At 59.0% G+C, this 55,920-nt stretch carries 56 protein-coding genes, 1 pseudogene and 1 riboswitch (2 of these 58 running past the window's edge); of the genes and pseudogenes, 31 read left to right on the top strand and 26 right to left on the bottom strand.

Annotated features, from left to right (window positions below):
- Together V6L79_RS04755 and V6L79_RS04750 are read right to left on the bottom strand one after the other, a co-directional pair.
- On the bottom strand, nt 1–284 hold the 5' portion of the coding sequence (locus V6L79_RS04755) for an MAPEG family protein (RefSeq protein WP_261740603.1). Its footprint begins 103 nt before the window's first position; only the first 284 of its 387 coding nucleotides appear in the window; it begins with the start codon at nt 282–284; its stop codon lies off the left edge, out of view.
- A gap of 13 nt (nt 285–297) precedes the next feature.
- Nucleotides 298–1,131 carry a DMT family transporter gene (locus V6L79_RS04750; protein WP_321835458.1) on the bottom strand — a complete coding sequence of 278 codons (834 nt, stop codon included), beginning with the start codon at nt 1,129–1,131 and terminating at the stop codon, nt 298–300.
- Nucleotides 1,132–1,331: 200 nt separating this feature from the next.
- On the opposite strand from V6L79_RS04750, the gene V6L79_RS04745 reads away from it, so the two are divergent.
- The 3 genes from V6L79_RS04745 (at nt 1,332) to V6L79_RS04735 (ending at nt 5,259) form a co-directional block, all read left to right on the top strand.
- A complete protein-coding gene (locus V6L79_RS04745) occupies nt 1,332–2,591 on the top strand; it encodes a sodium:proton antiporter (protein ID WP_261740601.1) in 1,260 nt (419 codons plus the stop codon).
- 303 nt (nt 2,592–2,894) lie between these two features.
- Nucleotides 2,895–3,266, top strand: coding sequence for a hypothetical protein (locus V6L79_RS04740; protein ID WP_261740600.1), 372 nt, complete (start codon nt 2,895–2,897; stop codon nt 3,264–3,266).
- A 1-nt stretch (nt 3,267) separates the two neighbouring features.
- Nucleotides 3,268–5,259, top strand: coding sequence for a pyrroloquinoline quinone-dependent dehydrogenase (locus tag V6L79_RS04735; protein WP_261740599.1), 1,992 nt, complete (start codon nt 3,268–3,270; stop codon nt 5,257–5,259).
- A 57-nt stretch (nt 5,260–5,316) separates the two neighbouring features.
- Here the strand turns inward: V6L79_RS04735 and V6L79_RS04730 are convergent, their stop codons facing one another.
- The gene (locus V6L79_RS04730; RefSeq protein ID WP_338579879.1) at nt 5,317–6,228 is read right to left on the bottom strand and encodes a LysR substrate-binding domain-containing protein; all 912 of its coding nucleotides are present in this window, start codon (nt 6,226–6,228) and stop codon (nt 5,317–5,319) included.
- 109 nt (nt 6,229–6,337) lie between these two features.
- On the opposite strand from V6L79_RS04730, the gene V6L79_RS04725 reads away from it, so the two are divergent.
- The 3 genes from V6L79_RS04725 to V6L79_RS04715 are packed head-to-tail and all read left to right on the top strand — an operon-like array spanning nt 6,338 to nt 8,878.
- Nucleotides 6,338–7,570, top strand: a complete 1,233-nt coding sequence (locus V6L79_RS04725) for a D-amino acid dehydrogenase (RefSeq protein ID WP_261740597.1) — start codon at nt 6,338–6,340, stop codon at nt 7,568–7,570.
- Nucleotides 7,571–7,600: 30 nt separating this feature from the next.
- Nucleotides 7,601–7,951, top strand: a complete 351-nt coding sequence (locus V6L79_RS04720; protein ID WP_261740596.1) for a RidA family protein — start codon at nt 7,601–7,603, stop codon at nt 7,949–7,951.
- 24 nt (nt 7,952–7,975) lie between these two features.
- Nucleotides 7,976–8,878: a transporter substrate-binding domain-containing protein gene (locus tag V6L79_RS04715; protein WP_261740595.1), complete on the top strand. Its 903-nt coding sequence runs from the start codon at nt 7,976–7,978 to the stop codon at nt 8,876–8,878.
- A gap of 91 nt (nt 8,879–8,969) precedes the next feature.
- Here the strand turns inward: V6L79_RS04715 and V6L79_RS04710 are convergent, their stop codons facing one another.
- From V6L79_RS04710 to V6L79_RS04700, 3 genes are all read right to left on the bottom strand, one after another.
- A complete protein-coding gene (locus V6L79_RS04710; protein WP_338579878.1) occupies nt 8,970–9,317 on the bottom strand; it encodes a DUF6124 family protein in 348 nt (115 codons plus the stop codon).
- A gap of 491 nt (nt 9,318–9,808) precedes the next feature.
- The gene (locus V6L79_RS04705) at nt 9,809–10,528 is read right to left on the bottom strand and encodes a 16S rRNA (uracil(1498)-N(3))-methyltransferase (protein ID WP_261740593.1); all 720 of its coding nucleotides are present in this window, start codon (nt 10,526–10,528) and stop codon (nt 9,809–9,811) included.
- 134 nt (nt 10,529–10,662) lie between these two features.
- Complete coding sequence (locus tag V6L79_RS04700) at nt 10,663–12,069, bottom strand: adenosylmethionine--8-amino-7-oxononanoate transaminase (RefSeq protein WP_321835454.1); 1,407 nt, start codon at nt 12,067–12,069, stop codon at nt 10,663–10,665.
- A 274-nt stretch (nt 12,070–12,343) separates the two neighbouring features.
- On the opposite strand from V6L79_RS04700, the gene V6L79_RS04695 reads away from it, so the two are divergent.
- On the top strand, nt 12,344–12,895 hold the full coding sequence (locus V6L79_RS04695) for a cytochrome b (protein WP_321838166.1): 552 nt from the start codon (nt 12,344–12,346) through the stop codon (nt 12,893–12,895).
- A gap of 32 nt (nt 12,896–12,927) precedes the next feature.
- Nucleotides 12,928–13,503, top strand: coding sequence for a YceI family protein (locus V6L79_RS04690; protein WP_338579877.1), 576 nt, complete (start codon nt 12,928–12,930; stop codon nt 13,501–13,503).
- A gap of 125 nt (nt 13,504–13,628) precedes the next feature.
- Here V6L79_RS04690 and V6L79_RS04685 read toward each other — a convergent pair whose 3' ends face one another.
- From V6L79_RS04685 to ahcY, 3 genes are all read right to left on the bottom strand, one after another.
- On the bottom strand, nt 13,629–15,482 hold the full coding sequence (locus V6L79_RS04685) for a DEAD/DEAH box helicase (protein ID WP_261740589.1): 1,854 nt from the start codon (nt 15,480–15,482) through the stop codon (nt 13,629–13,631).
- Nucleotides 15,483–15,900: 418 nt separating this feature from the next.
- Nucleotides 15,901–16,746, bottom strand: coding sequence for a methylenetetrahydrofolate reductase [NAD(P)H] (gene metF / locus V6L79_RS04680; protein ID WP_261740588.1), 846 nt, complete (start codon nt 16,744–16,746; stop codon nt 15,901–15,903).
- Between the two features lie 102 nt (nt 16,747–16,848).
- A complete protein-coding gene (ahcY, locus tag V6L79_RS04675; RefSeq protein WP_261740587.1) occupies nt 16,849–18,258 on the bottom strand; it encodes an adenosylhomocysteinase in 1,410 nt (469 codons plus the stop codon).
- A gap of 22 nt (nt 18,259–18,280) precedes the next feature.
- Nucleotides 18,281–18,387: riboswitch (S-adenosyl-L-homocysteine riboswitch) on the bottom strand.
- A gap of 195 nt (nt 18,388–18,582) precedes the next feature.
- On the opposite strand from ahcY, the gene V6L79_RS04670 reads away from it, so the two are divergent.
- The gene (locus tag V6L79_RS04670) at nt 18,583–18,984 is read left to right on the top strand and encodes an acyl-CoA thioesterase (protein ID WP_019409147.1); all 402 of its coding nucleotides are present in this window, start codon (nt 18,583–18,585) and stop codon (nt 18,982–18,984) included.
- Nucleotides 18,985–19,154: 170 nt separating this feature from the next.
- Nucleotides 19,155–20,003 carry a formate/nitrite transporter family protein gene (locus tag V6L79_RS04665; protein ID WP_338579876.1) on the top strand — a complete coding sequence of 283 codons (849 nt, stop codon included), beginning with the start codon at nt 19,155–19,157 and terminating at the stop codon, nt 20,001–20,003.
- A gap of 10 nt (nt 20,004–20,013) precedes the next feature.
- On the opposite strand, the gene V6L79_RS04660 is transcribed toward V6L79_RS04665, so the two are convergent.
- The 7 genes from V6L79_RS04660 to pilG form a co-directional block, all read right to left on the bottom strand.
- Nucleotides 20,014–20,631 (bottom strand): hemolysin III family protein, encoded by a 618-nt coding sequence (locus V6L79_RS04660; RefSeq protein ID WP_261740585.1) that lies wholly within the window; start codon nt 20,629–20,631, stop codon nt 20,014–20,016.
- A 258-nt stretch (nt 20,632–20,889) separates the two neighbouring features.
- The gene (locus tag V6L79_RS04655; protein WP_261740584.1) at nt 20,890–21,342 is read right to left on the bottom strand and encodes a chemotaxis protein CheW; all 453 of its coding nucleotides are present in this window, start codon (nt 21,340–21,342) and stop codon (nt 20,890–20,892) included.
- Nucleotides 21,335–27,196, bottom strand: coding sequence for an Hpt domain-containing protein (locus tag V6L79_RS04650; RefSeq protein ID WP_338579875.1), 5,862 nt, complete (start codon nt 27,194–27,196; stop codon nt 21,335–21,337). Before V6L79_RS04650 ends, V6L79_RS04655 begins: the two co-directional genes overlap by 8 nt.
- 27 nt (nt 27,197–27,223) lie before the next feature.
- The gene (locus V6L79_RS04645) at nt 27,224–29,281 is read right to left on the bottom strand and encodes a methyl-accepting chemotaxis protein (protein WP_405046610.1); all 2,058 of its coding nucleotides are present in this window, start codon (nt 29,279–29,281) and stop codon (nt 27,224–27,226) included.
- 41 nt (nt 29,282–29,322) lie between these two features.
- On the bottom strand, nt 29,323–29,862 hold the full coding sequence (locus V6L79_RS04640; protein WP_261740582.1) for a chemotaxis protein CheW: 540 nt from the start codon (nt 29,860–29,862) through the stop codon (nt 29,323–29,325).
- Nucleotides 29,863–29,872: 10 nt separating this feature from the next.
- Nucleotides 29,873–30,250, bottom strand: coding sequence for a twitching motility response regulator PilH (gene pilH / locus V6L79_RS04635; RefSeq protein ID WP_261740581.1), 378 nt, complete (start codon nt 30,248–30,250; stop codon nt 29,873–29,875).
- Between the two features lie 42 nt (nt 30,251–30,292).
- Complete coding sequence (gene pilG / locus V6L79_RS04630) at nt 30,293–30,700, bottom strand: twitching motility response regulator PilG (RefSeq protein ID WP_261740580.1); 408 nt, start codon at nt 30,698–30,700, stop codon at nt 30,293–30,295.
- Between the two features lie 235 nt (nt 30,701–30,935).
- Here pilG and gshB point away from each other — a divergent pair, with 235 nt between their 5' ends.
- From gshB to V6L79_RS04595, 7 genes are all read left to right on the top strand, one after another.
- Nucleotides 30,936–31,889, top strand: coding sequence for a glutathione synthase (gene gshB / locus V6L79_RS04625; protein WP_133075178.1), 954 nt, complete (start codon nt 30,936–30,938; stop codon nt 31,887–31,889).
- Between the two features lie 76 nt (nt 31,890–31,965).
- The gene (locus V6L79_RS04620; protein WP_261740579.1) at nt 31,966–32,865 is read left to right on the top strand and encodes an energy transducer TonB; all 900 of its coding nucleotides are present in this window, start codon (nt 31,966–31,968) and stop codon (nt 32,863–32,865) included.
- A 162-nt stretch (nt 32,866–33,027) separates the two neighbouring features.
- Nucleotides 33,028–33,600 (top strand): YqgE/AlgH family protein, encoded by a 573-nt coding sequence (locus V6L79_RS04615; RefSeq protein WP_261740578.1) that lies wholly within the window; start codon nt 33,028–33,030, stop codon nt 33,598–33,600.
- Nucleotides 33,600–34,040 carry a Holliday junction resolvase RuvX gene (ruvX, locus tag V6L79_RS04610; protein ID WP_261740577.1) on the top strand — a complete coding sequence of 147 codons (441 nt, stop codon included), beginning with the start codon at nt 33,600–33,602 and terminating at the stop codon, nt 34,038–34,040. The genes V6L79_RS04615 and ruvX overlap by 1 nt, the downstream gene beginning before the upstream one ends.
- A gap of 82 nt (nt 34,041–34,122) precedes the next feature.
- Nucleotides 34,123–34,629, top strand: a complete 507-nt coding sequence (gene pyrR / locus V6L79_RS04605; RefSeq protein WP_261740576.1) for a bifunctional pyr operon transcriptional regulator/uracil phosphoribosyltransferase PyrR — start codon at nt 34,123–34,125, stop codon at nt 34,627–34,629.
- A gap of 12 nt (nt 34,630–34,641) precedes the next feature.
- Nucleotides 34,642–35,646, top strand: coding sequence for an aspartate carbamoyltransferase catalytic subunit (locus V6L79_RS04600; RefSeq protein ID WP_019828034.1), 1,005 nt, complete (start codon nt 34,642–34,644; stop codon nt 35,644–35,646).
- The gene (locus V6L79_RS04595) at nt 35,643–36,914 is read left to right on the top strand and encodes a dihydroorotase (RefSeq protein WP_321835437.1); all 1,272 of its coding nucleotides are present in this window, start codon (nt 35,643–35,645) and stop codon (nt 36,912–36,914) included. Before V6L79_RS04600 ends, V6L79_RS04595 begins: the two co-directional genes overlap by 4 nt.
- Nucleotides 36,915–37,031: 117 nt before the next feature.
- Here V6L79_RS04595 and V6L79_RS04590 read toward each other — a convergent pair whose 3' ends face one another.
- Nucleotides 37,032–37,448 carry a TM2 domain-containing protein gene (locus tag V6L79_RS04590; RefSeq protein WP_261740574.1) on the bottom strand — a complete coding sequence of 139 codons (417 nt, stop codon included), beginning with the start codon at nt 37,446–37,448 and terminating at the stop codon, nt 37,032–37,034.
- Between the two features lie 252 nt (nt 37,449–37,700).
- On the opposite strand from V6L79_RS04590, the gene V6L79_RS04585 reads away from it, so the two are divergent.
- The gene (locus V6L79_RS04585) at nt 37,701–38,360 is read left to right on the top strand and encodes a C40 family peptidase (protein WP_261740573.1); all 660 of its coding nucleotides are present in this window, start codon (nt 37,701–37,703) and stop codon (nt 38,358–38,360) included.
- Between the two features lie 197 nt (nt 38,361–38,557).
- Here V6L79_RS04585 and V6L79_RS04580 read toward each other — a convergent pair.
- Nucleotides 38,558–39,545 (bottom strand): annotated as a pseudogene (locus V6L79_RS04580) (type IV pilus twitching motility protein PilT).
- A gap of 57 nt (nt 39,546–39,602) precedes the next feature.
- Here V6L79_RS04580 and V6L79_RS04575 point away from each other — a divergent pair.
- From V6L79_RS04575 to V6L79_RS04530, 10 genes are all read left to right on the top strand, one after another.
- Nucleotides 39,603–40,289, top strand: coding sequence for a YggS family pyridoxal phosphate-dependent enzyme (locus V6L79_RS04575; RefSeq protein WP_321838172.1), 687 nt, complete (start codon nt 39,603–39,605; stop codon nt 40,287–40,289).
- 33 nt (nt 40,290–40,322) lie between these two features.
- Nucleotides 40,323–41,141, top strand: a complete 819-nt coding sequence (gene proC / locus V6L79_RS04570) for a pyrroline-5-carboxylate reductase (protein ID WP_261740570.1) — start codon at nt 40,323–40,325, stop codon at nt 41,139–41,141.
- 10 nt (nt 41,142–41,151) lie between these two features.
- Nucleotides 41,152–41,739, top strand: coding sequence for a YggT family protein (locus tag V6L79_RS04565; RefSeq protein WP_261740569.1), 588 nt, complete (start codon nt 41,152–41,154; stop codon nt 41,737–41,739).
- On the top strand, nt 41,739–42,038 hold the full coding sequence (locus V6L79_RS04560) for a DUF167 domain-containing protein (RefSeq protein WP_338579874.1): 300 nt from the start codon (nt 41,739–41,741) through the stop codon (nt 42,036–42,038). The genes V6L79_RS04565 and V6L79_RS04560 overlap by 1 nt, the downstream gene beginning before the upstream one ends.
- A 213-nt stretch (nt 42,039–42,251) precedes the next feature.
- Complete coding sequence (locus V6L79_RS04555; protein ID WP_261740567.1) at nt 42,252–43,391, top strand: homoserine O-acetyltransferase; 1,140 nt, start codon at nt 42,252–42,254, stop codon at nt 43,389–43,391.
- 7 nt (nt 43,392–43,398) lie between these two features.
- On the top strand, nt 43,399–44,019 hold the full coding sequence (metW, locus tag V6L79_RS04550) for a methionine biosynthesis protein MetW (protein ID WP_019828045.1): 621 nt from the start codon (nt 43,399–43,401) through the stop codon (nt 44,017–44,019).
- Between the two features lie 25 nt (nt 44,020–44,044).
- Nucleotides 44,045–44,482: a DUF4426 domain-containing protein gene (locus V6L79_RS04545; RefSeq protein ID WP_261740566.1), complete on the top strand. Its 438-nt coding sequence runs from the start codon at nt 44,045–44,047 to the stop codon at nt 44,480–44,482.
- A complete protein-coding gene (gene rdgB / locus V6L79_RS04540) occupies nt 44,479–45,075 on the top strand; it encodes an RdgB/HAM1 family non-canonical purine NTP pyrophosphatase (RefSeq protein ID WP_338579873.1) in 597 nt (198 codons plus the stop codon). The genes V6L79_RS04545 and rdgB overlap by 4 nt, the downstream gene beginning before the upstream one ends.
- Nucleotides 45,072–46,286: a radical SAM family heme chaperone HemW gene (hemW, locus tag V6L79_RS04535; protein ID WP_261740564.1), complete on the top strand. Its 1,215-nt coding sequence runs from the start codon at nt 45,072–45,074 to the stop codon at nt 46,284–46,286. The genes rdgB and hemW overlap by 4 nt, the downstream gene beginning before the upstream one ends.
- Before the next feature lie 9 nt (nt 46,287–46,295).
- On the top strand, nt 46,296–46,619 hold the full coding sequence (locus tag V6L79_RS04530) for a DUF3392 domain-containing protein (RefSeq protein ID WP_019828049.1): 324 nt from the start codon (nt 46,296–46,298) through the stop codon (nt 46,617–46,619).
- 212 nt (nt 46,620–46,831) lie between these two features.
- Here the strand turns inward: V6L79_RS04530 and trmB are convergent, their stop codons facing one another.
- From trmB to V6L79_RS04510, 4 genes are all read right to left on the bottom strand, one after another.
- On the bottom strand, nt 46,832–47,554 hold the full coding sequence (gene trmB / locus V6L79_RS04525; protein ID WP_133075160.1) for a tRNA (guanosine(46)-N7)-methyltransferase TrmB: 723 nt from the start codon (nt 47,552–47,554) through the stop codon (nt 46,832–46,834).
- Between the two features lie 9 nt (nt 47,555–47,563).
- Nucleotides 47,564–48,358: a thiazole synthase gene (locus tag V6L79_RS04520; protein ID WP_261740562.1), complete on the bottom strand. Its 795-nt coding sequence runs from the start codon at nt 48,356–48,358 to the stop codon at nt 47,564–47,566.
- Between the two features lie 57 nt (nt 48,359–48,415).
- Nucleotides 48,416–48,616 carry a sulfur carrier protein ThiS gene (gene thiS, locus V6L79_RS04515; protein WP_016782550.1) on the bottom strand — a complete coding sequence of 67 codons (201 nt, stop codon included), beginning with the start codon at nt 48,614–48,616 and terminating at the stop codon, nt 48,416–48,418.
- A gap of 80 nt (nt 48,617–48,696) precedes the next feature.
- On the bottom strand, nt 48,697–49,068 hold the full coding sequence (locus V6L79_RS04510; protein ID WP_261740561.1) for a DUF423 domain-containing protein: 372 nt from the start codon (nt 49,066–49,068) through the stop codon (nt 48,697–48,699).
- 45 nt (nt 49,069–49,113) lie between these two features.
- Here V6L79_RS04510 and mtgA point away from each other — a divergent pair, with 45 nt between their 5' ends.
- Nucleotides 49,114–49,869 carry a monofunctional biosynthetic peptidoglycan transglycosylase gene (gene mtgA / locus V6L79_RS04505; RefSeq protein WP_405046609.1) on the top strand — a complete coding sequence of 252 codons (756 nt, stop codon included), beginning with the start codon at nt 49,114–49,116 and terminating at the stop codon, nt 49,867–49,869.
- A gap of 78 nt (nt 49,870–49,947) precedes the next feature.
- On the opposite strand, the gene rpoH is transcribed toward mtgA, so the two are convergent.
- From rpoH to ftsY, 4 genes are all read right to left on the bottom strand, one after another.
- Complete coding sequence (rpoH, locus tag V6L79_RS04500) at nt 49,948–50,802, bottom strand: RNA polymerase sigma factor RpoH (protein ID WP_004419731.1); 855 nt, start codon at nt 50,800–50,802, stop codon at nt 49,948–49,950.
- A gap of 114 nt (nt 50,803–50,916) precedes the next feature.
- On the bottom strand, nt 50,917–51,939 hold the full coding sequence (gene ftsX / locus V6L79_RS04495; protein WP_261740560.1) for a permease-like cell division protein FtsX: 1,023 nt from the start codon (nt 51,937–51,939) through the stop codon (nt 50,917–50,919).
- Nucleotides 51,936–52,607 carry a cell division ATP-binding protein FtsE gene (gene ftsE / locus V6L79_RS04490; RefSeq protein ID WP_261740559.1) on the bottom strand — a complete coding sequence of 224 codons (672 nt, stop codon included), beginning with the start codon at nt 52,605–52,607 and terminating at the stop codon, nt 51,936–51,938. Before ftsE ends, ftsX begins: the two co-directional genes overlap by 4 nt.
- Nucleotides 52,604–54,085, bottom strand: coding sequence for a signal recognition particle-docking protein FtsY (gene ftsY, locus V6L79_RS04485; protein ID WP_338579872.1), 1,482 nt, complete (start codon nt 54,083–54,085; stop codon nt 52,604–52,606). The genes ftsE and ftsY overlap by 4 nt, the downstream gene beginning before the upstream one ends.
- A gap of 356 nt (nt 54,086–54,441) precedes the next feature.
- On the opposite strand from ftsY, the gene V6L79_RS04480 reads away from it, so the two are divergent.
- Together V6L79_RS04480 and V6L79_RS04475 are read left to right on the top strand one after the other, a co-directional pair.
- Nucleotides 54,442–55,797 (top strand): pitrilysin family protein, encoded by a 1,356-nt coding sequence (locus tag V6L79_RS04480; protein WP_338579871.1) that lies wholly within the window; start codon nt 54,442–54,444, stop codon nt 55,795–55,797.
- A protein-coding gene (locus V6L79_RS04475; protein ID WP_261740556.1) for a pitrilysin family protein crosses the window boundary here: on the top strand, nt 55,790–55,920 show its start. 1,360 nt of this gene lie beyond the right edge of the window; 131 of the gene's 1,491 nt are visible here — the first part of the coding sequence; the start codon lies at nt 55,790–55,792; its stop codon lies beyond the right edge, outside the window. The genes V6L79_RS04480 and V6L79_RS04475 overlap by 8 nt, the downstream gene beginning before the upstream one ends.

Raw genomic sequence — 55,920 nt, 5'->3', positions numbered from 1 at the left:
AGGCGACTGGTGATAAACAGCACCGCCAGCACATCAATGGTCACAGGCTGGGCGTTGCCCACGATGTCGGCAATGATCACCGCAGCCGCGAATGCCGGGGTCACTTCAAAGCTGTTTAGTTGGGCACTGTGGGCACGTTTGGCAAAACCTTGCAGGCCGTCGAGAAACGTACGCGGATCATGGTTTTGTTTAGGCCCGAATTTGCCGTCGCTGAACTTGGCAAAGGCGGTACACACGTAGCTCAGGCAGAAGGCAATCAGTACACACCAGAAGGCGACCGTCATTGGAATTTCCTTTTTAGAGTTTCATCACGAGCATGCCGATCAGCACCAGCCCACAGGCTAAGAGCCTCGGACCGCCAAAAGGTTCTTTGAGGTAACGCATACCAAACAGCACCACCAAAATCACGCTGACTTCGCGCAGCGCCGCTGCCTCGGCAATCGAGCCCAGTTGCATCGCCCACAGCACCAGCGCATAGCTGGCCAGCACGCAAACCCCCACTGCTACGCCCAACCGCCATTGCGTACGCCAGAACAGCGCGAACGCGGCCCGCTTGCGGGTGACCGCCAGCAACGGAAACGGCCAGGCGCTGAGCAACGTGACCCACACCAGATAATCCAGAGGATGGGACCAGCGCCGGATCGCCTGCCCGTCCACAAAGGTATAGCTGCCAATACACAGCCCGATCAGCGCCACCACCGGCAGCATCGACCAGGGCAGGCGAGCACCACCGCCGCCCTGCCACAACAAACAAGCCATGCCGCAAGGGATCAACAGGATGCCGATGATCTGCTGGCCCGTCAGTACCTCCCCGGCAAAGGTCAGGGTCAGCGCCAGCACCACCAGGGGCGAAAGCCCGCGCATCAGCGGGTAGACCAAGCCCAGGTCTCCCACCCGATAAGCACGAATCAGCAGCACCCGGTAGACCAGCTCCAACAGCACGGACGCCAGTATCCACGGCCAAATTTCAGGCGGCGGCAACGACACAAAGCCCACCAACGCGGCGACCACCACCAGCGCCACCGTATCCATGCAGGCGATAACCAGCAACCGCTCGCCGCTGAACTTGATCAGGGTATTCCAGATCGCGTGCAATACAGCCGCGACCAACACCAACATCGTTGCCAACACCCCAGACTCCTTGTGGTTATCAACCTGCGGGCACTGCCAGGCCCCACCATGCAACCTCAGTGCGTCTGCGTGGTCAATGACCTCGCAGATCGCGTCCGTTTGCCACACCCCCGGGATGTGCCCCTGACACCTGCGTTTGCATCCAAACATAGCCCGACCTGATCGGGCTTCCATTCACTCTCGCCACTACAGGATCCCGGATGCTTGAGCTTGTTGCTGCGTTTATCTGCCTGACCTCACTACTGACTTACGTGAACTTCCGCTTTATCGGCCTGCCGCCGACGATTGGCGTGATGGTTACCGCCCTTATGTTTTCCCTGCTGCTGCAAGGCTTGAGCTTCCTCGGTTACCCGGGCCTTGAAGAGCGAGTGCAGGAGCTGATCGGCCAGATCGACTTCGGCGACCTGCTGATGAACTGGATGCTGTCGTTCCTGCTGTTTGCCGGCGCCTTGCACGTCAACATCAATGATGTGCGCAGCTACCGCTGGCCAATCGGGCTACTGGCGACCGTCGGCGTGCTGATCGCTACTACCGTGATCGGCAGCCTGGCGTATTGGATTTTCGGCCTGTTTGGCTGGCACATCAGCTTCCTGTACTGCCTGCTGTTCGGTGCACTGATTTCCCCCACCGACCCGATTGCGGTGCTGGGTGTACTGCGTACTGCCAACGCCTCCAAACCGCTGAAAACCACCATCGTCGGCGAGTCGCTGTTCAATGACGGCACCGCCGTTGTGGTGTTCACCGTGTTGCTGGGCATCGTGCAACTGGGCGAAACCCCGAGCCTTGGCGCTACGGCGATGCTGTTCGTTCACGAAGCCATCGGCGGCGTGGTGTTCGGTGGCTTGATCGGTTATCTGGTGTATCGAATGATCAAGAGCATCGAGCAATACCAGATCGAAGTGATGCTGACCCTGGCACTGGTGATCGGCGGCTCGGCCATGGCCAGTGAGCTGCATGTATCGGCACCAATTGCGATGGTGGTTGCTGGCCTGATCATCGGCAACCTGGGCCGCAACAAGGCCATGAACGAGATGACCCGTCGCTATATGGACGGCTTCTGGGAGTTGCTCGATGACATGCTCAACGCGCTGCTGTTTGCGCTGATCGGCATGGAACTGTTGCTGCTGCCATTCTCGTGGCTGCATTTGCTGGCTGCCAGCGTTCTGGCGGTGGCCATTTTGCTCTCGCGCCTGTTGACCGTGGCCCCGGCCATTGTGTTGCTGCGCCGCTGGCGCACGGTGCCACGCGGCACCATCCGTATCCTGACCTGGGGCGGTCTGCGCGGCGGTGTTTCGGTCGCACTGGCACTGGCCTTGCCGCTGGGCCCGGAGCGCGATCTGATCCTGAGTATCACCTACATCGTGGTGCTGTCGTCGATCCTGTTCCAGGGTTTGACCATCGGCAAGCTGGTTCGCCGAGTGACCAAGGATGCGCCAGCCGAGGCCGAACACACGCACTGATCCAGCTTGTAGCCGCTATTTCGTAGCAGCTGACGAGCAACGCGAGGCTGCGTCCGAGTGCGCAGCACTCGCAGATCCGTAATCCGAGGTTTTTCAGACATTGCGCAGTATTCCATTTTGCGACTGCTGCGCAGCCGAACGCAGCCTCGTTCCTTCGGCAGCTGCTACGAGGGTTAGTGCATAACGCTTGGACAGCAGCAAATCCCCGCCATGACCTCGACCTCATCCCGGTGTTTTCCGCCACCTTGGCTACACTCACTTTCCAGATGCCTGAAGGCATAACACGCAAAGGAGAGTTAAGGGATGAGTACTTCTGCTGCCTATGCACCGCCCAGGCGCCATCTCGGCGCCAACATCATGATCATTACGGCTCTGGTTGCCTTGGCCATCACGGCATGGCGATTCTTCACTCCACTGTCAGGGGTGACGGATTCCGGGGGGGCAATGACAACGATGCTCGCCGAATTTGTGCTGTTTGTTCTTGGCGTACTCCTGGTCAAAACCGCGGCGGGAGGCTTGCGAAACTTCGTCCTGTTTTTGAGTTGGGCCGGTGCCATAGGGACCATTTTTGCTGCAAGCCTTTTGCATGGCTGGTGGACAGTTGCCGTTCTGGTGGTCTTCGCCGTGGGTGTTGTGATTGAAACCTTTGGCGCCAAGCCAACAAGGAGCGCATGAGATGAACGGAATCAAAAAACACTTTTTGACAGCTCCGGCGCTGTGCTTGCTGGCAGGTGTTTCCAACGCTCAGGCACAAGACACCTACACCGTACCGACACCGTTGCTGGCAACGTCGAGCATCTCTGCCGAAGACGCCAAACTGCCCCTGCCCAGTGGCAAGGAGTGGGACAGCTTTCACGGCCAACTGAGCGCGCAGAAGTACTCGCCACTGACTCAAATAAACAAGGATAACGTCGGCAAACTAACCAAGGTCTGGGAGTATTTCACCGGAGACATGTCCTCCGGAACCGGTAAAATCCCGCCTTCGGTCTGGTCTGCCACACCTATTTTCGCCAATGACACGCTGTATGTCGGCACGCCTTTTTACCGGATCATCGCGCTCGAACCCGAGACCGGCAAAGCGAAGTGGACCTATGACACCAAGTCGCCGCTGGTTGCCGAGACACAGCCCGCGCTGAAATCTCGCGGCGTGTCGTACTGGCAGGAAAAAACACCGCAAGCGGGAGTTGCCTGCCAAAAAATCGTCTACCTGGGCAACATGACCGCGCAGCTATATGCGGTGGATGCTGACACCGGCAAGCCGTGCGAAGGCTTCGGCAAAAACGGTGTGGTGGATGTCAACCAATGGAACACCGTCAATGCCAAATGGCCGTTGTCGCAACTGCAACCGCCAACCGTTATCGGTGACAAGCTGATCGTCGGCTGGGCCGGTAAAGACTGGGAATATGAAGTCGAATCACCAGGTTCGCTGTTTGCCCTCAATGCCCGCACTGGCGAGCTGGAGTGGGAGTTCAAGCCGATTCCGGAAGATGAAGCTGGCAAAACCGGCACCGCCAACATCTGGACCGCAATGTCTTACGACCCCGCGCTGGGCTTGCTGTATATCCCCGTGTCCTCTCCTTCGCCCAACTACTGGGGCGGCAATCGGACCAAACCGATTCCCCTGGGTACTTCGACCACGGCTCTGGACATCAATACCGGCAAGGTCGTGTGGTCTCGTCAGTGGGTTCACCACGACATATGGGACTACGACATCAACTCGGCTCCTACGCTGATGGACATCACCGTCGATGGCAAACCCGTGGCCGCGTTGGTGCAAGCGACCAAGATGGGCTTTTTGTTCACCGTTGACCGCCGCACCGGCGAGGACGTGTGGCCCATTGAAGAACGCCCGGTGCCACAGGGCGATGCCCAGGGCGAGGTGTATTCGCCGACCCAACCGTTCCCGACCAAACCGGCGCCGTTGATGGATCAGTCGAAAAAACCGGCAATCTGGAAAATCGCCGACATCGTCGGTTTTGGTCAGTGCACAAAAATGTGGGACGGTTTGGAATACAACGGCATGTACTCGCCACCCGCCACTAAGGGCAACGGCGTACTGGCCTACCCGGACAGTGCCGGTGGCGTGCAATGGGGCGGTGTAGCGTTCGACCCGGTCAGCCAGGTGGCCATTGTGAACACCTCGCACATCGTGCAGATGATCAAGCTGTGGGATCGCGCCTCATACGACAAGCAACCAAAAACCTCGGGCAACGAAAACGGCTTTTACCCGCAGATCGGCGCACCTTACGGCATGAGCTTGATGAACGCGCAGAACTGGGCCGGTATGCCGTGCTGGGCACCCCCTTTCGGTGAACTGGTGGCAATCGACATGCACACCGGTGACGTGAAATGGCGTCGCCCAATGGGTGCCGTCCAGCAATTTGGTTGGTACATGCCTGAAAACATGGGCTCGCCAACCATTGGTGGCCCTGCGGTGACTGCAGGTGGTGTGGTGTTTATCGGCGCCTCGATGGATGCCAAGGTACGCGCCTATGCCCTGGCAGATGGCAAAGAGCTGTGGTCGGATATCGTCATGGCTCCCGCCGTCGCCAACCCCGCTATCTATGAATACAAGGGCCGGCAATATGTGGCGTTTGTGGCGGGTGGCAACTCGATCATGAAAGATCAGGTAGGTGATCAGGTGGTGGTGTATGCACTGCCGAAATAAAGCATGACGTCAACCGTGGGAGCGAGCAGGCTCGCTCCCACAATTTTTAAAATGGTGTTACTCACCCGCCAACCGCTGCAACTGCTCGCTGGCCCGTTCAGCGAACAGCTGCAGCAACCCTTCCAGCGTATGCGCCGCAGCTTCATCCGCCCGCGTCAACGCGTACAGCGTAATCGGCAGCGCCGGAGTCAGCGGCCGGATCACGGTACTTGCCCGCGACGCCCCCAACGCCGTAAACGGATCAATCACCGCTAACCCCGCACCCGACTCCACCATTGCCCGCGCCAGCGAATAGGTCTGTACCGCGATGCTGATGCGTGGCGGCGGCTCTACCGCTTGCAGGTAGCTGTCCAGTCGGGCAAACAACGGATCGGCACTGCTCAGCCCGATCAACGGTGCATCCGCCAACTCATCCAGCGCCAGCGCCACGCCTTCGCTTTCATCGGCCCAGTAACCCCGTGGGGCCAGCGCCACCAATACACCGTGGGCCAATGCCCGAGCCTTGAGCCCCGGATGGTCGGGCAATTTGAAAGTCAGGGCCACATCCAGTTCGCGCATCAACAGGTTTTGCACCAACTCACGGCTATGGGCGCTGGTCAGTTCACACTTGATATCCGGATAACGGCGCGTCCACTCGCTGATCACCGGCGGCAATAGCGACAACGCCAATGCAGGCGTACTGCCGATGCGCAAACGATGCCCCGGCTCGCGACGCAGGCTCTCGGCCAAACGCTGCACGCCTTGCAGGCTCTCGGTCACCTTGTCGACTTCGCGCTCCAGCAACAGCGCTTCGGGGGTGGGCTGCAATTTACCGCGCACCCGCAAAAACAGCGGGAAGCCCAAACGCTGTTCAGCGTGTTGCAGCACCTTGCTGACCGCAGGCTGCGATACATGCAGCAGTTGAGCCGCCGCACTGACAGAACCGGTTTGGCGAATCGCCTGGAACACCTCGATATGACGCAAGCGCATGGCAGCAGTCCATAACCTTTGTTTATGGGAGAGCCATCTTTATTCATTGTTCGCCGCCTGTCACCTGCCCCTAACCTGAAGTCCGTTCAACAGCGGGCTAAGGACTGACATGGCACAGCGAGTTTGTATCATCGGCGGGGGCGTTATCGGGCTGGCAACGGCGTATGCATTAGTGCGCGATGGCTTTGAAGTGAGCGTGATCGAGGCTCAGCCAACCCTCGGCAGCCAGACCAGCTTCGCCAATGGCGGCCAGCTCTCCTACCGCTATGTCGCACCGCTGGCCGATGCCGGGGTGCCTTGGCAGGCGATGGGCTGGATGCTGCGCGGCGACTCGCCACTCAAGCTCCGCCCACGCATGGACCCGGCCCAATGGCGCTGGCTGGCCTCGTTCATGGCGGCGTGCCGCAGTTCGGTGAACCAGCGCAATGGCGCGCACTTGCTGCGCCTTGCGTTGCTCAGCCAGGCCACCTTGCAGCAATGGCGCGAAGAAGATCAGTTGGACGGTTTCGCCTGGCAGCGCAACGGCAAACTGGTGGCGTTCCGTGAACACGCAAACTTCGACAAAGCGCGCAAAAAAGTTGTCGGCAGTGCATTTCAGCAAGCGCTGTCAGCCAGCGAATGCGCCAGCCTGGAGCCCGGCTTGCAGGGGTCGGCGTTTGTCGGCGGTATCTATACCCCCAGCGAAGAAGTCGGTGATTGCCACGCGTTCTGCCAGCAACTGGTCGCCCGCCTGCAGGCCAGTGGCCGCTGCACTTTTATGTTGGGTAAAACCGTCACCCGTCTGCGCCATGCCAACGGTGCAGTACAGGCTGTGGAAATGGGCGACGAGGTGCTGGAGGTCGATCAGTTGGTGCTCGCTGCCGGGCACAACAGCCCGGCCCTGCGTTTGCCAGGCATGAACCTGCCACTGTATCCGCTCAAGGGTTATAGCCTCACGCTGGCTCTGAGCGACCCGCAAAAAGCCCCGCAGGTGAGCATCACCGACTACGACCGCAAAATTGTCTACGCCCGTATCGGCGAACAATTGCGCATTGCCGCGATGGTCGACATCGTCGGTTTCGATCCCTCCCTGGACCCCAAGCGCCTGGCACAAATGCGCCAACTGGCCAGCAGTACTTTCCCGGCTGCGGGCAACTACGACAACGCCACTGAGTGGGCCGGCATGCGCCCTGCTACCCCCAGCGGCGTTCCCATCCTTGGCGCCAGCGGCTATCGCAATTTGTGGCTCAACCTTGGCCACGGTGCACTGGGCTTCACTCTGGCCTGCGGCAGCGGGCGCTTGCTCAGCGAGCTGATTGCACAGCGTAAAACATCCATAGACATGCAAGGCCTGGCCGCTTGAATGCGCCATCCCGACAAAAAGGAAAGCCCGATGACGATTCACCGCATCAACAGTAACGACCGTTTGAGCGCCGCCGCGACTTTCGAAGCGCTGGTCTTTCTGTCCGGACAGGTCCCTACGCAAAGCGAAGATATTACCGCGCAGACCCAAGAGGTCCTGGGCAAGATCGATGCTCTGCTGGCCGAAACCGGCAGCGACAAGGACCATATTCTTAACGCCACGATTTACCTGCAGAACATTCAACGCGACTTCGCGGCCATGAATGCCGTGTGGTCAGCCTGGCTATCGGCTGGCAAAGTGCCCACCCGCACCACCCTGCAAGCCGAATTGGCCCGCCCACAGGTGTTGGTGGAAATAAGCGTGATTGCTGTTCGTCATTAATCTGTTTTAGGGGAAAACAAAAAAATGAAAAAACTAACCTTGATCAGTTGCACCCTGGGCCTGTTGATCAGCCATACCGTGCAAGCCAATGAGACCCCGCTGCAGGGCACACTAAAGAAGATCGCCGACTCGGGGACTATTACCCTGGGTTATCGCGATGCATCGGTGCCGTTTTCTTATGTCGGCGATAACACCGGTAAACCAATGGGCTATTCGGTGGAGTTGGCCAACAAGGTCGTCGAGCGTATCCAGCAGCAAATGGGCGACAAACCGCTGAAGGTCAAATACAACCTGGTCACTTCGCAAACCCGCATTCCGCTGGTACAGAACGGCACCGTTGACCTGGAGTGCGGCTCGACCGGCGTGACGGCAGAGCGGCAAAAGCAGGTGGCATTTTCGTACGGGTTCATCTATGTCAAAGGCCAGTTACTGACCGCCAAGAACAGCGGCATCAAAGGCTTCGATGATCTGCGCGACAAAAACGTCGTGACCACCGCGGGCACCACCAATGAGCGCTTTATCAAAAGCTACAGCGCCGACCACAAGATGGGCATGAACGTGATCAGCGCCAAAGACCATGGCGAAGCGTTCAAGATGCTCGAGACCGGTCGCGCCGTGGCCTTCTACATGGACGACGCACTGCTCTACGGCGAACGCGCCAAAGCCCGTGACCCGCACAACTGGGTCGTGGTCGGTGACGAGCAATCGCGGGAAATCTACAGCTGCATGGTGCGCAAGGACGACCCGCAGTTCCTGGCCGTGGTCAACAAGACCCTGGCTGACCTGTATCAGTCCGGCGAAATCACCAGCATCTACCAGCGCTGGTTCGAACAACCAATCCCGCCCAACGGCCTGAACCTGGAGTTCCCGATGACCGCTGAACTGAAGCAGATCATCGCCAAACCCGTGAGTGATCCGGTGGAGTAAGGGGCTGTATTGGTGAGGCTTATACCCAAGCGTTGATAACCGCTAGCGGCTCCAAAATTACGCGCCTGTCGCCAATCAGGCGCGTGCTGCTTCAGTGCGTTACCAGCGTGTCCAGCGACTTGTCGACATAACCTTTGGCCAGCTCCACCAAGTGCACGGTCGACAACACCAAGTCGCGCGCGGGCCCGCTCAAACCATTCCCCGCCTCATTCGCGCAGGCACCCGCACAGCGCAACAAGTCTGACGCCTGGGCCAAAGCCGCTTCGCAATTGACACTGTCCGGGATGGCAAACATGGCCGTGCCCATGGGGCGATAAGGCTTATGGTGTTGCAGGTAAAAATTGAGCGCACGTTCAGTGGCGGCACGATCAAGTAACGGGTCATGACTGTCAGCAGCATCGAGGGGCAAAACAGGTGGGTCGGGGGTGATCTTTTTCATGGGTTCTCCAAATTTATGGAGCTGCCCTTAATCGCTACTAAACGAATGGGTGGCAGCCGTACGCAGGTTAGTAGACCGGAAAACTTGGAAACCGGCGCACCCGAAAGTGCCCTACGCACGGCCACCATAGCGATGGCACTTTGCGTCAAGTTTACAAGCCGGGCTACTAAACCCGACCGCCGTTTTGCAGCGATGGGCCGAGACTATTCCCCGATTTTGACAGGCGCAAGCGAGCTGGATTTTCTCGGATGTTTCACGAGATTAAAAGCGAAACGTCGTACGAAACGCCTGATTTTAAAGGCCAAATGCGTTGCCGGTAGTTCTGTAGCAGCTGCCGAAGGAACGAGGCTGCGTTCGGCGACGAAGTCGTCGTAAACCCGGTAGCCGCGGTATACCTGAAACACCGAGATTGAATGGTTTTACGACGGCTGCGCCGCCGAACGCAGCCTCGTTCCTTCGGCAGCTGCTACGCGGCTGGCATGCCACAGCGTTTAGAAATCACCCCACAACTGCTGCGCCACAGCCAAAGCCACAACCGGCGCAGTTTCAGTGCGCAGTACCCGTGGGCCAAGTCGCGCAGGCTGATAGCCAGCGGCTTGGGCCAGGTCGACTTCGCTGTCGGTCAAGCCGCCCTCGGGGCCGATCAAAAACGCCAGACGTGCAGGTTTGGCGTGGCTGGCCAACGGTTCGGACACCGGGTGCAGCACCAGCTTGAGGTCGGCTTCGGTGGTTTTGATCCAGTCGCTGAGCATCACCGGCGGATGAATCACCGGCACCCGCGAACGGCCGCACTGTTCGCAGGCGCTGATCGCCACTTGGCGCCAGTGGGCCAGGCGCTTATCCGCGCGTTCGTCCTTGAGCCGCACTTCGCAGCGCTCACTCATGATCGGGGTGATTTCGGTCACTCCCAACTCGGTAGCCTTTTGAATCGCCCAGTCCATGCGCTCGCCACGGGACAGGCCCTGACCAAGGTGGATGGCCAATGGCGATTCCACTTGCCCGGCAAAGGTTTCGTCCAGCACTACGCGCACGCGTTTTTTGCCGACTTCCAGCAAGCGCCCCAAAAACTCCTGACCCGAGCCGTCGAACACTTGCAGTGCATCGCCCTCGGCCATGCGCAGTACGCGGCCAATGTAATGCGCCTGGGCTTCAGGCAATTCGTGTTCACCAAGGCTCAAGGGGGCGTCGATAAAGAAGCGGGACAATCTCATATGGGTTCTCTGAAAATTTAATTATTCATGTAGGCGCTGCCGCAGGCTGCGATGGGTTGCCCCCCAGCGACCTTGGTGTATTGAAGGTCCTGCGGCCCTTATCGCAGCTTGCGGCAGCGGCTACAAAATTGTGTTTAACCCGGGTCGCGGAAGTCCGGATGGAAGTTCGATGGCACGGCCACGCTGATGTCGCTGCGGGTCGCAATATCGATCCCTTCACTGGCCACTTCAGCCAGAAAGTCGATCTGCTCGGGGGTAATCACGTAAGGCGGCAAGAAATACACCACGCTGCCCAACGGACGCAACAACGCGCCACGCTCCAGTGCGTGCTGGAATACCTTCAGACCTCGGCGCTCCTGCCACGGGTAAGCCGTTTTGCTGGCTTTGTCCTGGACCATTTCAATGGCCAGAACCATACCGGTCTGACGCACTTCCGAGACATGAGGATGATCCACCAGATGCGCAGTCGCACTGGTCATACGCTGAGCCAGCGCCTTGTTGTTCTCGATCACGTTGTCTTCTTCGAAGATATCCAACGTCGCCAGAGCCGCCGCACACGCCAGCGGGTTACCCGTGTAGCTGTGGGAATGCAGGAAAGCGCGCAGCGTCGGGTAGTCGTCGTAGAACGCGCTGTAAACCTCTTCAGTGGTTACGCAGGCAGCCAACGGCAAATAACCACCGGTCAACGCTTTAGACAGGCACAGGAAGTCCGGGGTAATGCCCGCCTGTTCACAGGCAAACATGGTTCCGGTGCGGCCAAAGCCCACGGCGATTTCGTCGAGGATCAGGTGCACACCGTAGCGATCGCAGGCCTCGCGCAACAGCGTGAGGTACACCGGGTGGTACATGCGCATGCCGCCCGCGCCCTGAATCAACGGCTCGACGATCACTGCAGCCACCGTGTCGTGATGCTCGGCCAGGGTCTGTTCCATAGCCACAAACATCGTGCGCGAATGGGCTTCCCAGCTCACGCCTTCGGGGCGCAGGTAGCAGTCGGGGCTCGGCACTTTAATGGTGTCGAGCAGCAACGCCTTGTAGGTTTCGGTGAACAACGGCACATCACCCACGGCCATCGCGGCCATGGTTTCGCCGTGGTAGCTGTTGGTCAGGGTCACGAAGCGCTTTTTGTTCGGCTGCTCGCGATTGAGCCAGTAGTGAAAGCTCATCTTCAACGCGACTTCGATGCACGACGAACCGTTATCGGCGTAGAAGCAGCGGGTCAGGCCTTCGGGCGTCATCTTGACCAGTCGCTCGGACAGTTCAATCACCGGCTGATGGCTAAAGCCCGCAAGGATCACGTGCTCCAACTGGTCGACCTGGTCCTTGATGCGCTGGTTGATACGCGGGTTGCAGTGGCCAAATACGTTGACCCACCAGGAACTCACGGCATCCAGGTAACGCTTGCCTTCAAAGTCTTCCAACCACACGCCTTCGCCGCGCTTGATCGGGATCAACGGCAGTTGCTCGTGATCCTTCATTTGGGTGCAGGGGTGCCATAAAACGGCAAGATCTCGCTGCATCCACTGATTATTCAGGCCCATTTCCCACTCTCCTGGCGCTGGTTCCCGACGTGCGCGGGTAAACAATCGCGCAAGCCTATGCAATCCGCCCGCGTGTCACAACCTATTACAAATCCCAGCACCTTACTGACGCCTGAAGACAAACAATAGCGACACAAAATATTGTTAACGTTTGCTTAATTATTGGCACCCAGGCTACAGATCGTATTTATCGATAACTTGCAGCGAAAAAATGCGCTTTCATTCGATAGGTAAACCATTAGTCTTAGGCTCAAGTTCCCACAGGATGTTGGCAATGCAGCTACGTAACTCTTCTTCTCGATATGGTGCCGTCAGTATTTTCATGCACTGGACCGTTGCGTTGGCAGTGTTCGGATTGTTCGCGCTGGGTCTGTGGATGGTTGGTCTGGACTACTACAGCCCTTGGCGCAAAGAAGCGCCAGACCTGCACAAGAGCATTGGTTTGACGCTGCTCGCAGTAATGTTGCTACGTGTGATATGGATCTGGATCAGCCCGGCGCCTCCTGCCCTGGCCAGCTACAGCAAGGCAACACGTATCGGCGCCAAACTGGGCCACGGTTTTTTGTATCTGGCTTTGTTTGCACTAATGATCGCTGGCTACCTGATCTCCACCGCTGAAGGCGTGGGCATCCCGGTATTCGGCCTGTTTGAAGTACCTGCACTGATTTCCAACCTGCCCGATCAGGCCGATGTGGCCGGTGTCGTGCATCTGTACCTGGCGTGGGCCGTGGTGATTTTTGCCGGGCTGCATGGCCTCATCGCTTTGAAGCACCACTTTATTGATCGTGATGCGACCCTGACCCGTATGCTGGGGCGCAAAGCCTGATGCTCAACCTCAACTCAAAAGGAATAGACCGCATGTTGAAAAAGACCCTCGCTGCGCTGGCACTCGGTACTGCACTGCTGACCGCAGGTCAGGCCATGGCTGCTGACTACACCATCGACAAGGAAGGCCAGCACGCCTTTATCGACTGGAAAGTCAGCCACCTGGGCTTCAGCTTTATTCACGGCACATTCAAGGACTGGAGCGGCACCTTCTCGTGGGACGCTGCCAAGCCTGCTGACAGCAAAATTGACGTCACCCTGAAAACCGCCAGCCTGTTCTCCAACCACGCAGAACGTGACAAGCATATCGCCAGCAAAGATTTCCTGGACGTGAGCAAGTTCCCGGAAGCGACCTTCAAGTCGACTAAGGTTGTACCGACTGGCGAGAAAACAGCTGACGTAACAGGCGACCTGACCCTGCACGGCGTGACCAAGCCAGTGACGTTCAAGGCAACGTTCAACGGCGAAGGCAAGGACCCGTGGGGTGGCGAACGCGCTGGCTTCAACGCGACCACGTCTGTGAACCTGAACGACTTCGGCATCAAGAGCCCGGGCGCAGACCAGACGCTGACCCTGGACATCTCGCTGGAAGGCATGAAGGCCAAGTAATAGCGCTTTTATACGGCTAAAAAAAACGCCCCGGCTTGCGAGAGCCGGGGCGTTTTTTTATGCGTGAATCAAGAGCCCCTCACCCTGACCCTCTGGGAGAGAGTTAAGGTGAGGGCGCTTTGGACTCAGCGGTTGCGAGTCAACAGCGCAGGCTTTTCACCACGAGGGCGGTTCGGCAGTTGATCGAGCTGCTCAGGTGTCGGGAAACGATCGCTTTTCGACTCCTTGTGCATGATCTTCGGCTGATTTTCACGCGGGCCTTTAACCGCTGGCTCTTGACGGGCATCGTCACGGGCCGGGCGATTTTCGCGACGGGCTTGACCGTCACGCGGGGCACCGCTGCGTGGACCGCTGCGTTTGGCAGGCGGTGTGCCAGTGCTGGCGCCGCTGCCGGTACGCGGAGCATTTTGACGACCACCAGTACGTGCTGCTGGCGCTGCGCCAGTGCCAGTACCCGTTGCAGGAGCACCCGGACGGCGGCCACGGCTCTGGTTGTTTTTGTTCTGGTACGGGCTGACGTAATCAGCGCGGTTACCAAAGTTGTCTACATCGTCATCGCGGAACTCGTCCGGCGCACGGTTGGCGTCCGAACGTGGGGTTGGCTGACGCTGTTCACGGGCAGGTTGAGCCTCGCGCGGCTTTTGCTCACGAGCAGGACGCTCGCTACGAGCAGCGGCTGGCTTCTCTTTGCTCTTTTCCTTGCCTTTGTCTTTACGACCGCCGCCACCGCCCGGGTTACCCGGACCGTCGCCACGAGGACCACGTGGCGGGTTGCGCGGGTTACGCACATCCGGACGCTCGCGCACTTCAGGCTTTTCAGCTTCTACGGTGCTGGAGTCAAAACCCATCAGGTCGCCATCGGCGATTTTCTGGCGGGTCATGCGCTCGATGCTTTTCAGCAGTTTTTCTTCGTCCGGAGCAACCAGCGAGATCGCCTCGCCCGAACGACCGGCACGGCCAGTACGGCCGATACGGTGAACGTAGTCTTCATCGACGTTTGGCAGCTCGAAGTTGACCACGTGTGGCAGCTGATCGATATCCAGACCGCGAGCGGCAATATCGGTCGCTACCAGAATGCGTACGGCACCGGCTTTAAAGTCGGCCAGGGCTTTGGTCCGCGCGTTCTGGCTCTTGTTACCGTGGATGGCTACGGCGCTAAGGCCATGCTTGTCCAGGTACTCAGCCAGGCGGTTGGCGCCATGCTTGGTACGAGTAAAGACCAGAACCTGTTCCCAGGCGCCTGCGGTGATCAAGTGAGCCAGCAGCGCACGCTTGTGGGTGGCAGGCAAACGGAAAACACGCTGTTCGATACGCTCGACCGTCGTGTTGGGCGGCGTAACTTCGATGCGTTCCGGGTTGCGCAGCAACTTGCCGGCCAGATCAGTGATGTCCTTGGAGAACGTCGCCGAAAACAGCAGGTTTTGACGCTTGGACGGCAGACGTGCGAGGACTTTTTTCACGTCATGGACGAAGCCCATGTCGAGCATCCGGTCAGCTTCGTCGAGCACCAGGATTTCAACGTGGGACAAGTCAACGCTGCCTTGACCAGCCAGGTCGAGCAAACGACCCGGGCAGGCAACCAGTACGTCAACACCACGGGCCAGAGCCTGGACCTGAGGGTTGGTGCCGACACCGCCAAACACGCAGGCGCTGACGAACTTCAAGTCGCGGGCGTAGAGCTTGAAGCTCTCGTGCACCTGGGCGGCAAGTTCGCGGGTTGGGGTCAGGACCAGCACGCGTGGTTGGCGTGGGCCGTGGCGCTGGGATTTGTCCGGGTGGCCATTGGGAAACAGCTTTTCCAGAATCGGAAGAGCGAAGCCGCCGGTTTTACCAGTACCTGTCTGAGCCGCAACCATCAGGTCGCGACCTTGCAACACGGCGGGAATGGCCCGCTGTTGCACCGGAGTAGGCTCGGTATAGCCCGCAGCTTCAATGGCGCGGACTAAAGCCTCGGAGAGACCGAGGGAAGCAAAGGACATGAGAAATCCTGTTCTAGTTAGGGCTTGGCCCAAAGGGATAGTCTTGCCTGGCGTGAATGGCGTTTAAGGAGACGCAATCCCGTCCGGTCCTGCTCCAGTCCACAAGGCTCATTCGCACCGCTCGCGCGGGCAAGAGCTGCGCAGTAGCGGGGTTGAGTGGCTTGTACAAGGACGAGCGGCCGGGCGTAAGCCTGGCGGAAAGCCCGGAGTATAACAGAGCAATCACGGCGCGCCGATTTCATGCTGCCCAACGGCTTTTTTGTAGCCGCGGCCGGCATCAAGAAAAACCCTGTAGCCGCTGCCGCAGGCTGCGATAAGGACCGAAGGGTCTTCGCTTTCTGCATCAAGGCCGGGGCCGCTGCGTCGCAGTGGCGCACCAAACCCATCGCAGCCTGCGGCCGCGGCTACAGGTCTTGAATCAGCGTGGCAGCTTCAGGTTGTTCCAGATCGCCAAGCTCGGATCAGCCTGGTTCAGGGTATAGAAGTGCAACCCCGGTGCGCCGCCGTCCAGCAGGCGTTCGCACATTTCGCTGATAACCTGTTCGCCAAACGCCTGGATGCTCTGCGTATCGTCGCCGTAGGCTTCAAGTTGCTTGCGAATCCAGCGTGGGATTTCTGCGCCACAAGCGTCAGAGAATCGCGCCAGCTTGCTGTAGTTGGTGATCGGCATGATGCCCGGCACAACAGGAATCATCACGCCCGCAGCTTCCACGCGCTCGACAAAACGGAAGTAGCTGTCGGCGTTGAAAAAGTACTGGGTGATCGCGCTGTCAGCGCCAGCGTGGGCCTTGCGCACGAAGTTGCTGATATCGTCTTCGAAGTTGCGCGCTTGCGGGTGCATTTCCGGGTAAGCGGCCACTTCGATATGGAAGTGATCACCGGTTTCTTCCCGAATGAAACTCACCAGGTCATTGGCGTAGCGCAACTCGCCGCTGGCCATGCCCATGCCCGAAGGCAGGTCGCCACGCAGGGCAACGATGCGCTTGATGCCTGCAGCCTTGTACTGGGTCAACAGGCCGCGCAAATCGGCCTTGCTGTCACCCACGCACGACAGGTGCGGAGCCGCAGGCACTTTTACTTCGCTCTCCAGCTGCAGCACGGTATTGATCGTGCGGTCGCGGGTCGAGCCACCGGCACCATAGGTGCAGGAGAAAAAATCCGGGTTGTAGGTCGCCAGTTGGCGAGCCGTGTTCATCAGTTTTTCATGTCCAGCATCGGTCTTGGTCGGGAAGAACTCGAAGCTGAAACGACGGTCTTGAGACATGGGAATACCCTTGCGTACGCGAAGGGGGGTTAAGGCGCCCCCTGACGCTGAACTCTCACACAAAAAAAAGGCGGTCAGTGCAAGCCTGACCGCCTTTTTTAATCAGTAGCGGTAAGCGTCTGGCTTGAACGGGCCTTCGACGGTCACACCGATGTAGTCGGCCTGAGTCTTGGTCAGTTGCGTCACAACGCCACCGAAGCCGCGAACCATTTCCAGGGCCACTTCTTCGTCCAGCTTCTTCGGCAGAACTTCTACAGTCAGGCGCTCGGCTTGCAGCTCTGCCGGCAGGTCAGCGTACTTCTGCGCGAACAGGAAGATCTGAGCCAGAACCTGGTTGGCGAACGAACCGTCCATGATGCGGCTTGGGTGACCCGTGGCATTGCCCAGGTTAACCAGACGGCCTTCGGCCAGCAGGATCAGGTAGTCGTCGTTCTGTGGGTCGAATTCGCCCAGGCCAGTACGGTGAACCTTGTGAACCTGTGGCTTCACTTCTTCCCATGCCCAGTTTTTGCGCATGAAAGCGGTGTCGATTTCGTTGTCGAAGTGACCGATGTTGCACACTACTGCACGTTTTTTCAGCGCAGCCAGCATGTTTTTGTCGCACACGTTGACGTTACCGGTGGTGGTCACGATCAGGTCGATCTTGCCCAGCAGTGCAGCGTCGATGCTGGCAGCAGTACCATCGTTCTGGCCGTTGATGAACGGCGAAACCACTTCGTAGCCGTCCATGCACGCTTGCATGGCGCAGATCGGGTCGATTTCCGACACTTTAACGATCATGCCTTCCTGACGCAGGGACTGGGCCGAACCCTTGCCCACGTCGCCGTAACCGATTACCAGCGCTTGCTTGCCGGACAACAGGTGGTCAGTACCACGCTTGATCGCATCGTTCAGGCTGTGACGGCAGCCGTACTTGTTGTCGTTTTTGCTTTTGGTCACCGAGTCGTTCACGTTGATCGCAGGGATCATCAGCTCGCCTTTGGCCAGCATGTCCAGCAAACGGTGTACACCGGTGGTGGTTTCTTCAGTCACGCCGTGGATCTTTTTCAGCATGGCCGGGTATTTCTTGTGCAGCAGCTCGGTCAGGTCGCCGCCATCGTCGAGGATCATGTTGGCGTCCCAAGGCTCGCCATCTTTCAAGATGGTTTGCTCAAGGCACCACTCGTACTCGGCTTCAGTCTCGCCTTTCCAGGCGAAAACCGGGATACCGGCAGCAGCGATCGCGGCAGCAGCCTGATCCTGAGTCGAGAAGATGTTGCACGACGACCAACGCACTTCGGCACCCAGGGCAACCAGGGTTTCGATCAGCACGGCAGTCTGGATGGTCATGTGAATGCAGCCCAGAATCTTCGCGCCCTTGAGCGGTTGTTCTGCGGCATAACGGCGGCGCAGACCCATCAGGGCTGGCATTTCGGACTCGGCGATAAAGGTTTCGCGACGGCCCCATTGGGCGAGGGACATATCAGCGACTTTATAGTCGGTAAAACCTGCAGGCGTGTTTACAGCGCTCATCAAGAGCCTCCATTCGTTTAATCGCGAATGGGCGCCGTTGTGCGTTTAGTGCCTGAACAGGGAGCCCTGAACAAACAACGCCCCATCCGAGCCTGACAGGTTGAACCTGCTGCAGCGCCCCTCGGACAGGTGGCGGGAACGGTACTGGGTAAAAATGACCGTTTTGAAGCGGGGGTGATTATAGCCATCCGCGCCGATGTTCCCAAGGATTTATCCACGGCATTTTGATTTGCTTAATCGAGACCATAGTCCAAGGTTAATAGAGATGAGGGCTGTGGTCTGACATCATGGCAGGCATCTAAGGCAAGACGGTCAGGAGCGAATATGAATTTTCACACCCGCAAATGGGTTAAACCCGAAGACCTCAACCCCAACGGCACCCTGTTCGGTGGCAGCCTGCTGCGCTGGATCGACGAAGAAGCCGCGATCTACGCCATCGTCCAACTGGGCAACCAGCGCGTGGTGACCAAGTACATCTCCGAAATCAATTTTGTCAGCGCCTCACGCCAAGGCGACATCATCGAGCTGGGTATTACTGCTACCGAATTCGGGCGCACCTCGATCACCCTGACCTGCGAAGTGCGCAACAAGATCACCCGCAAAAGCATCCTGACCGTCGACAAAATGGTTTTCGTCAACCTGGGCGAAGACGGCTTGCCGGCGCCGCACGGGCGTACCGAAATCAAGTACGTCAAAGATCAGTTCGACGATGAAAAGAAAGACTGATTAATCCCCCGGGCTTTGTGGGAGCCGGCTTGCCGGCGAATGCATGACCAAGGCCTCTCTGGCATACCGAGTCGTTTGCATCGCTGACAAGCCAACTCCCACAGGCATGAGTGAACAGCTGGCCCCCGCGCGTGTCGTACGCTTACACACGCCAACGGTCATGAAACCTCATGGACACCCAAAACAGCGGCAAAACCCCCAACCTGTCGGCTGAAGAAAAGCACGACGTCACCAAAAACCAGCCTCCGCGCGCAGCGGTCCTGCACGAAATCATTCGTTTGCAGGGTGATCAGGAGCTGGAGCGCAGCATCGCCGCCCTGTTCTGGTCGGCACTGGCCGCCGGGCTCACAATGGGCCTGTCGCTTATGGCCATGGGGTTGCTCAACTCGCGCCTGCCCAGCGGCGAAGCCTTCAAGGTCATAGCCAGCTTCGGCTACTGCGCCGGCTTTTTGGCCGTCATCCTCTCCCGCCAGCAATTGTTCACCGAAAATACCCTGACTGCCGTACTGCCGATCATGAGTAAACCCACGCTGAGCAATTTCGGGCGTCTGCTCCGATTGTGGGCTGTGGTGCTGGTGGGCAACCTGATGGGCACCTTGCTGGTGGCTTATGTGATGTTGCACTTGCCGATTTTCGACACCCAGACCGACAAGGCTTTCCTGGAAATAGGGCACAAGGTCATGGAGAACGACGTCAGTCAGATGTTTTCCAAGGGCATCATCTCGGGCTGGATGATCGCGACGATGGTGTGGATGATCCCGTCCATGGAGAGCGCCAAGATGTGGATCATCATCCTCATCACCTACCTGATGGCGCTGGGCGACTTCACCCACATCGTGGTCGGTACGGCTGAAGTGTCGTATCTGGTGTTTGCCGGCGAACTGCCCTGGAAAGACTTCTGGCTGATATTTGCCGGCCCGACCCTGGCCGGCAATATCATCGGTGGCAGCTTTATCTTTGCCCTGATCAGTCATGCGCAGATTCGCAGTGACACCCAAAAACCCAAGCCGCAAGCTTAGTTGCCCTGAGTCAGATCACGTAATGCGCGATGGCCACAAAGTGCAGCAGGCTGCCGGCAATCACGAACAGATGCCAAATGCCGTGGGCATGGCGCAGACGGTGATCCAGGGCAAAAAAGATAATCCCCACGGTGTACATCACCCCGCCAGCGGCCAGCCAGATAAAGCCAGCGGTGCCCAGCGCCGCCAGCAACGGCTTGACAGCCACCAGCACAATCCAGCCCATTACCGCGTAAATCACGATAGACAGAATGCGCGCTTCGGAGCGGGGTTTGATCTCCTGCAGCATGCCGATCACCGCCATGCCCCAGACAATTCCGAACAGCGACCAACCCCACGGCCCGTGCAGCGTGACCAGGCAAAAAGGGGTGTAACTACCGGCGATCAACAGGTAAATCGACAGATGATCGAACTTCTGCATGATCACCTTCGAACGCCCGCGTACGCTGTGGTACACGGTCGACACGCTGTACAGCAACACCAGCGTGACACCATAAATCGCCACACTGACAATCTTTTGCGGGCTGCCGTCGAGGCACGCCATCACCAATAACCAAATACTGCCTACTGCTGCCGCAACAGCTCCCAACAGGTGGGTCCAGGCGTTTAGCTTTTCGCCGTGATACATGTGCAACATCCTCAAGAACTGACAGTGCGACTGCGTCACCCGGTTAAGAGATAAGGGTCGGGGTTGCGAAATTAAAGGGCAATGCGGCGATCGTCGAGCAGCCGTGAGAGCAGGTTTGCCCTCACATGCTTTGTACCGCACACACTTGTAGCCGCTGAGGAGCGCAGCGAGGCTGCGATAAGGGCCGCAGGACCTTCAAAAGCAGGGGCCGCTTCGTCGCCCATCGCAGCCTCGTGCCTCGTCAGCGACTACAGGTTTTCATTCCTTCTCGCCCAACACCAATCGTTCCAGCGCCAGCAAATCCGGGATTTTCGCTACATGATCGCCCACCTGCACCGCCGCACGCTCCAGCGGGCTGAGCGGGACGTCGACAAAACTCAGTTGGCTGTCCAGACGGTAAGAACGCGGGATGCCTTGCACCACCATGGCGATAAATTTGAGCCGGGAATCGCCGCCCAGGGTGTTGAGCACGACGATACGTGCCCGCTCACCAATAACGACGGGGCTACCGCAGGCCGCTTCAAAGCTGATCAATGGCAGTTCGCGGTCGCGCCAGGTGATCTGGCGCAGGTGCCAAGGCGGTGAATCGCTGCTCGGGTCGCCGCGCTGCCAACCGATCAGCTCGGCTATCGCTACGTTGGGCAGCAGCAAGTAGCGGTCGGCCAGTGGTAGCAGCAAACCGGTCAGGCTGCCCACGCGATGATCAAGCATGAAAGTTGCTCCAGTAGGCGATGCGTTCCAGCAACACCGACTCTTGATACGGCTTGCCCAGGTAGTCGTTGACGCCAATGGCCATCGCCCGGTTCTGGTGTTTTTGCCCGGTGCGCGAGGTGATCATGATGATCGGCAAGTCTTTAAGGCGCGGGTCGTTGCGCACACGGGTTGCCACCTCGAAGCCGTCCATACGCGGCATTTCAATGTCCAGCAGCATCAGGTCCGGGGTGTGCTCTTCGAGCACGCTCATGGCGTCGACCCCGTCTTTGGCGGTGATGACGTTCATACCGTTGCGCTCCAGCAGGCGGCTGGTGACTTTGCGCACGGTGACCGAGTCGTCCACTACCAGCACCAGCGGCGGGCGCACGGCCGGAATAAATTCAAGGGCGCCGACCGCTTCGTGATGCGCCCGTTGTAACGGCTGACGCGCCTGATGCGCGCGAATGTAAGCCAGCAGATCGAGGATCAGCACCACCCGACCATCCCCAAGGATGGTCGCGCCCGACAACCCCTGCACCCCGGTAAATTGCGGGCCGAGACTTTTGACCACTATTTCTCGCGAGCCCGCCAATGCGTCGACCTGCAAGGCCACGCGCTGATCCTGGCAATGTACCAACAGCACCGGCAATGAATGGCTCTCGCCCACCAGCTTGGGTTTGCCTACGGTTTGCAGCAATTCGCCGAGGTAACGCAGTTCGTAGGTTTGCCCGCCGTAGTGATACAGCGGCGGGTTGAGCTGATAGTAACCCTCCAGCTCGTTGGGCATGACGCGCACGATGCCTTCGACAGTGTCGAGCGAGATGGCGTATTGCTCGTCGGCGCACTGCACCATCAAGGCTCGGTTGAGCGAAACGCTGAACGGCAGGCGGATCTGAAAGTGCACGCCCTGCCCGACCACCGAGTCGATGGTCATACTGCCGCCCAACTGACGCACTTCTTCATGCACCACGTCCATGCCGACGCCGCGCCCGGAGATCTGGGTGATTTTTTCAGCCGTAGAAAACCCCGGCTGCAGGATGAACTGCAACACTTCGCGGTCACTGACCGTGGCCTCGGGGTCCAGCAGGCCGCGTAAAATGGCTTTGCGGCGCACGGCTTCAAGCGGCACTCCAGCACCATCATCGTGCATGTCGAACACCACATCGCCGCCTTCGTAAGACAACTCCAGGCTGATCAGGCCCTGCTCCGGCTTACCACTTGCCTGGCGGATCTCGGCAGGCTCAAGCCCGTGGTCAACGGCGTTGCGCAGCATGTGCTCCAACGGCGCCACCATACGCTCAAGAACGTTGCGGTCGATTTCGGCTTCAGCATTGATCACGTTGAATTCAACGTGCTTGCCCAGTTCGCTCGCCACCTGACGCACCACGCGTTTAAGCCGCGGTAACACGCGCTCGAACGGCACCATGCGCGTGCCCATCAGGCCTTCTTGCAACTGGGTGTTTACCCGCGCCTGCTTTTGCAACAGGCCGTGCGCATCCTGACAGCGGGCCGCCAGTGTGGCTTTAAGATCGAGCAAGTCCGACGCCGACTCGAACAGAGCGCGGGACAATTGCTGCAGCAAGGAATGACGGTCCATTTCCAGCGGGTCGAATTCGTCGTAAGCCACGCCATCGGCTTCAGTGTGCGGGCGACTGTGCAGGCGACCTTGGGTTTCGCTGTCGAGCCGACGCAGCTGATCCTGCATCCGTTCGAGGGTGGTCTGCATCTCGTTGAGGGCCACTTGCCCATCGTTGACCTGCTGCTCCACCCGCCCACGAATGATCGAGGCTTCACCCGCCAGGTTGACCAGGTCTTCCAGCAATTCGGCTGGCACCTTGAGGGTGTCCAGCCCCGTGCGCTCGCCTTCGGGCACCGGCAACGCCGCCGGCTCAGGCTTGGGCACCGCGCCAGGCGCCTGCCGGGTGTTGCGCTCAATCTGGCGAATCTGCTCGATCAGCGCCTGGGGCGAAGGCAGTGGCTGGCCACTGCGCAATGCATCGAACATTTGCGCCAGCTGGTCGTGGCAACGCTGCAGCAGTACGAACAGTTCAGCACCGGGCACCAGAAAGCCCACCGAAATATCTTCGAAGAGGGTCTCAAGTTCGTGAGCAAGGTCGCCAATGACGGCGACCTCGACCATGCGCGCGCCCCCTTTCAGGGTGTGCAAATCACGCAGCAGGTTTTCCACTTCAAGATGGTTTTGCGGGTCGGCTTGCCAGCGTAACAAGGCCGCTCCCGAGCTTTCGAGGATGTCGAAAGCTTCATCGAGGAAGATATCCTGCAGTTCCGGGTCGCCGCTATTGAGCGCAACATCTGACTTGGGCTCGATGCTGTTCGGCTCGACAGGCGAATGGCTGTAGAGGCGAAACCCGCGAATGGCCTCGATCAGTTCATAAGACTCGCTCAACGGCTGCTGGTGCTGCAGTTGTTCAAGCATCAGCCCAAGCTGCTCATGGCTGCGCTCAAGCAAGCGGCTTAAGGCCGGGCTCTCATTCAAGCGCCGGTCCAGCAACCCTTCATACAAATGCTCAAGCTCATGGGCCAACTCGGCAACCGGCTCGATCCCGGCCATGCGCGCACCGCCCTTGAGGGTGTGCAAATCGCGCTGCAAGGAAGACAGCGACGCCAGACTGTCGGGCGCACTCAGCCAACGCTGCAGGGCAAAACCTGCACTTTCGAGAATATCCACGGCCTCTTCGAGAAAAATCTCGACGATCTCCTCGTCGAACTCATCGGCCTGATCGGCCCCCAACTGATCGGTGGCGGTTCCCAGCTCGGTGATCTGGCTGCCATCACCGCGAACCAGTCCCGTGGCGTCGGGCGCCAGACCTTCATGCAACAGCCCGTACAAGGTCTGGATCAGCTCCGGTTGCGGAGTGATTTCCTGCCCTGCAGCCAGTTGGTCGAGCATGCTAATCAACGCTTCATGAGCGTCATCGGCCGCTTCAAAGAAACGTTCACTGACTGCCAGGCTGCTTTCTTCGACGGCGCCGTACAGGTCGAGCAAGGCTTCACATAGACCATCAACAGGCTGCAAGTCGAGCAGGTGCGCCGACCCGGCCAGAGTGCTCAACTGGTCCAGCAGGCTGTCGAGAGCATCACGCTGCCGGGGGTTCTGGTGCCAGTTTTTCAACAGTTCTTCAGCGTCAAACAGGATGTCCATGCTCTCGGCCAGAAACTCGGCAATGCGCTGCGGATCACGCTTGGGGACCCAGCCGCTTGCAGGTGTATTGAGCAAGGTTTCAAGACGGGCGGCGATCAGTTGCTCGGTGCGTTCGATCAAGGAGCCAGCCCCCTTAATATCGGCCAGCGGGTCGATATCCAACTGCTTAAGACCACGATGCAGCAAACCGTCGGCCTCCAGCAGCAGATCGACTTCATCCGGCCCCAGGGCAATATGGTGGGCCTTGTACTCACGCACCAGATGATCCAGTGGCGTGGCCAACTCAGCCATGCGCACCACGCCCGCCATATGCGCGCTGCCTTTTAGCGTATGCATGGCCAGCTGCAAGTCGTCGCTGGCGTACAGCGGCATCTGCACGCGAGCCTGATCCAGAAACCGGTCTAGACGTTCGAGATGGGCTTGCGCTTCCTGCCGGAAAATATCCAGCAACTGCGGGTCGAAGCTGCTGTCCTGAGTAATCAGCAGCGGTTGCGCCAGGCGCTGCGCCCGTGCAGCCAACTGGTCGACGTCTTCGCGCTGACGCTGACCTTGCTCGGTAAATGCTTGAATCAGCTCGGGCAGCAGCACCAGCACGTCTTCGAGCAGTTGGTAAATTTGTGGAGACGGCGCCACGCTGTGTTCGATAACTCGATTGAGCAAGTTCTCGACCGCCCACGCCAACTCACCCAGCACCAGCGCACGCACCATGCGCCCGCTGCCCTTGAGGGTGTGAAAACCGCGCCGAAGCTCGGCCAGCGCAACGTTATCCGTAGGGTTGGCGACCCACTGCGGCAAGCAGTCGTGCAGGCTGACCAGTACTTCGTCGGTCTCTTCCAGAAAGACTTCCAGCAACTCTTCGTCCAGCGGATCTTCATCCACCGGCGGCGGCAGCAAGCTGGTGGGCATGTGTTGCGCAGGCGGATTGAGCGCCGACAGCGGGCTGGCCAGCGCATCAGCCAAACTCTGCGCTTGCAGGTCAGGCCTCAGCGGTGGTGCTGCGGGGACGTCATTGAGTAGCAGCACGGGGTGCGTGGCCGGGGCATAACCCAGCTCGGCCAGGCTGTTCTCGGCCCGGTCCAATACCCGCTCGCTCGCCGCACCGGGGTCCTGAGCCAGTCGTTCCAGGTAATATTCGATACTGATCAGCGCATCAGCCAGATGGTCCAATTGCTCCGTCGTTGGGCGGTCGGGCCCTTGCAGTACGCGCTCGCCAATATAGTCGTTGCAGGCTTGCAGCAAGCTGGCGGCACGGCTCAGCGGGATCATCGCCAACGCGCCGCGAATTTGCGTCAGCAGCCCGGGCAGTGGCTGCAAGTGCTGGCGGTCGTGGTCTGCCGCCAGATAGTCAGCGATCAGGTCTTTGACTTCTTCCAGACCGATGCGCGCTTCCTTGATCACCAATTGGTGGATCTGCATCAGGTCGGTGGTAGGCAAGCGGCTCTCTTCGCGCTGCGAAGGCTCAACATTGCCGACCATACCGGCCAATGTCGCTTCGACATAGAGCAGGGCCGACGCAACATCCATCAACACCGCATCCGTCGGTTCGCGCTGGCCCTGAGCCAGGCTTTGCATCACCGCCAGTTGATCAATAATGACTTTGCGCGGCTGACCAAACCCCAGCACGGCCAAGGTGTCGGCGATCTGGCGCAACGGCGCCATCAGGCTGCTCAGTTCCGAAACATGCGAGCGATCACTGCGCACAAACAGGTCGAGGCGCTCCTTGACCCGCACCAGCTCTTCACACAGTGCCGCCACCACCGAACGCATTGCGTCGCGGTCGGGGCCGGCCAGTCGCGCCCGCTCCTCATCAACCATTGCCGCATCGGGCATGGCCTGATCCAGCTCGTAGTGATTCTTCAGCGCGAGCATTTTCGACGTCGGATGTTCGGCCTTCGCGATGTAAAACAGCAGGCTGGTAAGCAACTCTTCGGGCGCGGGCTGGTTGACGGCTGCAATGCCCTGCTCCAGTAGACGTTTGAGTTCCTTGTCGGATTTCTTCAGCAGGCTGCGCAGGGCTGGGCTGTTGGGCACCCGGCCTTTAAGCATGCCGTCGACCAACGCCGCGGAGATTTTCCATAGAGCATTGAGCGGCGACCCCAGGCACAGGCTTTGAAGTTGCGCGAACACGCCAACCATTTGCTCCAGATTGGCCTGCACTGCTTCGCCACGGCGCAAGCCCAGAAACGCGGCTTGCAAGGTATGGCGCAGCATTCGCAATTGGCGCGGCAATTCAGACGGGGCCAGACGCTCCAGGGCCGCCGAATCTAATGCAGGCAAGACCTGCAAGGGCGGGCTGAACAGGCTGGTTTCCGAGAGCAGCGCTTCGCCGCGAGCGGTGCGCAGATCATTGAGCAACGGCAACACCACCAATGGCCAGTCACGCCGGGCGCTGTGTACCCGGTCCAGGTACAAGGGCAATTGGCTGAACGCTTGCTGCAATAACCGCAGGGCTTCGTCGAGCTGGTTGACGCGGCCCTGTTGCAGGGCAATCACCAGTTGCTCCATCTCTTCAGCCAGCAAGGCTGCGCCATAGAATTCGACCATCAGCAAGCTGCCATGCACCTGATGTATGCACGCCAGACACTGCTCCAGCGTGTCAGCAGCAGGCTGTTGCGCGTAGGTATCCAGCGCCGTTCGGGCCTGTTTCAGGGTGAAGGCAATTTCGCCTTTAACCCACTCAAGGGCCACATAGTCGTGCCGGTCAACCATAACGACTCCAGTCAGAATTGCAGCGCATTACTGTGGCCCAAGGTCTTTTGGCGGAGCGGGCAAGGTGAAACCGGACACCGAGCGCCGCAGCTGGCTGGCCATTTTGGCCAGGTTGCCGATGCTGTCGGCGGTCGCTGTGGAACCGGACGAGGTCTGGTTGGTGATTTGCTGAATGACGTTCATGGTCAAGGAAATCTGCGCCGCCGAGGTGGTCTGCTGTTGCGCGGCATTGGAGATGCTTTGAATCAAGTCCGCCAGGTTTTGCGACACGCCTTCGATCTCCTCCAGCGCCACACCGGCGTCATGGGCCAGACGGGCACCGCGCACCACTTCGGTGGTGGTTTGTTCCATGGAGATGACCGCCTCGTTGGTGTCCGCCTGAATCGCCCGCACCAGCGTCTCAATTTGCCGCGTGGCGGCCGATGAGCGCTCAGCCAAGCGCTGCACTTCGTCCGCCACCACGGCAAACCCGCGCCCTGCATCACCGGCCATCGAGGCCTGAATTGCCGCATTCAACGCCAGAATATTGGTCTGATCAGCAATATCGTCAATCAGGCTGACAATGTCGCCGATTTCCTGGGAAGACTCGCCCAAGCGTTTGATCCGCTTGGCCGTGTCCTGAATCTGATCTCGAATGTTGTCCATGCCGTGGATGGTGTTGTGCACCACTTCATTGCCTTTGTTGGCAATCGCCACGGAGCGTTCTGCCACCGCGGAAGATTCAGAGGCGTTGGCCGATACCTGATCGATGGAATGGGCCATTTGCTGGATCGCCCCCGAAGCCTCGGAAATTTGCTGGGCCTGATGCTCGGAGGCCTCGGCCAATTGCATCGCGGTGGCTTGGGTTTCCTGCACGGCGGCCGCGACCTGGCCCGCTGTGAGGTTGATAGTGGCCACCAGTTCGCGCAGTTGGTCGATGGAGTAATTGATCGAGTCGGCAATCGCGCCGGTGAAATCTTCGGTGACCGACGCGGTCACGGTCAGGTCGCCGTCGGCCAGATCGGCAATTTCGTCGAGCAAACGCATGATCGCGTTCTGATTTCGTTCGTTCTTTTCAGCGGTTTCGCGCAACTGGCGATTGGTCTCGCGCACCATCACCAACCCGATCAGGATAATTGATGCCAGCGCCAGCAAGCCCAGTACGTAACCGCCGATGATGTCGAGCGAACGCCCGCTGGCGAGGTTTTCAAAGCCGTTGGCCAAGGACGACGCTTCGTCGAGCAGGGTTTGCGACAGACTGAAAATACTGTTCGCTGCTTCACGTACGTGGAACAACTGCGGCGAGGTTTCGAGGATTTCATCCACTGAACCGGATACAAACTGGAACAGTTCGGAAATCTCCTGCAAACGGGCGCGGGCGTCCTTGTCTTCGACCTGGGTAATTCTCAGCCCGTCATTGCCTTCCAACATTCCGTTGAGCACTTGCCCGAAGCGGTTGGCATCACGCCCGAAGGCTCCGGCAGCCTGGGCCGCATTTTCGTCACCGGCCAGCACCGTATTCACCGCGCCCAAAATCCGCTCGGCCAGTAATGACTGACGCTGAGCCAGTGCCACCTGGCTGGCAGGAGCGCCCCGCTGCAAGAGAATTTCGACGACTTTTTCGTACTCGACCTGCAACTGCGGCACGGTCTCGGCCAGTGTCGCAGCCACTTGATGCAACGACAGTACAGTTTGCTGGCTGGCCAAAATGGCATTGACGTTGCTCAGCAACAACTCCCAGTCCCGCTGAACCGACTGCATTTCCTTGCGCACGGTAGGTGGGGCGGGAGGCAGGCCAGTGGCCGGGTCACCTTTTTTCAGATACCCCCAGCGCTGGCTAAAATCGTTGCGTGCATCTATCAACAACTTGAACGCGGCGGCTTTACCGGCAGCCGCTTCAGTGGCGTTCTTGGCGATGCGCTGGGACAAGACGCGCAACTCGCCCGCATGGCTGATGTACTGCTTGTCGTAGTTGGACTGGGTGTTGAGGTAAGCAAAGTTGGCGAACAACAGCATAATGAACACGATCAGGGCGATAAAAAGCACGATGATCTGCGAACGACTGCGCGACCCTTCCATTGGTTTAGCGGTATTGGCTGTGGTCATCGATCAGGTCCTGAGGTCCCGTTTTAAAGCTGAAGGCCTGCTCACACGGCCACCGCCCAGAACTGCGGCGCCTGGGCCAGGGCAAACGGGCTGAACACCCACCAGAGGTGTTCGGCGGCAAAGTGCCCTTGCACATAGGGGGCGAACATCGGGTGGGGCAAGTTTTGCGTATTGGCATTGAGGTCGGCATGGGCAAAGTGCTGCATGCCCTGCACTTCATCCACCTGCAAGCCGACGAACACGTCTTTATATTCCAGCACCAGCACCCGACGCTGCTTGCGCAAGGGTGACAGCTCAATCCCGAAAAAACCGCACAGATCCATGATCGGCAGCAATTGCCCGCGCAGATTGGCCACGCCCTTGACCCAGGGTTTTACACCGGGCAGCAGAGTGAACCGCGGCTCATGGAGGATTTCGGCAATTTCGCCCATCGGCGCCACAAAACAATGCTCGCCGATCCGAAAACCGATACCGCTCCAAGTGTCGAGCTGCGCTTGCGCAGGCACCAGTCCCGCCGCCAGTGAGCGACAGCGCTGGTCAATCTCGAGCAGCAGCTCGAACGCAGTCAGTGCGCCAGGCATAAGGTGACCGTCATTTTGGAGGGTTTTCTTCCAGGACTTTTTTCACCTTGAGGATCAGCTGCTCTTCATCGACCGGCTTGGTCAGGTAGCCCTTGGCACCCTGGCGTTGCGCCCAGACCATGTCGGTTTCCTGGTCCTTGGTGGTGACGACGATAACCGGGATGTAGCTGGTTTCCGGGTCTTTGGTAAGTTGACGCGTAGCCTGAAAGCCATTGAGGCCCGGCATCACGATGTCCATCAGCACGACGTCTGGCTTTTCCTGGCGCGCCAGGGCGACGCCATCGGCGCCATTTTCAGCCTTGAGCACTACATGGCCGTGCTTTTCGAGCATGCCGGTCAATTTGTACATTTCAGTCGGCGAGTCATCGACGATCAGAATGCGAGCCATGGTGTTCCCCATTCATAAGGTGGTTGGCCGGCTGGCCGGGCGTCATAGAGCACTTTGTACGATGTTGAAGGCGGGCACATGGGCCTTGATGGCACTCAGCAATTCATCACGGCTGAAGGGCTTGGTCAAAAATTGATCAGAACCCACGATCCGCCCCTTGGCCTTGTCGAACAGACCGTCCTTGGATGACAGCATGATCACGGGGATCGATTTGAACGCCCGATTGCTCTTGATCAGTGCGCAGGTCTGATAGCCATCCAGGCGCGGCATCATGATGTCGACAAAGATGATGTGCGGATGGTGGTCGACAATCTTGGCCAGCGCATCGAAACCGTCGATAGCGGTAATGACCTCGCAGCCCACGTTTTTCAGCAGCGTTTCGGCGGTGCGGCGAATGGTTTTCGAATCGTCAATCACCATCACCTTCAAGGCGCTGGAATGCTTTTCCATATCTGCTTTACCGTCGCCACGGCGACCCATTTTGTTACAACTGAGCGACCTAAAACCCCAACTCCTTGATGGACAAGGGTTGTAAGCACTGTGCGAGCCTTTTTAGCACAGTCAGGACCTTCAATCTATCGAACGACCCAAGTGGCGGTTTTTCCTTGACCGAGGCCACACTCAGCGCCACTCTGGCGCCACTTTTCAGAGCCTTTGCGCCCACTATTTATTTGAGGAATTTGCCATGAGCGTTCGAGTCGGGATTGTCATGGACCCCATTGCGGGCATCTCCTATAAAAAGGACAGCTCGCTGGCCATGTTGCTGGCCGCCCAGGATCGCGGCTGGACCCTGTTCTACATGGAACAGCAGGACCTTTACCTGAATGAAGGCAAGGCACGGGCGCGGATGAAGCCGCTCAAGGTGTTCGCCAACCCTGAAAAATGGTTTGAGCTGGACGCCGAGACCGACACGGCCTTGAGCGATCTGGACGTCATCCTGATGCGCAAGGATCCGCCCTTCGATATGGAGTTCGTGTACTCCACCTACCTGCTGGAGCAGGCCGAACGCGACGGCGTGCTGATCGTCAACAAGCCGCAAAGCCTGCGCGACTGTAACGAAAAGCTGTTCGCCACCCAGTTCACCCAGTGCACGCCGCCGACCGTGGTCAGCCGCCGCGCCGATGTACTGCGTGAGTTCGCCGCTCTGCACGGTGACGTGATTCTCAAGCCGCTGGACGGCATGGGCGGAACGTCGATTTTCCGTCACCGCGTGGGCGACCCGAACCTGTCGGTGATTCTCGAAACCCTGACTGCCAACGGCACCCAGCAAATCATGGCGCAGGGCTATCTGCCAGCGATCAAGGACGGCGACAAACGCATCCTGATGATCGACGGCGAGCCGGTGCCGTATTGCCTGGCGCGCATTCCGGCGGCTGGCGAAACCCGTGGCAACCTGGCCGCCGGTGGTCGTGGCGAAGCCCGTCCGTTAAGCGACAAGGACCGCTGGATTGCAGCCCAGGTTGGCCCGACGCTGCGTGAAAAAGGCCTGTTGTTTGTCGGCCTGGATGTGATCGGTGAACACCTGACCGAAATCAACGTCACCAGCCCGACCTGCATTCGCGAAATCGACAATGCGTTCGGCACCAATATCGGCGCCCTGCTGATGGATGCCATTGAGCGCAAGCTCGCCGCACGCTGATCTGCAAAGCCTGTAATAGACCAACATTGCGCTATCATGCGCACCCTGTGAAACCCGCGATGTTGGTCTTTTTGCCATGACACTCCCCAGCGACCTGCCCCCCGAACTCAGCCATAAAGGCGTGCGCGCGGCCGATCGTCTTGGATTTACCCTGTTTATCGCAGCGCTGATCCATATCGCGCTGATTGTGGGCGTGGGTTTCAGCATGAGCGAGCCCAAACAAATCAGCAAAACCCTGGAGATCACCCTCTCTACCTTCAAAAGCGAAAAAGCCCCGGAAAAAGCGGACTTTTTAGCCCAGGACAATCAGCAGGGCAGCGGCACGCTGGATAAAAAAGCCGTGCCCAAGACCACTGAAATAGCACCATTCCAGGACAACAGCGTAAAAAAGGTCACTCCGCCGCCTGCCGCCAAACCCGAGCAGCCCCAGGCCGCGCCCAAGGCCGCCGTGACCACCGTGGCGCCCGCGCCGAAAAAAGCCCCGGTCAAGCCGCAAAAGGTCAAAACCGAAGCGGCGCCCAAGGCCAGCATTCCAACCTTCGACAGCTCCCAGCTGTCCAGCGAGATCTCCAGCCTCGAGGCCGAACTGGCCAACGAGCAACAGTTGTACGCCAAACGCCCGAAGATCTACCGCATGAGTGCGGCCTCAACCATGCGCGACAAGGGCGCTTGGTACAAAGAAGACTGGCGCAAGAAAATCGAGCGTATCGGCAACCTCAATTACCCCGAACAGGCACGCCGGGAAAAGATCTACGGCAAGTTGCGCCTGCTGGTGTCTATCAACCGCGACGGCTCGCTGCACGAAGTGCTGGTGCTGGAGTCCTCGGGGCAGCCGCTGCTGGATCAAGCAGCGCAACGCATCGTGCGCCTGGCCGCACCTTTTGCACCGTTTACTGGCGACCTGGCAGACATCGACCGACTGGAAATCATCCGCACCTGGAAATTCGCCCAAGGCGACCGGCTTTCCAGTAACTGATACACAGGGCAGCTGTGGGAGCGGGCTTGCTCGCGATTGGAGCGCTGCGTTTTACCGTTAAACCGCGCCGCCTGTATCGCGAGCAAGCCCGCTCCCACAAAGACCCAGTAATATTAAGCTTCAAACTTGTCAGTTCACGTTGCCAGCGCCACACTAAGGCTCATGAAAAACCACGCACCGACTTACCTCAAGCATCAATTCCTGATCGCCATGCCGCACATGGCCGACCCGAATTTTGCCCAGACCTTGACCTACATCGTCGAGCACACGGCCAATGGGGCCATGGGGCTGGTGATCAACCGCCCGCTGGAGCTGAGCCTGGCGGATATTCTTGAGCAGTTGCGCCCGGAACAACTCTCCTCGCCCCTGTGCCAGCACGTGCCTATTTATGGCGGCGGGCCGGTCATGATCGATCGTGGTTTTGTGCTGCACCCCGCAGGCGTCAGCTTTGACGCCACGGTAGAGCTCGACGACGGCCTGGCCCTGAGCACCTCAGCCGATGTGCTGTTCAGTATTGCTGATGGTCGAGGGCCGCAGCGCAGCCTGATTTGCCTGGGCTATGCCGGGTGGGACGCCGGTCAACTGGAGGCCGAACTGGTCAACAACGCCTGGCTGACCTGCCCGTATTCCGCTGACATCCTGTTTGAAACCCCTAGCGAGCTGCGCCTCGACGCGGCCGCCAAACACCTCGGAGTGAACCTCAATTTGTTAAGCACCCAAGCAGGCCATTCCTGATGGCCAGCCTTCGTTTACTGCTGGGCTTTGACTACGGCACCCGCTCCATTGGCGTGGCTGTCGGCCAGATGATTACCGGCCAAGCCCGCGAGCTGTGCAACTTGAAAGCCGAAAATGGTATTCCCAAATGGGAAGAAATCGAAAAACTGATCAAGGAATGGCAACCAGACGCGATGGTGGTCGGCATGCCCTTGAACATGGACGGCACCCCGAGCGAGTTCTGCGCCCGAGCGCAAAAATTTGCCAATCGCCTTAATGGCCGCTTCAATCTGCCCGTTTTTACCCATGATGAACGCCTGACCACCTTCGAGGCCAAAGGCGAACGCCGAGCCCAAGGCGGCCAGCGCGGCAGTTACCGCGACAACCCCGTTGATGCCATTGCCGCCAAACTGGTGCTGCAGGGCTGGCTCGACGCGAACCCGGCGCAATCCCAGGACTGAGCCGCGTTTATACAATTGACCCGCCTCATTGTTTGCGCCCGCCGCTGCACGTTCTGCTGCGCGGGCCTTTTAAGGAGCCACTATGATCCTGCCTGTTCCCGCTGAACTGATCTCCCAGATGGCCCTTGATCTCAAGGCCCACCTGGCCCGTCGCGGCATCACCGAGCCGCGTTACATCGGTATCCGCACCGGCGGCATCTGGGTTGCCCAAGCGCTGCTCAAGGCGCTGGACAGCGACGCACCGCTGGGCACGCTGGACGTGTCGTTCTACCGCGATGACTTCAGCCAGAACGGCCTGCACCCGCAAGTACGCCCTTCCGAGCTGCCGTTTGAAATCGAAGGCCAGCACCTGGTGCTGATCGACGACGTACTGATGAGCGGTCGTACCATCCGTGCGGCGCTGAACGAGCTGTTCGACTATGGTCGTCCGGCCAGCGTGACGCTGGTCAGCCTGCTGGACCTGGACGCGGCCGAATTGCCGATCCGCCCGGATGTAGTGGGCGCGACCTTGTCACTCAAGCCGAGCGAGCGGGTAAAACTGTCCGGCCCCGCGCCACTAACACTCGAACTTCAAGACCTAGCCCTCTAAGAGACCATTGCGATGACGCCTACCGACGCCAAGCGCCCGCTGCAGCTCAATGATCAGGGCCAGCTGCGCCACTTTCTGTCGCTCGACGGTTTGCGCCGTGAGCTGCTGACTGAAATCCTCGACACCGCCGACTCGTTCCTCGAAGTCGGCGCCCGGGCGGTGAAAAAAGTCCCGTTGCTGCGCGGTAAAACCGTATGCAACGTGTTCTTCGAGAACTCCACCCGCACCCGTACTACTTTTGAGATGGCCGCCCAGCGCCTGTCTGCCGACGTGATCACACTTAACGTGTCGACCTCGTCGGCGAGCAAGGGCGAGACCCTGCTCGACACCCTGCGCAACCTTGAAGCCATGGCCGCCGACATGTTCGTGGTACGCCATGGCGATTCCGGCGCGGCGCACTTTATTGCCGAGCACGTGTGCCCTCAAGTGGCGATCATCAACGGCGGCGACGGCCGTCACGCTCACCCGACCCAGGGCATGCTCGACATGCTCACTATCCGTCGGCATAAGGGCGGCTTTGAAAACCTGTCGGTGGCCATCGTCGGCGACATCCTGCACTCGCGGGTAGCGCGCTCGAACATGATCGCCCTCAAGACCCTTGGTTGCCCGGACATCCGCGTCATCGCGCCAAAAACCCTGCTGCCGATCGGTATCGAGCAATACGGCGTGAAGGTCTACACCGACATGACCGAAGGCCTGAAGGACGTCGATGTGGTGATCATGCTGCGCCTGCAGCGCGAACGCATGTCCGGTGGACTGCTGCCGAGCGAAGGCGAGTTCTACCGCCTGTTCGGCCTGACCACCGCGCGCCTGGCCGGTGCCAAGCCCGACTGTATCGTGATGCACCCTGGCCCGATCAACCGCGGCGTCGAGATTGAATCCGCCGTGGCCGATGGTCCGCACTCGGTGATCCTCAATCAGGTGACCTACGGCATTGCCGTACGCATGGCCGTATTGTCCATGACCATGAGCGGGCAAACCGCCCAGCGCCAATTCGAACAGGAGAACGCCCAGTGAAGATCAGCATTCTCGGCGCCCGTGTAATTGATCCGAGCAGCCAGCTGGATCAAGTGACTGACCTGCACCTGGAAGCCGGCAAGATCATTGCTATTGGCGCAGCGCCAGTCGGTTTCACCCCGACGCAAACCATCGAAGCCAAAGGCCTGGTAGCAGCCCCAGGGCTGGTTGACCTGAACGTTGCCCTGCGCGAACCGGGTTACAGCCGCAAAGGCACCATTGCCAGCGAAACCCGCGCGGCCGCGGCCGGGGGCGTTACCAGCCTGTGCTGCCCACCGCACACCAAGCCGGTGTTGGACACTTCGGCAGTCGCCGAGCTGATCCTCGACCGCGCCCGCGAAGCTGGCAACTGCAAAGTGTTTCCGATCGGTGCACTGAGCAAAGGCCTGGACGGCGAGCAACTTGCAGAATTGATCGCCTTGCGCGACGCGGGTTGCGTGGCATTTGGCAACGGCCTCAACAGTTTCACCAATACCCGCACCCTGTGCCGGGCGCTGGAATACGCGGCCACCTTCGACCTGACGGTGATTTTCCACTCCCAGGACCGTGACCTGGCCGAGGGCGGCATTGCCCACGACGGCGCGATGGCAGCATTCCGTGGTTTGCCGGGCATCCCGGAAACCGCCGAAACCGTGGCCCTGGCCCGCGACTTGTTGCTGGTTGAGCAAAGCGGCGTGCGCGCACACTTCAGCCAACTGACCAGCGCTCGCGGCGTGGCCCTGATCGCTCAGGCCCAGGCCCGCGGCCTGAAAGTCACGGCCGATGTGGCGTTGTATCAGCTGATTTTGACGGATGAAGCGCTGGTGGACTTCTCCAGCGTTTACCACGTGCAACCGCCGTTGCGCACCCGTGCCGACCGCGATGGCCTACGTGAGGCCGTGAAGTCGGGTGTGGTACAAGCCATCTCCAGCCATCACCAACCCCACGAGCGCGACGCCAAACTGGCACCGTTCGGCGCTACCGAGCCGGGCATGAGCAGCGTTGAAGTGTTGCTGCCTCTGGCGATGACCCTGGTCGAAGACGGCCTGCTGGACTTGCCTACCCTGCTGTCACGCCTCAGCGCAGGCCCGGCTCAGGCACTGCGCCTACCGGCCGGCAAGCTGGCGGTGGGTTCGGCTGCAGATCTGGTGCTGTTTGACCCGGCGGCTTCGACCCTGGTCGGCGAAAAATGGTATTCCAAAGGCGACAACTGCCCGTTCCTCGGCCATTGCCTGCCGAGTGCCGTGCGTTACACGCTGGTGGATGGCCGGATCAGTTACGAAGGCTGAAGCAGTACGACCAACCTGTAGCCGTGGGAGCGAGCCTGCTCGCGAAGATCATTCGCGAGCAGGCTCGCTCCCACAAAGGGCCTTGACCGGGCACAGAGTGTCGACAGGGTTCGTCCGTTAACGACGCTCTGCGTTCTTGATCGAGATCTGTGTATTCAAGGTCCAGAAGTCATACAGGATACCGATCAGGAACAAACCGCCGGTAAACAGGTAGATGATCCCCGTGATCCATTTACCCATGTACATGCGGTGTACACCGAACAACCCCAGAAACGTCAGCAGAATCCAGGCCACGCTGTAGTCAGTGTCACCTGCGGTGAAACGTAAATCGGCTTCACGGTCCATGCTCGGGATCAGGAACAAGTCGATCAACCAGCCAATACCCAGCAAACCCAATGTAAAAAACCAGATCGTCCCGGTCACCGGCTTGCCGTAATAGAAGCGGTGTGCGCCCAGAAATCCAAAAATCCACAGCAAATAGCCCAGCACTTTGCTGTGAGTATCGCGCTGTACATCGTCTCGATAGCCGCTCATAAATGCCCTCTTGGCTGCTGATAGAAAAATATTGTGAAGTTTTTTGTGACTTTTTTACTGTCGCGTAAAAGGTAAAAGTGTCTTACAAGAATTGCCGCAAAGCCTTGTAGTACCTGACCTACACCGTAGGCATGTGACAATTTGCCACCACCTTTGCGAAATTTGACCCCCAGGTCCAACCGACAAATGGCCTGAGAAAGGACAAAAAAGCTGTTATAAAGTTTCGCGTTTATAACCATTGAGCCCTGCCGAATGCGTCCTATATTCAAGACATGGCTAACCATTTGCCTATTAATGCCACTGGCCGCCCACGCCACCAATCGTGAGCAACATCTTCCTTCGGGCTTCACCGGTTACACCGCAAAACCATCTGCGGGCGTTGCCTATGTAGCCTCTAACAGCAAGGCCACGACCAAAACCGTAACACGTCCTGCGTCCAGTAAAGCCCACCGCAAAGCCCCCGGCAAAATTGCGACCGCTTCACTGGCCGCTGCCAACAAACAAAGCAGCACGGTGTTGAGCCGCGCAGTAAACGTGTTGGGCACCCCTTATCGTTGGGGCGGCAGCAGCCCAAGTAAAGGGTTTGACTGCAGCGGTCTGGTCAAATACGCCTTTAATGACGTTGCGGCCGTTGATTTGCCGCGTACCTCCAGCGAAATGGCCAGCGGTCATGGGCAAAAGGTCGAACGCAAGGATTTGAAACCCGGCGACTTGCTGTTTTTCAACATCAAGAGCCGCAAGGTCAACCACGTTGCCATCTACTTGGGTAACGACCGCTTTATCCATGCCCCGCGTCGTGGCAAGTCGGTGACTATCGACACGCTGAAGAAGCCTTACTGGCAGAGCCACTACGTGGTCGCCAAACGCGTACTGCCTAAAGAAGCCGGCACTCTGCGAGTAGCTCAGCGCTAAACAGCAAAACCTGTAGCCGCTGTCGAGCTCCGGCGAGGCTGCGATCGGCGACGTAGTCGTCGTGAAATCAGGCGCTATGGTGTGCCAGTTGAATCCGGGGCTCAGGGTTTACCGAACGCAGCCTCGTTCTACTCGTCAGCGGCTACAAAGATACTTCAGGCTCGCTCCCACTGGGGGCTTGACCTGGAACAGAGTATCTACAAGGTGTTGATCAGCCCTTTCTCCCTCAGCCGTTCCAGGCCCATCTCCAGCGTCTGCATGCCAACCGCCCCGCCGGTCTGGATTGCCGAGAGCATCTGCGCCACCTTGTTTTCCCGGATCAGATTTCGAATCGCAGGCGTAGCCAGCATGATTTCGTGAGCCGCTACCCGCCCGCCTCCGACCTTTTTCACCAGCGTCTGGGAAATCACCGCCTGCAGTGACTGCGAAAGCAGGGTGCGCACCATGGTCTTTTCTTCGCCGGGAAACACATCCACCATCCGGTCGATGGTCTTGGCCGCCGAGGAAGTATGCAATGTGGCCAACACCAGATGCCCGGTTTCCGCTGCTGTCAGTGCCAGCCGGATGGTGTCCAGGTCTCGCATTTCGCCGAGCATGATCACGTCCGGGTCCTCACGCATGGCCGAACGCAAAGCTGTGGCTGTGGCGATGCACCTCGCGCTGATTGATCAGGCACTTGCGCGGTTCGTGGATGAACTCTATTGGATCTTCAAGAGTAAGGATGTGCTGCTGGCGGGTGCTGTTGAGGTGATCGATCATCGCCGCCAGGGTGGTGGTCTTGCCCGAGCCCGTAGCCCCCGTCACCAGGATTAGCCCGTGAGGGGCATGGCAAAGCTGGCTGAATACCTCGCCCAGGCCCAGCGACTCAAGGCTGGGTACTGCCTGGGAGATACTGCGAAACACCGCACCCGAACCGCGCTGCTGTTCAAAGGCATTGACCCGAAAGCGGCCCAACCCCGGTACGGCATAGGCAAAGTCGGCTTCATGTTGCACCTCAAACGCGCCGCGCTGGGCATCGGTCATGGTGCTGTGGATAAGCCCTCGCGCCTGCTCCGCCTCCAGCATCGGTAAATCGCAGCGCTGCATATCGCCATCTATACGCAGCATCGGCACCACGCCCGCTGACAGGTGCAAGTCCGAAGCCCCTTGGTTGACGCTGAACGCCAACAGGTCGGCGATATCCATCCCCCCTCCCAATTCCAGTAGAATGCCGCAGACTTTCACAACGGCGGGCTTAAACGAATGTCCACGATAGCAGGCAACATTGCCCAGGTTGAGGCTCGCATCCGGGCTGCAGCACTGGCTGTGCAACGTGATGTAACGAGCATTCATCTACTCGCTGTCAGCAAGACCAAACCTGCTGCCGCGTTGCGTGAGGCCTATGCCGCCGGGGTTCGCGACTTTGGCGAGAATTACTTGCAGGAGGCCCGCGCCAAACAGGTTGAATTAGCCGACCTGCCCTTGTGTTGGCACTTCATCGGCCCCATTCAATCGAACAAGACGCGCGACATCGCCGAGCATTTTGCCTGGGTGCACTCCGTGGACCGGTTGAAAATTGCCCAGCGCTTGTCTGAACAGCGCCCCGAAGACCTGCCGCCGCTCAATATCTGTATTCAGGTCAATGTCAGTGGTGAGGCCAGTAAATCAGGCTGCACCCCGGCAGACTTGCCTGCGCTGGCAGCCGCTATCAGTGCACTTCCACGTGTGAAATTGCGCGGCTTGATGGCGATTCCGGAGCCGACTGAAGACCGCACCGAGCAAGACGCCGCGTTTGCCACGGTACGCACGCTGCAAGAGAGCCTGAATATGGGCCTCGACACGCTTTCAATGGGCATGAGCCACGACCTGGAGTCGGCTATTGCCCAAGGCGCCACCTGGGTGCGCATTGGCACTGCATTATTTGGCGCCCGCGACTACGGCCAGGCCTGAAAGGGCCTCCCTCATTTTTTATAAGGATCGGTTATGAGCAAAACGCGTATTGCCTTTATCGGCGCCGGAAACATGGCTTCCAGCCTGATCGGCGGCCTGCTGGCCAAAGGTCTGGATGCAGCACAGATCCGCGCCAGCGATCCCGGTGCCGAGACTCGGGCCAAAGTGGCCGCCGAGCATGGCATCGAACTGTTTGCCGAAAACGCGCAGGCGATTCAAGACGCCGACGTAATTGTGATCGCAGTCAAGCCGCAAGCCATGAAAGCCGTGTGCCAGGACCTGCGTCCGCACCTGTTGCCGCATCAACTGCTGGTATCGATTGCCGCCGGTATCACCTGCGCCAGCCTGCTCAACTGGCTGGGTAACCAGCCGCTGGTGCGCTGTATGCCCAATACCCCGGCATTGCTGGGCAAGGGCGTGAGCGGCCTGTACGCCACCGCGCAGGTGAGCGTCGAGCAACGTCAACTGGCCGAGCAACTGCTGAGTGCCGTGGGCATTGTGGTGTGGGTCGATAGCGACGCGCAGATCGATGCCGTGACCGCCGTATCCGGCAGTGGCCCGGCGTACTTCTTCCTGCTGATCGAAGCCATGACCGATGCCGGGGTCAAACTCGGCCTGCCGCGCGAAGTCGCCAAGCAGCTTGCCGAACAAACAGCGCTGGGCGCCGCGCACATGGCCGTGGGCAGCGATGTCGACGCCGCCGAATTGCGCCGCCGCGTGACTTCGCCAGCCGGGACGACCGAAGCTGCGATCAAATCATTCCAGGCCGACGGCTTCGCAGCCTCGGTCGAAAAAGCATTGAGTGCCGCCGCGCACCGCTCGGCCGAAATGGCCGAACAACTGGGTCAATAAGGAGCACATGATGTCCGGACTAAATGGCGCAGCCATTTTCGTAATTCAAACCCTGGGTAGCCTCTACCTGCTGATCGTTCTGCTGCGGTTCATCCTGCAGCTGGTGCGGGCCAACTTCTACAACCCACTGTGCCAGTTCACGGTAAAAGCCACCCAACCCCTGCTCAAGCCTTTGCGCCGAGTGATTCCGAGCCTGTTCGGCCTGGACATGTCGTCGCTGGTGCTGGCCATCGTGGTGCAGATGGTGATTTTCGCCGTGGTGCTGACACTCAGCTACATGTCGTTCAACGTGCTCGGCCTGCTGCTGTGGGCGATCATTGGGGTGACCGCGCTGTTTTTGAAGGTGTTCTTCTTTGCCTTGATCATCAACGTGATCCTCTCGTGGGTAGCACCGGGCAGCACCAGCCCTGGCGCTGAGCTGGTCAACCAGATCACCGAACCTGCCCTGGCACCGTTCCGCCGCTTTCTGCCGAGCATGGGCGGCCTGGATATCTCGCCAATTCTGGCGTTTATGGTGATCCAGTTGATCCAGAGCTACGTGATCCCGCCATTGGCCATGTATGTCGGCATGCCGGTCGTGTTGTTCGGCCTGATCTGATGAGCTACTTCCGTTGGGACGGCGAGGATCTGATTCTCGACTGCCACCTGCAACCCAAGGCCAGCAGCGACGAGTTTGCTGGCCTGCACGGTGAGCGTCTGAAAATCCGCCTCACCGCCCCACCGGTAGAAGGCAAGGCCAACGCCCACCTGGTGGCCTTTCTGGCCAAGGCGTTCGGCATCTCCAAAAGCCAGGTAAGCCTGATCAGCGGCGAACTCAACCGGCAGAAACGCGTGCGTTTGCACGCACCGAAAAAACTGCCGGATTTGCCGGGACTGGCCAGGCCCGATCGTTTGTAGCAGCTGCCGAAGGTACGAGGCTGCGTTCGATTGCGAAGCGATCGTAAAACCAGAGTGCACTTTTAAACTGACACACCGTACTGCCTGAATTTACGACGGCTTCGCCGCCGAACGCAGCCTCGTACCTTCGGCAGCTGCTACGGAGTTTCTTGTCCTTGCCGCTCTGCCCCCCGCTCATTAGACTTACGCCTCATTTAAATGAGAGCAGGGTCGATGCCAACTGCCTTTCCCCCCGATTCCGTTGGTCTGGTTGTGCCGCAAATGGCGCACTTCAACGAGCCCCTGGCTTTAGCCTGCGGCCGCTCACTGCCTGCCTATGATCTGATCTACGAAACCTACGGCCAGCTCAATGCCACGGCCAGTAATGCCGTGCTGATCTGTCACGCGCTATCAGGGCACCATCACGCGGCGGGCTATCACAGCGCCGATGAACGCAAGCCCGGCTGGTGGGACAGTTGCATAGGTCCCGGCAAGCCCATCGATACCAACAAATTCTTCGTCGTCAGCCTGAACAACCTGGGCGGCTGCAACGGCTCTACAGGCCCGAGCAGCATCAATCCCGATACCGGCCGCCCGTTTGGCGCCGAGTTCCCGGTATTGACCGTTGAAGATTGGGTCCATAGCCAAGCACGCTTGGCTGACCGGCTGGGTATCAACCAGTGGGCCGCTGTGATCGGTGGCAGCCTGGGCGGCATGCAGGCGCTGCAATGGAGCATCAGCTACCCGGATCGCCTGCGCCATTGCCTGGCAATTGCCTCGGCACCCAAATTGTCCGCGCAAAATATCGCGTTCAACGAAGTCGCCCGTCAGGCCATCCTCACCGACCCCGAGTTCCACGGCGGTTCGTTCCAGGAAAAAGGCGTGATCCCCAAGCGCGGCCTGATGCTGGCGCGCATGGTAGGGCATATCACCTACCTGTCCGATGACTCGATGGGTGAGAAATTCGGCCGTGGCCTGAAGAACGAAAACCTCAACTACGACTTCCACAGCGTCGAGTTTCAGGTCGAGAGCTACCTGCGTTATCAGGGCGAAGAGTTTTCCGGGCGTTTCGACGCCAACACTTACCTGTTGATGACCAAGGCGCTGGACTACTTCGACCCGGCAGCCAACTTCGACGACGACCTGGCCAAGACCTTTGCCGGGGCCAAGGCGCGTTTTTGCGTGATGTCGTTCACCACCGACTGGCGTTTCTCGCCAGCCCGCTCGCGGGAACTGGTGGATGCACTGATGGCCGCGAAAAAAGACGTGTGCTATCTGGAGATCGACGCTCCGCAAGGCCATGACGCCTTCCTGATTCCGATCCCGCGCTACCTGCAAGCCTTCAGCAACTACATGAACCGCATAGAACTGTGAGAACGCCATGAGAGCCGACCTGGAAATCATCCAAGACTGGATCCCCGCTGGCAGCCGCGTGCTCGACCTCGGTTGTGGTGATGGCGAACTGCTGAGCTGGCTGCGCGACAACAAGCAAGTCACCGGCTACGGTCTGGAAAACGACCCGGACAACATCGCCGAGTGTGTCGCCAAAGGCATCAACGTGATCGAACAGGATCTGGACAAGGGGCTGGGCAACTTCGCCAGCAACAGTTTCGACATCGTGGTCATGACCCAGGCGTTGCAAGCCGTGCATTACCCCGACCGGATCCTCGACGAAATGCTGCGGGTTGGCCGCCAATGCATCATTACCTTCCCCAACTTCGGTCACTGGCGCTGCCGCTGGTACTTGGCCAGCAAGGGGCGGATGCCGGTTTCCGATTTTCTGCCCTACACCTGGTACAACACGCCGAACATTCACTTCTGCACTTTCGAAGACTTCGAAGCGCTGTGCCGTGGGCGCGAAGCACAAGTGATCAATCGCCTTGCTGTAGATCAACAACATCGACACGGGTGGGCGAGCAAGATATGGCCTAACCTGTTGGGCGAGATTGGCATTTATCGTGTCAGCAGTCCTGGCCTTCAGGATCATCAAGTCGCGGTCTGAATCCGCACGTTCAAGGAGAATGACAATGGGTCGTATTGGATTACTACTGCTTTCGATGTGTTTTGGCATGCAGGCATTTGCCGCTGATGGCACATCTGCCCAACGTCAGCAGACGTTTGGCGACACAACGGTGTATTACAACGCGTTCCCGTCGACTTTCCTGACGCCGGACATCGCCAATGAAGTGGAAGTCACCCGCAGCAAAACCAATGCGGTGCTAAACATTACTCTGAACAAGGGCGGCAAGAACATTGCAGCCAACGTTCAGGGCACGGTCCAGAGTGGCGACGCCAAGCCAACGCCGCTGACTTTCCGTCAGGTGGGCAAGAACGGCGAAATCAATTACCTGGCCCAGTTCCCGGTGGCTGGACCGCAGACCTTCACCTTCAAGGTCGATGTGAAGGCTGGCGGCGCAACCTCTGAAACCATCCAATTTTCTCAAATGGTCGCTCCAATCGAATGATGAACCTTACGCAACTGGTACTGGCTAGCCACAACGCCGGCAAACTCAAAGAACTTCAGGCCATGCTCGGCGAGTCGGTGCAGTTGCGCTCGATTGGAGAGTTCAGCAGCGTCGAACCGGATGAAACCGGTTTGTCGTTTGTTGAAAACGCAATTCTTAAAGCCCGCAATGCGGCGCGCATCTCGGGTTTGCCGGCGCTGGCCGACGACTCGGGGCTGGCGGTGGACTATCTCGGCGGCTCCCCAGGCATTTACTCGGCGCGTTATGCCGACGGCAAAGGTGACGCGGCGAACAATGCCAAGCTGCTCGATGCTCTCAAGGACGTACCCGAAGCCGAGCGCGGCGCGCAATTTGTTTGCGTGCTGGCACTGGTGCGCCACGCCGATGATCCGCTGCCGATTATCTGCGAGGGCCTGTGGCACGGACGCATCCTGCCCGCTGCCAGCGGCGAGCACGGTTTTGGCTATGACCCGCTGTTCTGGGTGCCCGAGCGCAACTGCTCCAGCGCCGAACTTAGCCCGACGGAGAAAAACCAGCTGAGCCATCGCGCCCGTGCCATGGTTTTGCTGCGTCAGCGTTTGGGCCTGAAATGACCCACGACACACCACCACAGCCGCTCTATCTGGGCGCGGCTGGCTTTACCCAGCAGGCGCCGCGCGCGCCGCTGAGCCAATTGCCACCCTTGTCGCTGTACATCCATATCCCGTGGTGCGTGCGCAAATGCCCGTATTGCGACTTCAACTCCCACACCGCAAGCCCGGTGCTGCCCGAAGACGAATACGTCGACGCGCTGCTGGCCGATCTCGATCAGGACCTGCACGCGGTTTATGACCGTGAACTGAGCTCGATCTTCTTCGGCGGCGGTACGCCGAGCCTGTTCAGCGCGCAAGCACTGGGGCGCCTGCTCAAGGGCGTTGAAGCGCGTATCCCGTTTGCCAGCGATATCGAAATTACCCTCGAAGCCAACCCCGGTACGTTCGAGCAGGAAAAGTTCGTGGCTTACCGCAAGCTGGGGATCAATCGCCTGTCGATCGGTATCCAGAGCTTCCAGCAAGAAAAACTGCAGGCCCTGGGCCGTATCCACAACGGTGACGAAGCCGTGCGTGCGGCCGGGATGGCGCGCCAGGCGGGCTTTGACAACTTCAACCTGGACCTGATGCACGGTTTGCCCGATCAGTCGCTGGACGATGCCCTGAGCGACCTGCGCCAGGCTATCGCCCTCAAGCCGACTCACCTCTCGTGGTATCAGCTGACACTGGAGCCCAACACGGTGTTCTGGAATCAGCCACCGGTCCTGCCAGAAGACGATACGCTGTGGGACATTCAGGAAGCCGGTCAGGCGCTGCTCGCCGAACACGGCTACGCCCAGTACGAAGTCTCGGCCTATGCCCAGCCGGGTCGCCCGGCGCGGCACAACCTGAACTACTGGAGCTTTGGCGACTTTATTGGCATTGGCGCTGGCGCCCACGGCAAATTGAGCCATCCCGATGGCCGTATCGTGCGTACCTGGAAAACCCGCCTGCCAAAGGATTACCTAAATCCAGCTAAAAACTTTCAAGCAGGCGAGAAAACTCTTACAGCTGAAGAGCTACCCTTTGAGTTTCTAATGAACGCCTTGCGCCTGACCGATGGTGTCGACTCGGCGCTTTATCCACAGCGCACCGGGTTGCCCCTCGACAGCTTGAGCGTTGGACGCAAAGAAGCCGAACAAAGTGGCTTATTACAGGTCGAACCGTCACGACTGGCGGCTACTGCCCGAGGCCAGCTGTTTCTCAACGACTTGCTGCAGCACTTTTTGACTTAAGGAACTCGAATGGACTTGGTACTTGACCTGCTTGCCACCGTATCGCGCTGGAGCCGCAGCCATCTTTCGGAGATCGCTCTGGCCCTGATTGGCTGTGTGCTGGTGCTGTTTGGTGCCGACTTCAAGGGCTGGGTCGAGCAACGCCTGGGCAGCATCGCCGGCGCACTGCGCGTGCCATTGATGGCGTTGTTGTGCCTGATCGGCAGCGGCGCAGCACTGATCTACGCCACACCGTGGGTCGAACGCGGGCTGAGCCAGTTCAACAACTACAGCCTGGCACCGGTGTTGCTGGTGGTGCTGGTGTTGATCGGAGTGGTTGCAGATCGGCGCTGAACACTATGGCCACACCGATTTCGTAGCAGCTGCCGAAGGAACGAGGCTGCGTCCGGCGGCAGAGCCGTCGTAAAGTCAGATAACGCGTTTTTTTCAGGAAGACTGCGCATTCAGGATTTACGACCGCTTCGCGCTCGAACGCAGCCTTCGGCAGCTGCTACAAATGCCGTGCGGAACCGGCCTCAGAGTTGAGGCCGGTATGAAAAAACCGCTTACGCCAGTTTTTCGAACTTCAGATCCCACACGCCATGCCCAAGACGTTCGCCACGGCGTTCGAATTTGGTCACCGGGCGCTCAGGCGGACGCGGCACGCACAGGCCGTCTTCGGCCAGGTTGCGGTAGCCCGGCGCAACGTTCATCACTTCCAGCATGTACTCGGCATACGGTTCCCAGTCGGTCGCCATGTGCAGCACGCCGCCAGCCTTGAGCTTGGAGCGCACCAGTTCGGCGAAGGACGCTTGCACGATCCGGCGCTTATGGTGACGGCTCTTGTGCCAAGGGTCCGGGAAGAACAGGAGCAGACGGTCAAGGCTGTTGTCAGCCACGCAACGGGTCAGCACTTCGATCGCATCGCAATCGTAAACCCGCAGGTTGGTCAGGCCCTGGGTCAGCACGCCATTGAGCAGCGCGCCAACACCCGGACGGTGAACCTCTACCCCGATAAAGTCCTGTTCAGGCGAAGCAGCAGCCATTTCCAGCAAGGAATGGCCCATGCCGAAGCCGATTTCGAGGGTGCGCGGCGCAGAGCGACCGAATACCTGATCGAAATCGACCGGCGCGTCAGCCAGCGGCAGAACGTACAGCGGCGTACCTTGATCGAGACCGCGTTGCTGGCCTTCGGTCATGCGCCCGGCGCGCATCACAAAACTCTTGATGCGACGGTGTTGGCGATCTTCGCCTTCTTCCGGGATTGGGGTGTCTAGTGATTCAGTCATCAGTGGCTCTTACTTGATCAGACCATCCAGCGGCGAAGAGGCGCTGGCATAGAGTTTTTTCGGCATGCGCCCGGCCAGATACGCCAGACGGCCCGCCACAATGGCGTGCTTCATGGCTTCGGCCATGATGATCGGGTGCTGGGCGTTGGCGATGGCCGAGTTCATCAGCACCGCCTCACAGCCCATTTCCATGGCAATGGTCGCGTCGGAGGCAGTGCCCACACCCGCATCGACCAGTACCGGAATTTTTGCTTCTTCAAGGATGATGCGCAGGTTGTAGGGGTTGCAGATCCCCAAACCGGTGCCAATCAGACCCGCCAGCGGCATCACGGCGATACAGCCCATGGCTTCAAGCTCGCGGGCAATGATCGGATCATCGCTGGTGTACACCATCACGTCGAAACCGTCCTTGACCAGAATCTCGGCAGCCTTGAGGGTTTCGATAACGTTAGGGAACAGGGTTTTCTGATCGGCCAGCACTTCGAGCTTGACCAGCTTGTGGCCGTCGAGCAGCTCACGGGCCAGACGGCAGGTGCGCACGGCTTCAACCGCGTCATAGCAACCGGCAGTGTTGGGCAGGATGGTGTAGCGATCCGGCGGCAGCACGTCGAGCAGGTTCGGCTCGCCCGGGTTTTGACCGATGTTGGTACGGCGCACGGCAACAGTGACGATTTCAGCACCAGAGGCTTCAATGGCCAGACGGGTTTCTTCAAGGTCACGGTACTTGCCGGTGCCTACCAGCAGGCGCGACTGATAAGTACGGCCAGCCAGGGTAAAAGGCTTGTCGGTGCGAACGTTGCTCATCGGGAATCCTCTGTAATTGTGTGCACTGGGGGCGAGCGTAAAGGGTGGAGCGAAAACCTAGCCACCACCGATGGCGTGCACCACTTCGACCTGATCGCCTGCCTTGAGTACCGTCTCTGCATGCTGGCTGCGCGGGACGATGTCCAGGTTAAGCTCGACCGCGACCCTGCGGCCGGTCAGCTCCTGACGTGCCAGCAGGTCCGCAACGGTCTCGCCGTCCGGTAGTTCAAAGGATTCACCGTTCAACTGAATGAGCATGCGCGACGCTGCCTTCATTTTAAGGGGCCAGCATTCTATCCCGATCAGTCAGGTCGACCCAAGCCATTCATCTTGCGGGCTTAGCTCAGGCGCCAGGCGGCCAGGCCCAAACACAGCCAGCCGGCCAAAAATGCCAGACCACCAAAGGGCGTGATGATCCCCAGCTTGCTGATACCGGTCATGGTCAGCAGGTACAAACTGCCGGAAAACAGCACGATGCCAAGGGCGAAACAGACACCGGCCCAGGTCACCAAACGCCCTGGAAGATGAGTGGCCAGTAGGGCCACACCGAACAGAGCCAGGGTGTGCACCAGTTGGTAAGTCACGCCTGTATGAAAAATAGCCAGGTACTGTTCACTCAAGCGACCTTTCAGGCCGTGGGCGGCGAATGCGCCCAGCGCAACACCGGTAAAGCCGAAGAACGCGGCCAGCATCAAAAAAACGCGCAGCATGAGGTAACTCCAGTCAGGATCATCGAATGGCGCAGGGTCTGTATAATGGCCCGCTCAACGGGTTCGGCCAAGCCATCTATGCTGCGTTTTCTTGTTCATCGCATTCTTAAAGCCCTGCTCTGGTTCGCAGTGGGCAGCGCATTACTGGTGCTGATTTTTCGCTGGGTGCCACCCCCCGGCACGGCGCTGATGGTGGAGCGCAAGGTCGAGTCGTGGTTCGACGGCGACCCCATTGACCTGCAACGCAGCTGGCGTCCCTGGAATGAAATTTCCAACGACCTCAAAGTGGCAGTCATGGCTGGCGAAGATCAAAAGTTCCCCGAGCATTGGGGTTTTGACTTTGGAGCGATCCGGGCCGCGCTGGTACACAACGAGCAGGGCGGCACGTTGCGCGGCGCCAGTACGCTGAGCCAGCAAGTGTCGAAGAACCTGTTTTTATGGTCTGGCCGCAGCTGGTTGCGCAAAGGCCTGGAAGCCTGGTTTACCGGGCTGATTGAAGTGCTCTGGCCCAAGCAGCGGATTCTTGAGGTGTACCTCAATAGCGCGGAGTGGGATGAAGGGGTGTTTGGGGCCGAAGCGGCGGCTCAGCATCACTTTGGTGTAAGCGCCAAGAACCTTTCGCGCCAGCAGGCCAGTTATCTGGCTGCGGTGCTACCCAGCCCGCTGAACTGGAGCGCCAGCCATCCCAGCTCATACGTGAGTCGTCGCGCAGGCTGGATTCGCCAGCAAATGAGTCAGTTGGGCGGGGACAGCTACCTCGACGGCCTGAACACCTCGCGTAAGGCGCCATGGGCTGATTGAAGCTGCCAGTTTTTTGTGAGCTCGCCGCACAAACAAAAACGCCCCGATCAGATCGGGGCGTTTTATTGTCGGGCCGTGTTAGGCGGCAATCGACAGTTTGAGCTTGTTCATCGCGCTTTTTTCCAGCTGACGAATACGCTCTGCAGACACGTTGTACTTCTGTGCCAGGTCGTGCAGCGTGGCTTTTTCTTCAGCCAACCAGCGCTGATACAGAATGTCACGGCTGCGGTCGTCCAGTACTTCCAGCGCTTCATGCAGGTTGCTGGTGGAGTTATCGGTCCAGTCAGCATCTTCCAATTGGCGCGCCGGGTCGTACCGGTGGTCTTCCAGGTAGTTGGCTGGCGACTGGAACGCACTGTCGTCGTCAGCTTCGGCCGCCGGATCGAACGCCATGTCGTGACCGGTCAGGCGGCTTTCCATCTCACGGACTTCACGAGGCTCTACGCCGAGGCTTTCAGCCACACGATGAACTTCGTCGTTGTTCAGCCAGGCCAAACGTTTTTTCTGGCTGCGCAGGTTGAAGAACAGTTTGCGCTGAGCCTTGGTGGTCGCGACTTTCACGATCCGCCAGTTACGCAAAATAAACTCGTGGATCTCTGCCTTGATCCAGTGAACGGCGAACGAAACCAGACGCACGCCCATTTCAGGGTTGAAGCGTTTGACCGCCTTCATCAGGCCGACGTTGCCTTCCTGGATCAGGTCAGCCTGAGCCAGGCCATAACCCGAATAACTACGGGCAATGTGTACAACAAAACGCAGGTGGGCGAGCACCATCTGCCGAGCCGCCCCCAAATCCTGCTCATAGTAGAGACTCTCGGCCAGTTCACGCTCCTGCTCCGGTGTCAGCAATGGAATGCTGTTCACCGTGTTTACATAGGCCTCAAGGTTCGCACCAGGGACCAACGCATACGCAGGTTGCAAAGAAGTGGTCATACGAAAAAACCTCCGTCTTACATAACTCGTGCAGTTCAGCACTGCGAAAGTTGACCGGGAATTCAGAAAAAAGTTCCCAAAAAAAGCTGAAAAGGTCAACAGGTGTAAAAGGAACTACTTGGGCGAAAGCTCACGTAAGTGACGCGCTACTGCAATCCATGCACCGATATACCCTAACAGCACCGCGCCAAGCAAGAGAGACAGACCATCGGCTACCGGCACACCCGCCAAAGCAAAATTGCTGCCGTACAAGCCAGCCAACCCTACCACCGCGTCATTTAACCAGTCCAAGCCGAATGCCAATACGCCCCAGGACAATACTCCCGCACCAAAGCCATAAAGCGCACCCATATAAAGAAATGGCCTGCGTACATAGCTGTCAGTACCACCAACCAGCTTGATGACTTCGATTTCGATACGGCGATTCTCGATATGCAAACGAATCGTATTACCGATAACCAGCAGCAAAGCCGATACCAGCAATACCGTCAAGCCAAACACAAAGCGATCACCCAACTTCAGGATGGCCGCCAAACGCTCGACCCAGACTAGATCAAGTTGCGCCTGTTGCACCTTCGGCAACTGCGCAAGACGCTCGCGAAGGGCTTCAAGGGTGGCTTTATCGACTTCGGCCGGGGTCACCAGCACCACACCGGGCAACGGGTTATCAGGCAACTCTTTCAGCGCTTCGCCCAGCCCTGACTGCTGCTGGAACTCTTCGAGGGCCTTTTCGCGGCTGATAAATTCGGCGTCAGCCACCCCCGCCATACCTTTTATCTGATCGCTGAGTTTTTCACCCTGCTCACTGCTGGCATCCATCTGCAAATACAACGAAATCTGCGCCGCACGCTGCCAGGAACCGCCCAGACGCTCGACATTGTTCAGCAACAACGACAAGCCCATGGGCAAGCTCAGCGCAACGGCCATTACCAGACAGGTAAAAAAGCTGCCAATTGGCTGCTTGCCAAGGCGTTTGAGGCTGTCGAGCAAACTCGCACGGTGGGCCTCAACCCAGGCGTGAAACAGCATGGCGAAGGTCGGACCATCGTCATCATCGTGTTTTTTCTTCGGCGGCTGCGGGTCGGCGGCCTTGGGCGCTACGCGTTCGGACACTTTGGAGCTGCGGGTCGCACTCATACAGCAGCCTCCCCGTCGCCAATCAATCGCCCGCGCTGCAAGGTGAGCATGCGATGGCGCATACGCGCGATCAGCGCCAGGTCATGGCTGGCAATCAGTACGCTGGTGCCCAAACGGTTGATGTCTTCAAATACGCCCATGATTTCCGCCGCCAAACGCGGATCGAGGTTACCGGTGGGTTCATCGGCCAGCAGCAAGGCCGGACGATGGACGATGGCGCGGGCAATACCGACACGTTGCTGTTGGCCCGTGGACAAGTCTCCGGGGTACAGATCGGTTTTATCCGACAACGCCACGCGCTCCAGTGCCGAGTCAACGCGCTTGGCGATCTCGGCCTTGGACAACCCGAGGATTTGCAGGGGCAAGGCAACGTTGTTGAATACCGTGCGATCAAACAGTAACTGGTGGTTCTGGAACACCACGCCGATCTGGCGACGCAAAAAAGGAATCTGCGCGTTGCTGATCTGCCCCAGGTCCTGCCCCGCCAGCAGCAATTTGCCGGTGGTCGGGCGTTCCATTGCCAGCAACAGGCGCAACAGCGTGCTTTTGCCTGCGCCGGAGTGGCCGGTCACAAAGAGGAATTCACCTCGACGGACCCGAAAGCTCAGCTCGTGCAGGCCCACGTGTCCATTTGGATAGCGCTTACCGACCTGCTCGAAACGAATCATGGACGCTCCCGCTCCGCAAATAGAGCCTGGACAAAGGGTTCGGATTCAAAATCACGCAAATCATCGATGCCTTCACCCACACCGATAAAGCGAATAGGGATATTGAATTGCTTGGCCAGGGCAAAAATGACCCCGCCTTTGGCCGTGCCATCCAGCTTGGTCAACGCCAGGCCGGTAAGAGCAACGGTCTGGTCAAACTGTTTGGTCTGGCTAATAGCGTTCTGCCCTGTACCGGCATCCAGCACCAGCAGCACTTCGTGCGGGGCGTCTTCGTCGAGCTTGCCGATAACCCGGCGAACTTTCTTCAGCTCTTCCATCAGGTTGTCTTTGGTATGCAGGCGCCCGGCAGTATCCGCGATCAAAACGTCGATGCCACGGGCCTTGGCTGCTTGCACGGCGTCAAAGATCACCGAAGCCGAGTCAGCACCCGTGTGCTGGGCAATCACCGGAATGTTGTTGCGCTCACCCCACACCTGCAACTGCTCGACGGCGGCTGCGCGGAAGGTATCACCGGCCGCCAGCATGACTTTCTTGCCTTCGAGCTGCAGCTTTTTAGCCAATTTGCCAATGGTGGTGGTTTTGCCCGCACCGTTGACGCCCACCACCAGAATCACGAAAGGCTTGTTCCTGGATTCGATTTTCAGCGGCTGCTCAACCGGCTTGAGCATGGCTGCCAACTCATCCTGCAATGACTTGTACAGCGCGTCGGCATCGGTCAATTGCTTGCGGGCGACTTTCTGCGTCAGGTTTTTAATGATCACCGACGTTGCTTCAACACCCACATCGGCGGTCAGCAAGCGGGTTTCGATCTCTTCAAGCAGATCGTCATCGATAACCTTTTTGCCCAGAAACAGGCTGGCCATACCTTCGCCGATACTGGCGCTGGTTTTGGACAGACCCTGCTTGAGACGGGCAAAGAAGCCGGTCTTGGGCTCAGCCGCAACTACCGGAGCGGGGGCGGGGGCGGGGGCTTCAACCACAGGTACAGGTGCAGCCACTACCGGAACAGGCACAGGCACGACCACCGGCGCTACGACGGCAACTGGTTCTGGTTCTGGTTCTGGTTCTGGTTCTGGTTCTGGTTCTGGTTCTGGTTCTGGTTCTACAAAAGTCTCGACCACCTCAAGCACTTCAACCACAGGCTCAGGGATCGGCGGCACGATATGCGGCGCTTGCACATCCTCGACCAGCGCCACCGGCTCTTCGGCAACGGGCAAGGACGGCCATGGCGCCGGCTCAGGAACGATCTGTGGGACAGGGGCCAGCTCAACAACAGGCGCTGCCGTCACCACTACCACTTCAGGGGTTGCCTCGACGACCACTGGCGTGGCCTCGATCAACGGCTCAGGGGTGATCTCGGGAGCAGGCGCGGGTTGTTCCACGACGGTTTCCTGCGGCTTTCTGCGCAGCCATCCGAACAGGCCTTTTTTTTCGCCAGCCGCAGCTGGGTTCTTCTTGTCGTCGTTGGAACCAAACATGGAGGACGGCTATCTCATCGTAGCGACGCGCCACTGTGGCGCCCCGGCAAATAATATTCGGTGTGAAACAGACTGCAATTTTGTCAGCTTGTTCGCACGCAACTGTGATCCGAGGGTAAAACACACCTCGTGAACTTCGTATTAACTCGGGTCTGGAACGGGAAAATCGGCAAAAAAGCGAAATTTACCGTGATACATCCACACTTCCAAGCGGGCTTCTATACTGCCCGATCAAACTTCGTCTGATCGTCAAAGGCCTGATAGGCGTGGCCGCCAGTAAAACGGATCAGTATCCTAGCACCTCCTCACCCGCAGACGCTAAGGCCAAGCGGGCAGCCCAACAGGTTTAAAAACGAATGAACGCTCTAGCCCGCCGCGCTGCTGGCCTGTTGCTCAGCACAGTTTTAGTCCCGCTTTCGGCCCTGGCGGCCGAACCACAGCCTACCCACGAGTTCCGCCTGGACAATGGCCTGAAAGTCATCGTGCGTGAAGACCACCGTGCACCCGTGGTGGTATCCCAGGTCTGGTACAAAGTCGGCTCAAGTTACGAGACGCCCGGCAAGACCGGCCTGTCCCACGCCCTTGAACACATGATGTTCAAAGGCAGCAACAAGGTCGGGCCCGGTGAAGCCTCTCTGATCCTGCGCGACCTTGGCGCACAGGAAAACGCCTTCACCAGCGACGACTACACCGCTTATTACCAGGTACTGGCCCGCGACCGCCTGGGCGTTGCCTTCGAACTTGAAGCCGACCGCATGGCCAGCCTTCGCCTGCCGCCTGAAGAGTTCAAGCGCGAAATCGAAGTCATCAAGGAAGAGCGCCGCCTGCGCACCGACGACCAGCCCATGAGCAAAGCCTACGAGCTGTTCAGCGCAATGGCCTACCCTTCCAGCGGCTACCACACCCCGACCATCGGCTGGATGGTCGACCTTGAGCGCATGAGCGTTGGCGAACTGCGCGACTGGTACGAAGAGTGGTATGCGCCCAATAACGCCACGCTGGTAGTGGTCGGTGACGTAACCCCGGACGAAGTCAAAGCCCTGGCCCAGCGCTACTTTGGCCCGGTTGCGAAACGCGAGATCCCGGTTGCCAAAATCCCGCTGGAGCTGCCGACCCCTGGTGAGCGCCTGCTCAAGATTTACGTACAGACCCAACTGCCAAGCCTGATGCTGGGCTTTAACGTGCCAAGTATTGCCACCGCCAAAGACCCGGTTACCGCTAACGCCCTGCGCCTGATTTCTGCGCTGCTGGACGGCGGCTACAGCGCGCGCATGCCAACCCAACTGGAACGCGGCGAAGAACTGGTCTCCGGCGCATCGTCCAGCTACAACGCGTTCACCCGTGGCGACAGCCTGTTCATGCTTTCGGCGATGCCCAACAGTCAGAAAAAAGTCACGTTGGCACAGACCGAAGCCGGTTTGTGGCGCTTGCTCGACGACCTGAAAAAGACCCCGCCTACCACTGAAGAACTGGAGCGCGTGCGCGCCCAAGTGATTGCCGGTCTGGTTTACGAGCGTGACTCGATCACCAGCCAGGCCACCTCGATTGGCCAACTGGAAACCGTCGGCCTGTCCTGGAAGCTGATGGACTCCGAGCTGGCTGATCTGCAAAAGGTCACTCCAGCTGATATCCAGCAAGCGGCCCGCACCTATTTCACTCGCGACCGTCTCAGCGTTGCGCATGTACTGCCCGAGGAGAAAACCCATGAGTGAGCGTAAAGGTTCCCGCTACGCACTGCTCGGTCTGAGCGCCGTCGTACTGGTTGGCGCACTCGGCTACTTTTTCGCCAACCCCGACCAGTCGGTTGCCAGCCAGGCGCTGGATAAGGCCAAGAC

Origin of the sequence: Pseudomonas sp. ML2-2023-6, assembly GCF_037055265.1 — a bacterium.
Lineage (GTDB): Bacteria > Pseudomonadota > Gammaproteobacteria > Pseudomonadales > Pseudomonadaceae > Aquipseudomonas > Aquipseudomonas kulmbachensis.
The sequence above is the reverse complement of the archived record's forward strand: the minus strand, read 5'-3'. Positions and strand labels throughout refer to the sequence as shown.

Coding starts and splice junctions, on each gene's coding strand:
- V6L79_RS04745 (WP_261740601.1), top strand. CDS start 1,332: ATGCTTGAGCTTGTTGCTGCGTTTATCTGCCTGACCTCACTACTGACT.
- V6L79_RS04740 (WP_261740600.1), top strand. CDS start 2,895: ATGAGTACTTCTGCTGCCTATGCACCGCCCAGGCGCCATCTCGGCGCC.
- V6L79_RS04735 (WP_261740599.1), top strand. CDS start 3,268: ATGAACGGAATCAAAAAACACTTTTTGACAGCTCCGGCGCTGTGCTTG.
- V6L79_RS04730 (WP_338579879.1), bottom strand. CDS start 6,228: ATGCGCTTGCGTCATATCGAGGTGTTCCAGGCGATTCGCCAAACCGGT.
- V6L79_RS04725 (WP_261740597.1), top strand. CDS start 6,338: ATGGCACAGCGAGTTTGTATCATCGGCGGGGGCGTTATCGGGCTGGCA.
- V6L79_RS04720 (WP_261740596.1), top strand. CDS start 7,601: ATGACGATTCACCGCATCAACAGTAACGACCGTTTGAGCGCCGCCGCG.
- V6L79_RS04715 (WP_261740595.1), top strand. CDS start 7,976: ATGAAAAAACTAACCTTGATCAGTTGCACCCTGGGCCTGTTGATCAGC.
- V6L79_RS04710 (WP_338579878.1), bottom strand. CDS start 9,317: ATGAAAAAGATCACCCCCGACCCACCTGTTTTGCCCCTCGATGCTGCT.
- V6L79_RS04705 (WP_261740593.1), bottom strand. CDS start 10,528: ATGAGATTGTCCCGCTTCTTTATCGACGCCCCCTTGAGCCTTGGTGAA.
- V6L79_RS04700 (WP_321835454.1), bottom strand. CDS start 12,069: ATGGGCCTGAATAATCAGTGGATGCAGCGAGATCTTGCCGTTTTATGG.
- V6L79_RS04695 (WP_321838166.1), top strand. CDS start 12,344: ATGCAGCTACGTAACTCTTCTTCTCGATATGGTGCCGTCAGTATTTTC.
- V6L79_RS04690 (WP_338579877.1), top strand. CDS start 12,928: ATGTTGAAAAAGACCCTCGCTGCGCTGGCACTCGGTACTGCACTGCTG.
- V6L79_RS04685 (WP_261740589.1), bottom strand. CDS start 15,482: ATGTCCTTTGCTTCCCTCGGTCTCTCCGAGGCTTTAGTCCGCGCCATT.
- metF (WP_261740588.1), bottom strand. CDS start 16,746: ATGTCTCAAGACCGTCGTTTCAGCTTCGAGTTCTTCCCGACCAAGACC.
- ahcY (WP_261740587.1), bottom strand. CDS start 18,258: ATGAGCGCTGTAAACACGCCTGCAGGTTTTACCGACTATAAAGTCGCT.
- V6L79_RS04670 (WP_019409147.1), top strand. CDS start 18,583: ATGAATTTTCACACCCGCAAATGGGTTAAACCCGAAGACCTCAACCCC.
- V6L79_RS04665 (WP_338579876.1), top strand. CDS start 19,155: ATGGACACCCAAAACAGCGGCAAAACCCCCAACCTGTCGGCTGAAGAA.
- V6L79_RS04660 (WP_261740585.1), bottom strand. CDS start 20,631: ATGTATCACGGCGAAAAGCTAAACGCCTGGACCCACCTGTTGGGAGCT.
- V6L79_RS04655 (WP_261740584.1), bottom strand. CDS start 21,342: ATGCTTGATCATCGCGTGGGCAGCCTGACCGGTTTGCTGCTACCACTG.
- V6L79_RS04650 (WP_338579875.1), bottom strand. CDS start 27,196: ATGGTTGACCGGCACGACTATGTGGCCCTTGAGTGGGTTAAAGGCGAA.
- V6L79_RS04645 (WP_405046610.1), bottom strand. CDS start 29,281: ATGACCACAGCCAATACCGCTAAACCAATGGAAGGGTCGCGCAGTCGT.
- V6L79_RS04640 (WP_261740582.1), bottom strand. CDS start 29,862: ATGCCTGGCGCACTGACTGCGTTCGAGCTGCTGCTCGAGATTGACCAG.
- pilH (WP_261740581.1), bottom strand. CDS start 30,250: ATGGCTCGCATTCTGATCGTCGATGACTCGCCGACTGAAATGTACAAA.
- pilG (WP_261740580.1), bottom strand. CDS start 30,700: ATGGAAAAGCATTCCAGCGCCTTGAAGGTGATGGTGATTGACGATTCG.
- gshB (WP_133075178.1), top strand. CDS start 30,936: ATGAGCGTTCGAGTCGGGATTGTCATGGACCCCATTGCGGGCATCTCC.
- V6L79_RS04620 (WP_261740579.1), top strand. CDS start 31,966: ATGACACTCCCCAGCGACCTGCCCCCCGAACTCAGCCATAAAGGCGTG.
- V6L79_RS04615 (WP_261740578.1), top strand. CDS start 33,028: ATGAAAAACCACGCACCGACTTACCTCAAGCATCAATTCCTGATCGCC.
- ruvX (WP_261740577.1), top strand. CDS start 33,600: ATGGCCAGCCTTCGTTTACTGCTGGGCTTTGACTACGGCACCCGCTCC.
- pyrR (WP_261740576.1), top strand. CDS start 34,123: ATGATCCTGCCTGTTCCCGCTGAACTGATCTCCCAGATGGCCCTTGAT.
- V6L79_RS04600 (WP_019828034.1), top strand. CDS start 34,642: ATGACGCCTACCGACGCCAAGCGCCCGCTGCAGCTCAATGATCAGGGC.
- V6L79_RS04590 (WP_261740574.1), bottom strand. CDS start 37,448: ATGAGCGGCTATCGAGACGATGTACAGCGCGATACTCACAGCAAAGTG.
- V6L79_RS04585 (WP_261740573.1), top strand. CDS start 37,701: ATGCGTCCTATATTCAAGACATGGCTAACCATTTGCCTATTAATGCCA.
- V6L79_RS04575 (WP_321838172.1), top strand. CDS start 39,603: ATGTCCACGATAGCAGGCAACATTGCCCAGGTTGAGGCTCGCATCCGG.
- proC (WP_261740570.1), top strand. CDS start 40,323: ATGAGCAAAACGCGTATTGCCTTTATCGGCGCCGGAAACATGGCTTCC.
- V6L79_RS04565 (WP_261740569.1), top strand. CDS start 41,152: ATGTCCGGACTAAATGGCGCAGCCATTTTCGTAATTCAAACCCTGGGT.
- V6L79_RS04560 (WP_338579874.1), top strand. CDS start 41,739: ATGAGCTACTTCCGTTGGGACGGCGAGGATCTGATTCTCGACTGCCAC.
- V6L79_RS04555 (WP_261740567.1), top strand. CDS start 42,252: ATGCCAACTGCCTTTCCCCCCGATTCCGTTGGTCTGGTTGTGCCGCAA.
- metW (WP_019828045.1), top strand. CDS start 43,399: ATGAGAGCCGACCTGGAAATCATCCAAGACTGGATCCCCGCTGGCAGC.
- V6L79_RS04545 (WP_261740566.1), top strand. CDS start 44,045: ATGGGTCGTATTGGATTACTACTGCTTTCGATGTGTTTTGGCATGCAG.
- rdgB (WP_338579873.1), top strand. CDS start 44,479: ATGATGAACCTTACGCAACTGGTACTGGCTAGCCACAACGCCGGCAAA.
- hemW (WP_261740564.1), top strand. CDS start 45,072: ATGACCCACGACACACCACCACAGCCGCTCTATCTGGGCGCGGCTGGC.
- V6L79_RS04530 (WP_019828049.1), top strand. CDS start 46,296: ATGGACTTGGTACTTGACCTGCTTGCCACCGTATCGCGCTGGAGCCGC.
- trmB (WP_133075160.1), bottom strand. CDS start 47,554: ATGACTGAATCACTAGACACCCCAATCCCGGAAGAAGGCGAAGATCGC.
- V6L79_RS04520 (WP_261740562.1), bottom strand. CDS start 48,358: ATGAGCAACGTTCGCACCGACAAGCCTTTTACCCTGGCTGGCCGTACT.
- thiS (WP_016782550.1), bottom strand. CDS start 48,616: ATGCTCATTCAGTTGAACGGTGAATCCTTTGAACTACCGGACGGCGAG.
- V6L79_RS04510 (WP_261740561.1), bottom strand. CDS start 49,068: ATGCTGCGCGTTTTTTTGATGCTGGCCGCGTTCTTCGGCTTTACCGGT.
- mtgA (WP_405046609.1), top strand. CDS start 49,114: ATGGCCCGCTCAACGGGTTCGGCCAAGCCATCTATGCTGCGTTTTCTT.
- rpoH (WP_004419731.1), bottom strand. CDS start 50,802: ATGACCACTTCTTTGCAACCTGCGTATGCGTTGGTCCCTGGTGCGAAC.
- ftsX (WP_261740560.1), bottom strand. CDS start 51,939: ATGAGTGCGACCCGCAGCTCCAAAGTGTCCGAACGCGTAGCGCCCAAG.
- ftsE (WP_261740559.1), bottom strand. CDS start 52,607: ATGATTCGTTTCGAGCAGGTCGGTAAGCGCTATCCAAATGGACACGTG.
- ftsY (WP_338579872.1), bottom strand. CDS start 54,085: ATGTTTGGTTCCAACGACGACAAGAAGAACCCAGCTGCGGCTGGCGAA.
- V6L79_RS04480 (WP_338579871.1), top strand. CDS start 54,442: ATGAACGCTCTAGCCCGCCGCGCTGCTGGCCTGTTGCTCAGCACAGTT.